Origin of the sequence: Enterococcus sp. E5-162 (assembly GCF_035725965.1) — a bacterium.
In the GTDB taxonomy this organism is placed as follows: Bacteria; Bacillota; Bacilli; order Lactobacillales; family Enterococcaceae; genus Enterococcus_B; species Enterococcus_B lactis.
Genome location: NZ_JAPRFV010000004.1, coordinates 173,014 through 230,684, shown reverse-complemented (window position 1 = coordinate 230,684; position 57,671 = coordinate 173,014). Strand labels below are relative to the sequence as shown.

Here is a 57,671-nt window from a genome sequence, read left to right as displayed (position 1 = left end):
GATCCAAGGAAATGAAGAACAGCTGACAAAACTGACTGAAGAAGATATCCGCATGATCTTAAGTGTAGGAGAGATTGAGAAGTAAGAGATTCGAAACAATCGTTCAGTAATGGATAAGAAGATCTTTCGAAAAAAGCAGGTGTTTAGTTGATTTAAGAAATAGCAAGGAAGTTGGGTTTCCGTTTTAACCCGATTTCCTTGCTATTATTTTTTGTTTTTATTTATAGGAGTTAAGCAAAGATTGTCTTCATTGTTTCTAACAGCTGATCAAAAGAAGAAATTTCGATATCGCAAATAGGAGTCTGGTCGATTTTGCGTTCTCGATGGTTGAACCAAAGTGCTTGCCAGTCGGCACTTTTTGCACCTAGAACATCATTGTCATAATTGTCGCCAACATATAGAGTTTCTCCTGGAAGCATATGAAATTCTTTCTCAGCAAGCTGAAAAATCTCTTTTTCTGGTTTTTGGAACCCTGTTGCTTGAGAAACCAGCATGTTGTGGGAAGGAATCCAATTGTTCAATTGAAGTTGTTTTAATTTTTTTGTCTGATGGTCAGTCGGTCCATTTGTGATAATTCCTAATGGGACATTTTTTTCCTTCAAGAAGTCAAGTGTTTTTTTGACCTCCTCATGCAAACAGATATTATCAAGTTCTTCCTCGTAAATTTTTTGAAATAGGAGACCTTCTTCTTCTGTGATGTGAGGGTAGTCTAAATCTTTTAGTGATTGGCTGATTCGATGTGCTCGCATATATTCTAGCGTCCACTCTCCTGCCATTACTTTTGGAAAGTTTTCATCACTATGATGACGGAAGCGGATATATAGTGGATGCATATCTTCATCTGAAACAAGCGGCACGACTCTTTTTACCGCGTTTCGAAATGGCTGCTGCTGATCATACATTGTATCATCAACATCAAACACAACTGATTTAATCAAAATTTTACACGCCTTTCGGTTTTCATTGATTTTTTCACAAATCCTTGACTATTGTAACAGAAAAAATTATCTAAAAAAGCTGATAAATAAAGGTTTTTCTTACTATATTTCTGTTTCCTTGACAGAATAAGGTTTTTAGATTTCAGTTTTTTTCACTAAAAATCATGAAACACGTCAATAGGTTTGATGAACAAATTAATCATTATTGTGTAACTCGGTGGGTTTATTTTAATGCAATCTCTGAGGAATTTTCGAAAGGTTTATTTTTTTAATACAGTCTCAATATAACTATTCAAACATAAAATAACGTTATTTAGTTTATTTGTTTATAGTAAATTTTATCTAGTAATCATTGCTTTAAAATATTGTGCTTATATAACAGAGAAAATAAGCGTTATAATAAAGAACAATATTATCTAAAATGACAAGAAACATTACTATCAAAGAAATAAAAAACATAAAAAATCTTAAGAAATCGGTTTCATTTGTGCTTCTAGATAAAATAATAGTACAGTTTTATTGGCTGTTTCATCGTCTTGTAAAATTTGAATTAGATTTGAAAACTCTAATTTTTAAATGATAGAAAAAGCAAGAATGCTGGTTTTACTGTATATTAACCTTAGATAACTTTCATTTTTTTAAAAAAATTATGAAAAAAAGGTAGCTATTTAAAAGTTGATTATGTATAATAGAAACAGATGGGAGATTATTATGATCTTCTGTTACAAAAAAGTGATTCTTATCACGAAAAGGAGTGGTGCACGTTGTTAACATTATATACTTCCCCAAGTTGTACTTCCTGCAGAAAGGCTCGTGCGTGGTTGCAAGAACATCAGATTCCATTTGTTGAACGTAATATTTTTTCAGAACCATTGAACAGTTCTGAATTAAAAGCGATTTTACAAATGACAGAAGACGGAACAGAAGAAATCATCTCGACACGTTCCAAAGTATTCCAAAAACTGAACATGGATTTAGATGATCTGCCGTTACAAGAACTATTGGAACTTGTGCAAAACAATCCTGGATTGCTTCGCCGTCCAATCATGATTGATGATAAACGTCTACAAGTTGGTTTTAATGAAGATGAGATTCGTCGATTCCTGCCGCGCGATGTACGACAATTAGAATTGCGTCAAGCACAATTGATGGCTGGATTATAGAAGATAAAATGAAACTTGGAAAAACTATTACGATGATAGTTTTTCCAAGTTTTTTTGTTTTTATAAATAGCGTTCTTTATTGTGGGCACAAAAAAGGGTGTGAGAGTGGTCATGGTATGAAAAACAGAAGTGATTGATTAGCTAAAAAGTCGGCTATATAGTATTCATCTCCCAAAAATGTTATAGTTAAATAAGATAGCTTGAACGATTGAAAAAATCTGCTGGTTTTATTAAATTCACTTAACAGCGGGATTTTTTTTCTTTACATTTAAGCTGATTTCGCTACAATGAATCTATATTGAACATTGCGGCAAAGTGAGGTGTAGCAAAATGGAAATGGAACACATTAATGAAAATACGATCCGTGTACTGATAGGTCATGAAGATTTAGAAGAACGGGGCGTTTCATTTTTGGATTTACTTGGCAATCACAAAGAAATCGAAAATTTCTTTTATAGTATTCTGGAAGAAGTTGATATCGAAGAGGAGTTCCGAGGAAGCGAAGCTGTCACTTTCCAAGTTTTGCCAAAAGGAGACGGATTAGAACTGTTTATCAGTAAAAACCTGCCAGATGAAGAAATTTCTCAATCAGAAGATTCTGCTGTTGATTCAGAAGACGTGAGCGAATTTCTCCGTCAGCAAATTATTGGTAGCGATCCGGAAGAAGAATTATCTGGAAGCGCCCTAGAAGAACAGGAAAGACAAGCAATTTTTGCTTTTGAAGATTTTGAGCAAGTGATCCAGCTGGCAACAGACGTTGAACTAGAGTCTGCTTGGACTGATTTGTACTTATTTGAAGAGCGTTATTACCTAGTCGTTCATTTCTGGATGGAGAATCTCAACCAAGCGGATGTAGAGAATCAGATTGCTCGAATTTTGGAGTTTGCAGAAAAGAGCGATCGTACACCAGAAACATTGAATGAATATGGAAAGTGTCTGATGGCGCGTAATGCTATCGAGCGTACGAAATTTTATTTTGTATAAATCACTATTATAGTAAGAGCCATATCGATCATATATCGATATGGCTCTTTTTCGTGTAAATAAATGGCTAGACGTAAATAAGTTCAGAGGGAGAAAAATGCTGCTTGCGATGAATGAATATCATGAATGCTGTTCTGCTAAATATGCAGAAAAAGAGAAAATGTATTATTGTCGTAGTTGTCGGAAAAGAGTGGTTTTGAAAAAGGGAAAGAAAAAATGTGCTCATTTTGCCCATCGAAAAACCGAAAACTGTTCGGTTTTTAGTGAGGGGGAATCAGAAGAACACTTGCAGTTAAAGGAATGTTTCATGGATTGGCTGGGACAGTCAGCAGAACCTGTATTTTTGGAAGCTTATTTGCCAAGATTGAGGCAGAGACCAGATATTTTATTGGCTAATCTAGCATTAGAAATCCAATGTTCTAGGTTGTCTCATCAGAGATTTTTTGAAAGAACCAAAAATTATTTGAACAACGGTTACCAAGTATGGTGGATACTTGGTCATTCTTTTCTTGGACAACGGCAATTTTCATTGATAGAAAAAAGTTGCTGCTATTATAATAGAAAAAGGGGGGTACATTGTTGGAAAGCTGACCTTAAGAACCAAAAACTTTATTTATATCATCATATTACAGAGACTGTATCAGGTCACATTTCTTTTTTCAGTAGCTGCTGGACTTTTTCTGGTAATGATCTTAAAAAAATATTTACTAATAATGAGATCAAAATAAATCAGATGAAGAAAACAGACAAGTTAAGCGAGGATGGGAAGAAGTGGTTGGCGCGCCAGCTGATTTACAAACAAAAAAATACAGTATCCATACAAGAACAGTGCTACTTGCGTCACAAGCACCTTTTGTATCTATCACCGTGGATCTATCAAAACAGTCGGTTTTTCTTTTATTTACGAGAACAGGTTTTTCTTTATCGAATGTTGTACGAAGAATCCTTAAAGCAACAGAAAGTACCTGATTTTAGCTCATGGTTTTGCCAAGTAAAAGAATATAAAAGGGAGTGGCTTTTCCCTATGATTGAGGAAGAGATGGTCTATCGGCAATTTTTTGATGAATGCACACATTTATCCTCTTGGAAAATATAGTAAGTATAAAAATAGAACAGGAACCGGTTTTCTATGTAAAACAAGTTTCAGTTGTGCTAAAATTGATAGAAGCAGACACATAGATTAGTAGAAAAATCAGACGCTGTAACATGTGGATGTGAGACGAGGATCTATTTTGAAAGACCGAGACAAAAGGATATAAAAAGGAGTGGATTTCATGGAAGTAAAGCAGTTGCCAAAACGCGAAGAATTGCCTGAAAATTTAACTTGGGACTTGACCAAGATCTTTTCAAGCGACAAAGAATTTGATGAGAAATATCTAGAATTATCAGAAAAGTTAAAAAAATCTGAAAAATATAAAGGAACACTTAATCAAGGCGCTTCTCAATTTCTTGATGCGATTGAATTTGTGTTGAGTGTTTATCGCCAAACCGAAATCATTTATGTCTATGCACACCTTAAAAACGATCAAGATACTGGGAATACAGAATATCAAGCGCTTTATGCAAGAGCAAGTAGTTTGTTTTCAAAGGTTAGTGAAGCTGTTTCCTGGTTTGAACCAGAAATATTGCAGTTATCAGATGAACGGATTTGGCAATATTTCAAAGAAGAACCGAAGTTAGAAGTCTATCGTCACTATATCCAGCAAATAGTAGATAATCGTGCCCATGTTTTATCTGCCGATCAGGAATCGCTTCTTGCAGGAGCAGGAGAAATCTTTGAGGCTTCAAGTGATACATTTGCTGTTTTGAATAATGCAGATTTAGTTTTCCCAACGATCGAAGGAGAGAATGGTGAAAAAGTCCAATTATCTCATGGTGTGTACGGTCAGTTGCTAGAAAGCACGGATCGAAGTGTTCGCGAAGCCGCATTTAAAGGGTTGTACAGTGTTTATGAGCAATTTAGAAATACGTTTGCTTCAACTTTAAGTACGCATATAAAAGGACATAATTTTAAAGCAAAAGTTCGTAATTACAGCTCTGCCAGAGAAGCATCTTTGAGCAATAATCACATTCCTGAAAGTGTATACGACACTTTGGTAGATGTAGTAAACAAGCATTTGCCTTTGCTGCATCGATATATGGAATTACGGAAACGTTTATTAGAAGTGGAAAAACTGCACATGTACGATCTTTATACACCGGTCTTAGGAGAAGCTCCAATCACCTTTACGTATGAAGAAGCAAAAGAGAAAGCTTTGGAAGCACTGAAGCCAATGGGCGAAGAGTACATGACTATTGTAGAAAAAGCATTCTCTGAACGTTGGATCGATGTTGTCGAAAATAAAGGAAAACGAAGTGGTGCCTATTCTTCGGGAAGCTATGACACAAATCCATATATTTTATTGAATTGGCATGATACATTGGATCAATTGTTTACGCTTGTCCACGAAATGGGACATAGTGTCCACAGTTATTTCACACGATCGAGCCAACCTTATGTATACGGTGACTACTCCATCTTTTTAGCAGAAATAGCTTCGACAACGAACGAAAATATCCTAACAGAATATTTATTGGAAACAGAAAAAGACCCTCGCGTCCGAGCTTATGTGCTCAACCATTACTTGGATGGATTTAAAGGAACAGTTTTCCGCCAGACACAATTTGCTGAATTCGAGCACTTCATGCATACGGAAGATGAAAAAGGTGTGCCATTGACTAGTGAATATCTAAGTGATAGTTATGGTAAATTGAATGCAAAATATTATGGTCCGGCAGTCGAAGAAGACCCAGAAATCAAATTTGAATGGTCACGGATCCCGCATTTTTACTATAATTACTATGTCTTCCAATACTCGACTGGTTTTTCTGCTGCTTCAGCGTTGGCGAAAAGAATACTTAGTCAGGAACCAGATGCGCTAGAGAACTATTTGGCTTATCTAAAAGCTGGTAACAGTGATTATCCTGTTGAAGTGATGAAAAAAGCAGGAGTAGATATGACACAGGCTGCGTATATCGAAGATGCAATGTCGATGTTTGAACAACGACTAAACGAATTAGAAGAATTGATTGATCGTTTATAAGATTTTTGATTTTTTCGAATAGAAACGAAAAAAATACGTCGGCTCTCTTGTAAGGGAGTCGACGTATTTTTTTAATTAGAAAGCAAGTGTAAATGGCTAGTTCGTGAATGGAACTGAGAATCATTTGTATGTAAATGTTCACCATTAAAAACTTGATACGAGTTATCTGTTGTTTTACACAGCTCTTTGATTCTCCAAAGGCTGCTTGTGCCTTCTACTTCTACTAAAACACCAAAATCACGATCGCAAGCGTAATTGTAAACGACTGCGGAAGGATGTTTCGTGATGCCCATTTCTCGAGCAATTTTTTGATCGGAAAAGAATACTTCTTTAACAAAGTCAGATTGCCGATCTTCTTTAAACATATTCAAATCGCCGCCAATCTCTTCAAATATCGATTCAGCAAGTGCATGAGAATATGGTATGTTATTGCAGCCGACTGCTTCTTGCAGTTTGATCAAAAAATGGCGGCCTTTTTTCTTTCCTTGGAATTGAGCCGCTTTGCAGTCTAATGCGGCAGAATAAGTCGTTGAGAATAAGTGGTTGCGTTTCTCAAGATTGTTTTGAGAAATTCCTTTTTGTTGCATGACATCCCCAATTGTCTGCAAATTGACCAAAGGAAGAAAGCGAAATTGCATCTTTTCTTTTGATGGTGTTCCGTACTCTTCTTCAATAAATTGTAATAACTGTTGCTCCATTTTGAAACAATATTCCCCTAAAGGATTAACAAATAAATAGATTTCGATCATATGAATCTCCCCCAAAATAGATTCTATACAACTAGTGACTAGATTCTTTCACATCCTATAACTTAACAGAAAAAAGTAAAAAAATGAACTCAAGTGCCTCGTGAAAATGAAAGGTTTCTAATTTTTAGCCTCAAGCATACGTTGAATCTTGTTCTTAGCAGGACGATAAGGCAAAGAAAAACGTTTTAAAAAATTTATAAAAGCAATTTTTCCCGCAGATGCATCCACTACCTCTAGTTCTAGTTCAAAATCGTGAAGATTGTCTCCCCAGCTTTCATCGATAGCTAAAAGTCCTTCTTTAATGGGGAACTCAGCCCGTTTTGTTGTAAGCTTTCCTGTTTGGATCAATGAAGCAGGATCGATATTCAAATCAGAAAGTTTTTGAAAAACTGCGTCTGAGCGAGGCAAACGTTTTTGAAAGATGAATGCTTCTGCTTCTTCTGTTACAAAGGTATCCGTCGTTTCGAGACGACCTTCCTCAGCAGGTGTTTTTAATGTATATTCAGCTTGATGACCAACGAAACGGATTCGTAGGCCACAATTTTGTTTCTTCAGCTGTTCATCAACGGTATCGAAGTAAATATTAGTCTGTACACGGAAATCATTATCTGTTAATTGATAGTGAGCGATGAATATCTCGTACTCTTGCTTTGTCAGCATAGATTTATATTCGATTTCAAGCATTTGCGTCATTTGATCGACTCCTTTTTGTCTATTTTGCCTAATTTTCTTTTTTTGGTCAATGCATAACTCAAGAGTACGAAAAAACTTTGCATATATGGTAGAATAAACAATGAATGTTAATGAAGTAGAGGTATCAGCTATGGAACGAGATTGGGAAGCATTTTTAGCACCATATGAACAAACTGTATCAGAATTGAAAGTGAAACTGCGGGGAATCCGTAAACAGTTTCGTGAACAAAATCGTCATGTTCCAATTGAATTTGTCACTGGGAGAGTCAAACCAGTTGACAGTATCGTAACAAAGTCACAGTTACGTCATATTCCAATGGGACGCTTAGAAGAAGAAATGTCTGATATTGCCGGCTTAAGGATCATGTGTCAGTTTGTAGAAGATATCCATCAAGTTGTTGAGATTATCCGTAAAAGAAAAGACATGAAAGTTCTTCAAGAACGGGATTACATCACTAATAAGAAAGCAAGCGGCTACCGTTCGTATCATCTGGTGATCGAGTATCCTGTACAGCTGATCAGTGGTGAGAAGAAAATTTTGGCGGAAATCCAAATACGGACCCTTGCGATGAATTTCTGGGCAACGATCGAGCATTCGCTGAATTATAAATATCAAGGCGTTTTTCCAGAAGAAATGAGCGAACGACTTCAGCGTGCGGCAGAAGCTGCGTATCAACTGGATGAAGAGATGTCCAGTATCCGTGAAGAAATCCAAGAAGCACAGCGATTGTTCTCCCATGGAAGAGGAAAATCAGATGATGTCTACTATCGAACGCTTTTGAAGAAAGAAAGCGAAAGAGAGGAGGCAGGGGATGAAAGTAGCGATCGTTCACAATAAAGAAGCAAAGACTATAGAAGTGGCTGAGCGCTTGAACACACTATTAGAACAAGCTGGGATCCAGAGAGATGATCATGAACCAGAGTTGGTCATCTCAATTGGTGGAGATGGCACATTATTATCGGCATTTCATCACTACAGTCATTGTCTGAATGATGTGCGTTTCTTAGGCGTGCATACAGGTCATTTAGGGTTTTATACTGATTGGCGAGATTACGAGCTGGAAGAACTAGTAGACAGCTTGCGAACAAATCTGGAACAAAGTGTCAGCTATCCCTTGCTGGATGTTCGGATCAGTTATTTGGATGAAACGCCTGATCAGCATTTTTTAGCACTAAATGAATCAACGATTAAGCGGGCCAATCGTACGATGGTAGCCGATGTATACATTAAAAATGAATTGTTTGAAAGTTTCAGAGGAGATGGATTGACGATTTCTACACCCACTGGTTCGACTGCCTATAATAAAAGTGTCGGCGGTGCAGTGATCCATCCTAGTATCAATGCCTTTCAATTGGCTGAGATTGCTTCGCTGAATAATCGAGTGTTTCGTACTTTGGGTTCTCCAATCGTGATTGCCCATGATGAGTGGTTAGAAATAAAATTGGAAAATACAGAAGATTATCTTGTAACGGTTGATCAATTGAATGTCGCAAAAGCCGATATCCGTTCTATTTATTATCGAATAGCAGAAGAACGGATCCATTTTGCTTCTTATCGACATATGCATTTTTGGCATCGCGTGAAAGATGCCTTTATTGGTGAGGATTAATATGCAGTTTACATGGGATTATGAGAAAGATCATTCTCAGCAGGTAAAATATTTTTTAAAAGAAAAAGGGATCTCAAAAGGTCTGTTAGCGAAAATAAAATTTCAAGGCGGTCAAATCAAAGTCAATGATCAAGTAGAAAATGTCTTGTTTTCTCTAGCCAAGGATGATAAGGTAACCATTGTGATTCCTGCTGAAGGAGAACATGAAACCGTACTTTTGGACGAAACGCCGATCGATATCGTGTATGAAGATGAACATGTTCTGGTAGTAAACAAACCAGCAGGCGTTTCGTCCATTCCTGCCCAATACCATCCAAATGGGACAATGGCTAATCGTGTAAAGGCTTATTACAAAAAACAAGGGTACGAAAACCAAGTAATCCATGTAGTTACACGACTAGACCGTGATACGTCTGGCTTGATGCTTTTTGCCAAGCATGGGTTTGCGCACGCAAAATTAGACACGCAACTTCGTGAAAAGAAGTTTGTAAAAAAATATCAGGCATTAGTCAGTGGAATGCTTTCAAATTTATCGGCACATGGTCATATCGATTTGCCGATTGCCCGAGATTATTCTTCGCTACTGAAGCGAATGGTCTCTGATGAAGGACGTTCTGCACAGACGGAGTACAGGATAGAGAAGCGACTAACAGAAATCGCGTTAGTTGATATCCAGCTGCATACAGGAAGGACACATCAAATAAGAGTTCATTTTTCCGCCATTGGCTGTGCACTGCTCGGTGATGATATGTATAGCGGACGAATGGATCTGGGAATAAAAAGACAAGCCCTTCATTGTTATGATCTGCGTTTTTACCACCCATTTACAGAAGAGCTGCTAGAGTTCAAGCAGCCTTTAGCCGCAGACATGGAGGCAGTTGTGAGACGGTTTGAAGAATAAGGCGAGGTGAGATTGGTTTGGATGAAAATCAAGAATTAGAGGAAAGATTTGCCCAGTTGACTCAAGATTTAAGGGAAAATAATATTCAGGCATTCAGAAACAGTTTTTTAGAGATGCATATCTATGAGCAGGGGCAATTCTACCAATCTCTTACAGAAGAGAACAGGCAGCTGATCTATTCCTATCTGTCGCCTAAAGAATTAGCGGATATGTTCGATGTGATTGAAGAAGACAACGAACATATGAAAGAATATCTGGATGAGATGCGTCCTAGCTATGCAGCAGATATGCTTTCTGAGATGTATACAGATAATGCTGTCGATTTGCTTAATACGTTAGATAAAAAGCAAATTGCTAAATATTTAAGTTTGATGTCTGCAGACGATGCCAGTGAAATCAAGGAATTGCTCCATTACGAAGACGAAACAGCTGGTGCAATCATGACTACTGAATTTGTTTCGATCGTAGCAAATCAAACCGTTCGCTCTGCGATGTATGTGCTGAAGAATGAAGCAGATGTTGCTGAAACAATCTATTACATCTATGTCGTTAATCAAGAAGGTCAACTAGTGGGGGTTATTTCTCTACGCGACCTAATCGTGAATGATGATGATGCTATGATTTCTGATCTGATGAGCGAGCGGGTGCTTTCAGTTCATGTAGGCGACGACCAAGAAGATGTGGCACAAACATTCAGGGATTATGACTTCTTAGCTCTTCCTGTTACCGATTATGATGATCATTTGTTGGGAATCGTCACAGTTGATGACATCATTGACGTTATTGATGATGAAGCTGCCAGCGATTATTCAGGACTTGCCGGGGTCAATGTGGAAGAAATCAATGAAAATCCAGTAAAGGCAGCATCTCGACGTTTGCCTTGGCTAATCACTCTGTTGTTTTTAGGTATGTCTACTGCTTCTTTGATCAGTCATTATGAAGACTTGGTAAGTGAAGCGAGCATTTTAGCGGTCTTCATTTCGCTGATCACAGGAACAGCTGGTAATGCTGGAACCCAGTCGCTGGCTGTGGCTGTCCGTCGACTTGCAATCTCTGATGACAAAGATCACGGGTTTGTCCGACTTGTTTTGGCTGAAGTCTTGACCGGCGTCGTAACAGGAGCTGTTACAGGGATGACGATTTTTCTGATCGTGGGCTTTTGGAAACATAATTTTATCTTAGGATTTGTGATAGGGATGGCCATGTTGTTTGCGATAACAGTGGCGAATCTTGCAGGTAGTTTGATTCCGATGCTGATGGATCGTCTAGGATTTGATCCAGCGGTAGCAAGCGGTCCATTTATCACGACCTTGAGTGATTTGACAAGTGTACTGATTTATTTCAATATTGCCTCTTTATTTATGGGGTATTTTATGTAAAAAGCAAAAACATTGGCAACAAGCAGTATACTTGTTGCCAATGTTTTTTGTTTATAAGATTATGGCTGAAGTTCAACGATTTTAGTTCCGTGGACTTCACTCACGTTTAATTCTTTAGCTACATGTGCTGCATTCGCTGCTGTTACGCCACCACCGGGCAAAATGATCAAACGGCCATCTGCATAGTCAATCAATTCTTTGAGCCGTGGGAAATGTTCTTCAATCGTTTGATCAGCAGGGCCGCCATGCGTTAAGATACGGTCAACACCGTGCGCTGCTAGCCAATCGATTGCTTCAAATTGCCGTTCTTCAGGAATACTGTCAAAAGCCATATGGAAGGTGATCTGTACGCCTTCTGCGGTTTCGATCAATAGTTCCAATGCTTCTTCGTCTAGCCATCCTGAGGGAGTAAGACAACCAAAAACTACGCCATCCGTCCCTAATTTCTTTGCTTCAATCAAATCAGTATGCATAATTTTCAATTCGATATCGTTATAGACAAAATCGCCCCCTCTAGGACGGATAATCGTCATTACAGGGATATTTTTTTCCCCTGCGTAACTTAATGTTTCTTCGATCACACCAGTACTTGGGGTCGTTCCGCCGACCGCTAAGTTGTCACATAATTCGATTCGGTTAGCTCCTCTGGCAATTGCCAGAGGAATAGATGTGTAGTTTTCAGCACAAAATTCTTTGATCATCTGATCTTCTCCTTTGTCTTTCGCTTTCTTCTAGGCATTGTATCATATTTTTACCAGTTGCCAAAGTGAGCATCTAACGGTAAGATAAAACAGAAATGAGGGGGAACTATGTTAAAAAAAATTGACCGAGGACGCCAGTTTTTGGCAGAAAAACATCAGCTGTTCCGCTGTCCAGTTTGCCAAGAAGAGGTAGAAAAGTCTGATAATGGCTTGATATGCAAAAATAATCATCGTTTTGATCTGTCCAAAAAAGGAACACTTTACTTTTTATCCCACGCGGTTAAAACAGAATATGATCAAGAAATGTTCGTTCCAAGGCGTAGAATGATCCAATCAGGCATGTATCAGCCCGTTATTGAGACTATCGCACAGTATCTGCCTAATGAAATCTCGCTATTAGATGTCGGCTGTGGAGAAGGAAGCTTCTTGAATGAACTTTCAAAATTGAAAAAGATTCAAACTGCTGTTGGATTTGATATTTCAAAAGAAGGGGTCTATGCAGCTACGGAACAATCTGTCGAGGCATTTTGGTGTGTAGCGGATTTGACCAATTTGCCATTTGCTGATCAGACATTTAACACGATCTTAAATATCTTTTCGCCTTCTCATTACCAAGAATTCCAACGTGTACTGTCAGAAGATGGAGAGGTGCTGAAGGTAGTGCCGCAAGAAAATTATTTAAAAGAACTGCGTCAGGCTTTTTATCCGAATCAACCTGAAAAGCAAAGTTATTCTAATGATCGTGTAGTCGCAAAGTTTACTGAATCGATGAAACTAACTGAACGTCAGCGTGTGACTTATGAATTTGAGATACCAGAAGAAAATCGAAAAGATCTTTTAGCAATGTCGCCCTTAGAGTGGCAAGTCGAGGAGGAAATCAAAGCAGACTTGTACAAGAATCCTTTGAAAAAGATTACAATTGACATAGAATTATTAAAAGGAACTAAGAGAAAACGGTTTTCTAGTAGTTTTTAAAGAGTAGAGGTTGCAAAAGTAAGTTGAGGGTGTTATAGTAGCAACAAGTTGTTTTTTCATTGGTTTTTATCAGGTTCCTGTTCTGATAAAAGTTAGTGAGAAGAGCTTCACTAACGTAACGACTCGCAGTGACTGACACCGAGTTGATACGTTTTTTTTTATGCAAAAATCAAATTGTCAGAAAATAGAAACGAACATAAATATGAGAGGAATGATCCTGATGAATCATATCGTTTTATTCGAACCGTTAATACCTGCAAACACCGGAAATATTGCCCGTACGTGTGCGGCCACGAATACGCCGCTTCATTTAATTGAGCCCCTAGGTTTTTCAACGGATGACAAACACCTGAAACGAGCAGGGTTAGATTATTGGAACGATGTAAATATTACTTATCACAGTGATTTAGAAGCTTTTTTAACATTTTTAGGTGATCGTAAACTACACTTGATCTCAAAATTTGCTCATAAGGTATACAGTGAAGAAAATTTTGCTGATGGAGAAGAGCACTTCTTTTTATTTGGAAAGGAAACAACTGGCTTGCCAGAAGCGTTTATGCGCGAAAACGAGGAAAAGTGTTTGCGCATCCCTATGAATGATGAGCATGTTCGTTCATTGAATTTATCGAATACAGCTGCAATGATTGTGTACGAAGCACTTCGTCAGCAAGGATTCCCTAATTTAGAATTAACGCACCATTATGAAAATGACAAGCTGGATTAGACAGTTTATTATAGAGTAAAATAAAAGAAAGACAGGAGTTTGCTGCGTATGGAACTATATTTTACCCGACATGGGAAGACACAATGGAATCAGGAAAGACGTTTTCAAGGGAGCAATGGCGATTCTCCGCTTTTGCCTCAAAGTTACGAAGAAATCAAAGCATTTGGGAAAAAAGTAAAATATGTTCCTTTTAAAGCAATTTATTCCAGTACAGCAAAACGAGCATGCGATACAGCAGAAGGTATCAACAAAGAGCTTGCTAGTCCGGTAGAGATTTTCTATACAGATAAACTGCGAGAACTAGGGCTAGGTACTTTAGAAGGACAATCAATCGATGAAATGTATCAGAAATACCCAGAGAATTTGCCGAATTTGCGTAATCACTTAGATCTATATGATCCTTCTCCTTTTCATGGAGAAACGATTGAATCAGCAATCACACGTATTGAAACTGTTGTAGCGGATGCGGTTGCTCAACATAAAAACGGACCTCTTTTATTCGTAGGTCATGGGGCCTCATTAACTGCTGCCATTCAATGGATGACAGGGAAAGAGCTAAGTGAGTTGCGGGAAATGGGCGGTTTGTTCAATAGCAGCCTGACGATTTTAGAGACTGAAGAGCCTTGCAAATTATTGCCGTATAAACTGAAAGTATGGAACCAAACAGATTTTTTAGGAACTGAAACAGCACCAGAACCTTTACTATAGAAGAAGGAGGCGGCTTCCGATGCAGCCAGAAGAAATGCCTTATTTCGTTGGTACAGTTGCCGCGATTTTTTTTCAAAATCCTAGTAATTTTTACAAAGTGCTTTTGGTACACATCAGCGAAACTACAGCTGATTACCGTGAAAAAGAGATTGTAGTTACCGGAAGCTTTGGCGATATTCAAGAAAATGAGACCTATCGTTTTTATGGAGAACTAGTGGATCACCCTAAATACGGAAGACAGCTTAAAGTCGAAAGATATGAGCAAGAAAAACCAACAACTGCGAATGGGATCGTAGCTTATCTTTCCAGCGAAAAATTCCCTGGGATCGGTAAGAAAACAGCAGAGAAAGTCGTCGAGTTGCTGGGAGAAGATGCTATCGAAAAAATCATTGCTGATCCTTCGGTATTAAAACAAATCGCTGGTTTAACGAAGCCAAAAAGAGAAATGCTTGCTGAAACGATTCGTCTAAATCACGGGATGGATCAAGTAATCATGGGATTGAATCGTTATGGATTCGGTAGTCAGTTAGCTTTCAGTATTTATCAGACCTATAAGAACGAGTCTTTGGATATCATCGAAGAAAATCCGTATCAGCTAGTCGAAGACATAGAAGGAATCGGGTTCAAACGCGCAGATAATCTAGCCGAACAAATCGGTATTGCAGCAGATTCACCTAGAAGAATCCGTGCAGCCATCTTGCATCAGATTTTTCAGCATGCTGTTCAAACAGGAGATACATACGTACCGGCGGAAACATTGCTTCAGCAAACCATCCGTATTTTAGAAACAAGTCGTCCAATAGAAATTCTGCCTGATCAGGTTGCTACTGTGATTATCCAGCTTGTTGAAGAAGGAAAAATCCAGCAAGAAGAAACGAATCTTTACGAAAACAGTTTGTATTTTTCTGAATGGGGTATCGGCAATTCCATCCAACGTCTGCTCAGCCGTAAAAAAGAAATCCATTATCCTGAAAAAGAAGTGCAGAAAAATATTCGGCGTATCGAAAAAATATTTGGTATACAGTATGGACCTTCGCAAGAACAAGCAATCGCTGAAGCCATCCGTTCTCCTCTATTTATTTTAACAGGAGGACCAGGTACGGGGAAAACTACTGTGATCAATGGGATCGTCAATCTTTTTGCAGAGTTGAATGGTCTGGAATTGGATCCGTCAAAATATACCCAAGAAATTTTTCCTATTCTGCTTGCAGCACCTACTGGCCGGGCAGCTAAACGAATGAACGAGACAACAGGTCTGCCTGCCAGTACAATCCATCGTTTACTTGGGCTGAATGGACGGGAAAAAACACCTTCAGTCAGCACGAAAGAATTAGAAGGCGGACTTTTGATCGTTGATGAGATGTCTATGGTCGATACATGGCTGGCTAACACATTATTCAAAGCGATTCCGACGAATATGCAGGTTATTCTAGTAGGGGATAAAGATCAGCTTCCTTCTGTCGGTCCTGGACAAGTGCTACATGACCTTTTGGAAATCGAACAAATTCCTAAAATGGAACTCAATCAGATTTATCGACAAGGTGATGGTTCTAGTATTATTCCTCTTGCCCATGAAATCAAAGAAGGACGTCTACCAAAAGATTTCACAAAGAATCAAAAAGATCGTTCCTATTTCCGAAGCGATGCTTATCAAATTGAACCCTTGATTTCTAAAATTGTGGAAAAAGCGAAAAATAAGGGATTCCGTGCACAAGATATCCAAGTATTAGCACCAATGTATCGGGGACCAGCAGGGATCGACGCGTTAAATAAAATGATGCAAGAGATATTCAATCCAGGGAGACCTGGGAAAAAGGAAGTACATTGGAACGACACCGTTTATCGGATAGGAGACAAAGTACTCCAGTTAGTCAATACTCCTGAATTGAATGTATTCAATGGAGATATGGGAGAAATCACGGGGATTATCTTGGCAAAAGATTCGGAAGATAAAGTGGATGAATTAGTTATCCAGTTTGATGCAAATGAGGTCACTTATAAAAGAAACGAGTGGAATAAAATTACTCTTTCTTATTGTTGTTCGATCCATAAATCACAGGGCAGTGAATTCAAAATGGTCATTTTGCCCATGGTTCATCAATATCAGCGAATGCTTCAGCGTAATCTACTCTACACGGCTGTTACTCGGAGTAAGGAACTGTTGATTTTGTTAGGGGAAGAGCAAGCGTATGCCACTTGTGTAGCGAATGAATCGGCAAGCCGAATGACTACGTTGAAATCAAGAATCATCGATAATGGAAAAATGACTATCACTCTGCGGACAAAACTAGCAGCTTATGAAGATTCTTTGATTGGAAATGATCCATTTGAAGATGGGACCTATACAAAAGAGTCGCAGGACATAAAAGAAAAGTTACCTATAAAAGACGACAGTGGAACGAATGAATCGAAAAACCAAGTAATGGAAACAGTGGAACCAGATCTATTTTCTTCATCGGTTGTAGAAGAAAAGAAAGAAGAGATAGAACCTGCTGTTCCCAAGGAGTTCGTTCTTACTGCAGAAGCGATTAATCAGAAATTAGTAGATCCAATGATTGGCATGGAAAACATTACACCGTATACATTATAAAAGAATCTGACGATACGTATGCGCTATTTGTCGGCAATATTGATCACTTAAAAAGCGGATGTGACACGACTTGTGCCTCATCCGCTTTTTGAAATTATTCTTGGTGACTTGTAGTGAAATTGTAGGCTCATGCCGTCTTGGTAAACGGTGTTCAAAAGACAGTTTCTTGGTATGAAGTCAAATTTTTGCAAAAATGTGAACAGGCATTTCCACAAAATTTTTCTACAAACTCGAAACTACTTGAAAAATAACTGGTTTTTTGTAGAAAATTGCAGATCAAAAGGACGAGGAGCGACATCTTCTCCATCTTCTTGACCATATTGCGGCGTTGGTGAAACGATTCGTAATCTGTTTGTTGTGTAGTGATGGAAATATTTCGATTTCAATTGTTTTTTCTGCATAAGTAAAAGGATAAGCCATATGATTTTAAAAATATTGATTCGTTCGACCATGACAAAATCAATGACTGGTTTAGTCGCATCTGCAGTTGGAGCGATTGCGATTCCTCCTCCAAAAAAAGGATGCTTCGTTGCTGTACATAAAAATGCATTTGAAAAACTTAACTGCTTTCCTCCTGCATCCACTAGAATTGGAAATCCTTTTTGAGTAAATAAAGTCCGGAGAATAGAGAACAAATACGAAAAAGAACCTAAGTTGTATTTGTTCAATCGTTCTTTTGTAGAAGAATGATTTGTCGCATGGACGATAGCTGCGTCTAATCCAATACCAAAATTATTAACAGCTATTCCTTTTTTTTCACTTATTTTTTCTTCATAAGCCATTATATGGACTTTATCTGGTGATTGAGCTGCTAAAATCAGCTGAAGTGCTTTTTTAGGATTCTTAGGAAGTCCCGCTCCTCGAGCAAAATCATTTCCAGAGCCTGCTGGAATATAAGCGACAGGAAATTCAACTTCCATCTGATAGAAAGTATCAAGTACCTGATGCAAGGTTCCGTCTCCTCCTACGATGATCAAAAGAGGGAAAGTTTCGATTGTTTCCTGTTCTTCTGTCCAAGGTACTAATGTTTCTTTTGCCAGAATTTCAGCAATCTCCGCATCATGTCCTTTGTATTCACTGTAATGAAGGGTATAGTTGACATGTTTGTTTTTTAATATCGGCAAGATTTTTTCTGCTACTTTATGGCCGTTTCCACTGCCTGCCGATGGATTGATCAATAAATGATAATGGAATTTCATATTTTCCTCCTGCTATTCAATAAAACAAGATATTTTAATCATCCTGTTTGCTGGTTAACCAATAATTAGCAAGTTTTTTCTATTTTTGGAATGAAAGAAACTTGTTTTTACAAAAAAACACCTGTTACAAAATTAATTCTTGGTTATTATAGCAGAAGACTAGGAGAATGAAAAAGGTCTGGAGACCGAAACACACAAAAAAGCCTAGCAAGCGCATCATCCATTACTTACGTAAGGAGAAGTTCCAAGGTTCGGTATGTCCACTTAGACCTTCAGCTGCCTGCTAGACTATTCTCTAGTAAGAGGTTGCTCAAATTCCCACATCCTTTTTTATTTATTTAAGTTTCACAACAATTCTGTTCGTGCAGAACCTACTTCGTCTGCTTTACTGGGAATTCTTATGACCCCTTACATTTATCTTATACCATATTTTGAGACTTTTAGCAAACGTTTACATTTTTGCTTGTTTACTTTTTTCAAAAGTAGATAAGACAGATTGAAATAGATGAAAAGTCTGTTATAATTATTGTTTGTTTCACATAATCGCGGTTCATCAACCATCCCGCGTTAAAAAAACTAGGAGAAATGAGGAGAGAAAATGCAAAAAACGAAAAGCAGACAACGGTTGTCCGTAATCGTTGTCAATGGTATCATCATGGCTCTTTATCTAGCGCTAACTATTTTAGTTGCGCCTGTATCCTCAGGGCCAATCCAGTTTCGTATTTCAGAAAGTTTGAATCATTTAGTTGTCTTTAACCGTAAATTACTTTGGGGAGTTTTGGGCGGGGTCATCGTCTATAATGCCTTCTTTGGATTTGGTATCATGGATGTGGTTTTTGGTGGTGGCCAAACATTGCTTTCTTTAGGTCTGACAGCTTTGCTGCAAAACAAAGTGAAAAATGTAAAGATGCGTTTAGTATTGAACACGATCTTCTTTACTATCAGCATGGGATTGATTGCTTACATGCTAGTTCCGACAGGTGGCCAAGCATTTTGGACAACCTATGGTACACTTGCATTAAGCGAGTTCATCATCATGGCTGTTTCAGCACCACTGATGTATTATTTAGATCGTTCGCTTGATTTTGAAAAGCGTGTCTAATTGTAAAAAAACGACAAAAGAAAGCAGCTGAGCTGTATTTCTTTTGTCATTTTTATTATGCTTCTTGGTTTTGCAAATTTTCGATTTCTACCACTTTATAATTCTTTTTCTCTAAGTGGTTGATGATCGTTTCACATACTTTCGGTTCAGTGTTCGCCGGCAGCGTAATCAATGTACGTCGGATGTATTCGTCTTTTTCAATATCAAGAGTAATGCAGCTGGCAATGCTACTGTATTTTGAAATGATTTTTGCGATAGCAGCCAGATCTCCTTGCTTTCCTGTAGAAGCAATTGTCAGCACATAGCTTCCTTGTTCTACGCTCCAAGATTGAGAGAGCATATTAAGTAATGTGCTATGTGTCAAAATACCATAAAAATGATTTTCACTGTCAAGGACAGCAATATAAGGAAGCTCTTTGATCGTAAAGAATACTTTGAAGAAAGAAGTATCCAGATAAATGAACTTTGTGGCATTTTTCAAAAGATGAGTGACAGGAAGCGTCATATCACCGCCGTTTGCTTTATGACGATAGATGTGCATTTTGTAAATATTTCCACGGAAAATATTCCCTGAAGAATCTAAGATCGGTACACAACGGTATCCGGAAGTTTCTAAAATTTTTAATGCTTCTTCTAATGTACTAGTCTCTGTAACGGTTGTCAGATCTTTTTTCTTATATACAAGTGTTTTTAATAGCATCGCTATACCTCCAATTGTCTCATTTTAGCTTAATTTCAAATTAATCATATCATAATTTTATCTAAAACAATAGATAGTTTATTTCACAAATTGACAAGTAAAAAGTTACGTGATACTGTTATTAAGTATAAGTCTGATTCTCAGCAAGGGGGCAGAAGTAAATGGCAAAGAAAAAAGCAGCACTCGCTTGTTCCGTTTGTGGGTCTCGTAACTACACAAAATCAGTCAGTGAAGGAAAAAGCGGTGAACGTTTAGAAATCAACAAATTTTGTAAATATTGTAATCAATATACATTACATAAAGAAACGAAATAAACAGCAAAGGAGGGTGTCTCATGAAATTTCTAAAAAGCGTAAAAGATGAAATCAAACAAGTAACTTGGCCAAACAGAAAACAACTTCGTAAAGATACGTTGGTAGTTATCGAAACTTCTATTCTTTTCGGGTTGATGTTTTACGTAATGGATACAGCAATCCAAAGTTTATTTGGCTGGATCTTAAAATAACTCGCTAGCCACAACGTGCTTTTAGTGCTATAATGAAGCGAAAGAAAAACTTCGGGTGTACTGAGGTTTTTTTATTTTACAATGAAATGAGGAGCCTTCAATGGAATCTTTTGAAAAAAACTGGTATGTCTTGCATACATATTCAGGATATGAAAACAAAGTAAAAGCAAATATCGAATCTCGTGCGCAAAGTATGAAAATGGCCGACTTTATTTTCCGTGTCGTTGTTCCTGAAGAAAAAGAAACAGAAGTCAAAAATGGGAAAGAGAAAGAAATCGTTCATAAAACATTTCCAGGATATGTTCTTGTTGAAATGATCATGACAGACGCTTCCTGGTATGTTGTCCGTAACACACCAGGCGTGACAGGATTCGTTGGTTCACACGGAGCTGGAAGCAAACCAGCACCACTACTTCCAGAAGAAGTCAATCATATCTTGCGTTCTATCGGCATGAGTCTACGACAAAATGATTTAGAAGTAGAAGTTGGCGAAGTTGTGAAAATCATCGAAGGCGCATTTGCTGGATTAGAAGGACAAGTAACAGAAGTTGACGGAGAAAAAGAAAAATTGAAAGTCAACATCGATATGTTTGGTCGTGAAACAAGTACAGAACTTGATTTCGATCAAGTAGATAAAATCGATTAATAAAGAGACTTGAAATGTCGATCATACGATTGACCTTTCAAGTCTTTCTTTTTTCTATATGGAAAGGAAGAGGCGAATGACAAATCGAATCAAAAATGTATGCAAACATGCGGCTACAGCAGCTTTAGTGCTTATCAGCTTGTTTGCGATAAGTGGTTGCCAGACGACGAAGACTACTGCAGTTTCTGATAAAGAAAAAACGGTAGAATCCAGTAAAGTGATAGAAAAAACCACTATTCCAACACTTTTTTTCCATGGCTACAGCGGGACAGAAAATTCCTTTAAAGGGATGTTGCAACGTTTGGAAAAAAATCAAAAAGCAGTAAAAGAATTGGTTCTAATAGTAGAAGCCGATGGACAAATACAAGCAGAAGGAGACTTATCTGGAAAAGCAGACAATCCGATGGTCCAAGTATTGTTTGCAGATAATAAAAACAACGAGTGGAATCAAGCAGAATGGATCAAATCTTGTCTTTTGTATCTGAAAGAAAACTATAGCATAGACAAAGTCAACATCGTGGGACATTCAATGGGAGGAGTTAGCGCGTTACGCTATTTAGGAACATATGGACAGGATACGTCATTGCCGCAAGTTCAGACATTTACGGCAATTGGTGCACCTTTTAATGATTTTGTCGATGACAGTGGGCAATCTCTGACAGAGGAGTTAGCAAAGGGTCCTGCTGTTGTTTCTAGCCGCTATCAAGATTATCAGCAAATAATCGGAAATATGCCTACAACTACTCGATTTTTCCTGATTGCCGGACAATTGGACGAAGCAGACTTGAGTGATGGGACAGTACCGTTAAACAGTGCATTAGCTGTCTATGCGTTGTTGAAACAACACGGAAATGAAGTAGAAGAAAAAATAGTAAAAGGCGAAAATGCCGCTCATAGTATGCTTCATGAAAACCAAGAAGTAGATCAGCTTGTTAGTCGATTTGTTTGGAATGAATAGCAAGAAAAGGATCCGAGAGTAAATGTTTGCTTACTTTTTGTAAGAATAGTATGATTTACATGTAATCAAGAAGATGAAAGAAGGATCTACTATGACTTATCATACAAGTAATGAAGAACATCCAATCGATATTGTAAACATTGCTTCACTAGAAGGTCGTGTAAAAGAGCGAATGGAAGCAGGAGCTTTTGGCTATATTCGCGGTGGTTCTGAAGATGAGTGGACGATGAAAGAAAATACGACTTCTTTTAATGCAAAAAAAATCATGCCACGGATATTACGCGGAATCGACTCAGCAGATTTGCATACATCAGTTTTTGGAATTGAATTAGACACACCGATTATCCAAGCGCCATCAGCGGCCCAAGGATTGGCGCATGAAAAAGGGGAAGCTGATACAGCTAAAGGGGTAGCTGCTGCTGGATCAATCTTTTCCATCAGCACTTATGCGAATACGATAATCAAAGATGCAGCAGATGCAGCGCCAGGTGCACCGCAGTTTTTCCAATTATATATGAGTAAAGACGATGGGTTCAATGAGTTCATTTTGAACAAAGCAGTAGAAGCAGGGGCTAAAGCCATCATTTTAACGGCAGATTCAACGCTCGGTGGTTACCGCGAAGAAGATGTGATCAATCAATTCCAATTTCCATTACCAATGCCTAATTTAGCTGCTTATAGCGAACAAAGTGCAAGTGGGAATGGCGAAGGAAAAGGAATTGCAGAAATCTATGCAGCTGCAAAACAAGGCTTGACACCAGATGACATCAAAACAATCAAAGAAATCACCAATCTTCCAGTCATCGTAAAAGGAATACAATCGCCAGAAGATGCAGTCATCGCTATCTCTGCAGGGGCAGATGGTATCTGGGTATCTAATCATGGGGGACGACAATTAGATGGAGGTCCTGCTTCCTTTGAAGTATTGCCAAAAATTGCCGAAGTAGTCAATAAACGTGTACCAGTGATTTTCGACTCTGGCGTCCGTCGAGGAGAACATGTCTTTAAAGCTTTGGCAAGTGGTGCTGACTTAGTTGCGATTGGCCGACCAGTAATCTATGGATTGAATCTAGGTGGGGCAGAAGGAGTAACCTCTGTTTTTGAACACCTGAACAAAGAATTGTCGATCACGATGCAACTTGCAGGAACAAAATCGATTGATGAAGTAAAAAATACGAAATTGATGGATTAATAAAAAAAACGAAGAGAGGCCTAACTGTGCGTCTCTTCGTTTTTTTGTGATAGAAATAACTAATCTCTTAATACTCGAAACTAGGCAGCTTTTTTACGACCTCTTATTTAAAATCTCTTCTGTAAGTCGCTTAGCAGTTGGCGTAACAGCTAAGCCGCCTTCTGCTGTCTCTTTGAAAATCGATGGCATTTGTCGTCCGACTTGATACATCGCAGCAACGACTTCATCCGGTGGAATGACACTTTCGATACCCGCTAATGCCATGTCAGCAGAGATGAAAGCTTGAGAGGACCCTAAAGCATTACGTTTGACACAAGGTACTTCAACTAAACCTGCAACAGGATCGCAAATCAGTCCCATCATATTTTTCAATGTGATGGCTACTGCTTGAGCTGCTTGATGAGGAGTCCCGTTTTTTGCACAAACCAAAGCCGCCGCCGCCATTGCACTTGCAGAACCAACTTCTGCTTGACAACCCCCTTCTGCGCCACTAATAGAAGCGTTGTTCGCGATTACTAACCCGAAAGCGCCAGCAGTAAACAAGAATTCCAATTGCTGTTCATGTGACAAACCAAGCCGATCTCGGACAGCCATTAACACACCAGGAACAACCCCCGCACTTCCAGCAGTCGGCGTAGCACAAATCAATCCCATTTTTGCATTGACTTCGTTAACAGCTACAGCATTGCGTACAGCCTTTAAGATCGTTTCTCCGCTCAAAAAATCTGCTTCGTTCAAATAATCATCTAATTTTTTTGCATCGCCACCGGTAATCCCTGTGACGGAGGTGACACCTTCTTTTCCCTCGTTGATCGATTGTTCCATTACTGAAAGATTTTTTTCCATAATCGCAATGATCTGACTACGGGAACGGCCGCTCATTTCCATTTCAACTGCAATCATCAATTCTGCTACACTTGAATAAGCTTTCGCTTGGTCTACTAATTCTTCAATCGATAAAAACATTTTTTCAGCTCCTTAATCGAAATAGTTTACGCTGTCGATATTTGGCAGATGTTTGAGTCTTCTTACTGTTTCTTCAACTTGAGGATTATCTACTTCAATGATCATGATGGCGCTTTCGCCTTTTGATTCCCGTGTCACTGTCATAGTACCGATATTCGTATTGGTTTCAGAAAGTATACCAGTCACTTTAGCGATCATCCCTGGAACATCTTGGTGAACAACGATCAAGGTAGGTGTTCCCATGCTTAAAGAAATTTTGAATCCATTCAATTCAGAAATCTGGATATTGCCACCGCCAATCGAAATGCCAGTAACTGAAAGCTTTCGTGTTCCTTTTTTTAGAAGCATCTTTACAGAATTCGGATGTTCGGCTTTTTCACTCTTAGGAACAAACAAGACTTCCATGCCAGCCTCATATGCCAATTTCAAAGAATCAGCTAAACGTTCATCATCAGGTTCCATTCCTAATAGACCACCAACTAATGCAATGTCTGTTCCGTGACCTCGATAGGTTTTTGCAAATGATTCATATAGATAAATATCTACAGAATCAGGTTGCTCGCCAAATATACTGCGTATGATCTTCCCAATTCTAGCTGCTCCGGCTGTGTGGGAGCTACTTGGACCAATCATCACAGGTCCAATAATATCAAAGACACTTCTATACCTTAAATCTTTCATTTTCTCCACCTCATTTTGTTATGTAGGAATCTTTGTACAAGGGTCTAAAAAACCGTGTTATTGTTTGCTTTCATCTGTTGAACCATGCTAGCGCAAGTGTAACATAAAAGAAGAAATGGGAACGAAAAATTGTTGTTTTTTTAGAATAAATTTAGCGTTTATTCAAGCAAAATGTAAAAATAGCAGAAAAAAATCTTGAAAAAACAAATAAATTTGCTATACTGTACCAGTGTGCATTGTTTTGCACATTATTTGTCTGGATTTTTTCAGATCAGATAAAACGTGGGAGGAGAAATATGCATCTCCAATTAACCACATCACGGACTTAAGGAGGTATGTCTCGTGGCAAAGAAAGTAGAAAAAATCGTTAAATTGCAAATTCCTGCAGGGAAAGCAACTCCAGCTCCACCAGTAGGTCCTGCACTAGGTCAAGCGGGTATCAATATCATGGGATTCACAAAAGAATTCAACGCTCGTACAGCTGATCAAGCAGGTTTGATCATTCCGGTTGTTATTTCTGTATACGAAGACCGTTCATTCACATTCGTTACAAAAACACCACCAGCTGCTGTTCTATTGAAAAAAGCAGCTAAAATCGAAAAAGGTTCAGGTGAACCAAACAAAAATAAAGTTGCGAAAGTTTCTAGCGATCAAGTAAGAGAAATCGCTGAATTAAAAATGGAAGACCTAAACGCAGCTAACGTTGAAGCAGCAATGCGCATGGTTGAAGGAACTGCACGAAGCATGGGGATCACTGTAGAATAATCTCTATACCCTAAGACAGCAGCTTCTCAGTTGGCTCTATATTGAAAGATATAGAACACGTGGGAGGTACAACCGTTATAACCACAATCAAGGAGGAACCAAAATGGCTAAAAAGAGCAAAAAAATGCAAGATGCATTAAAAAAAGTTGATTCAAGTAAAGTTTATCCTGTTGCCGAAGCAGTAGCTTTAGCAAAAGAAACAAACATTGCAAAATTTGATGCAACAGTTGAAGTTGCATACCGTTTGAACGTAGACCCTAAAAAAGCAGACCAACAAATCCGTGGTGCTGTTGTATTACCAAACGGAACTGGTAAAACACAAACTGTTTTAGTTTTTGCTAAAGGAGACAAAGCAAAAGAAGCTGAAGCAGCTGGTGCAGATTTCGTAGGTGACGACGACATGGTTCAAAAAATCCAAAACGGATGGTTTGACTTTGACGTAGTTGTTGCAACACCTGATATGATGGCTACTGTAGGTCGTCTAGGACGTGTATTAGGACCAAAAGGCTTAATGCCAAACCCTAAAACTGGTACAGTTACAATGGATGTAACAAAAGCAGTAAACGAAGTGAAAGCTGGTAAAGTAACTTACCGTGTAGACAAAGCTGGAAACATCCATGTACCAATCGGAAAAGTTTCATTTGATGATGAAAAATTAGTTGAAAACTTTGCAACAATCCATGATGTATTGCTAAAAGCTAAACCATCAGCAGCTAAAGGTCAATACATGAAAAATGTAACGATCACAACAACATTTGGACCTGGTATCCATGTTGACCAAGCTTCTTTCTAATCAAATATTAGAACGTTGATTGATCCAACTGAAAAATAATTCTTGACTCAACTAGTTTAGCATGCTAAGCTAGTTGAGGTTAATAATTAACTTGTACCGAAGACAGTAGGTGGCGCCAAGCCTTAATTTCCTACCGAGGACGTTTATTGAATATATTCAATAGTCCCTCTATGTCTGCGGTGGCATAGAGTTTTTTATTGTGAATCACTATGAACGAAGAGAATAGATGATGAACAATACTGGTTGAGCAAAGAAACTATACAAGTGATTTGCCTTTTCAGTTCAAAAAACTCTTCCATCAAAATTCAGGAGGTGAAACTCAAAAATGAGTGAAGCAATTATCGCAAAAAAAGCAGCAATCGTTGATGAAGTAAGCGAAAAATTTACAGCAGCTGCATCAGTAGTAGTCGTTGACTACCGCGGATTAACAGTTGATGAAGTAACACGTTTACGTAAACAACTTCGTGATGCTAACGTAGAAATGAAAGTTATCAAAAACTCAATTCTTTCACGTGCAGCTAAAAAAGCTGGCCTTGAAGGCATGGACGAAGTATTCACTGGACCTACAGCCGTTGCATTCAGTAACGAAGATGTAGTTGCACCAGCGAAAATCATGGACGAATTTGCTAAAGAAGCAAAAGCATTAGAAATCAAAGGCGGTATCATCGAAGGTAAAGTATCTTCATTGGAAGAAATCACAGCATTGGCAAAATTGCCAAATCGCGAAGGACTTCTATCTATGTTGCTATCTGTACTACAAGCGCCAGTCCGCAACGTGGCTTACGCTGTCAAAGCAGTGGCAGACAAAGAAGATGGAGATGCAGCTTAATTGCCGCATAAAGTATTAAATAAAAAAGAACATTTAAACGGAGGAAATTATAATGGCATTGAACATTGAAAACATCGTTGCTGAGTTAAAAGAAGCAACTATCCTAGAACTTAACGACCTAGTTAAAGCTATTGAAGAAGAATTTGGCGTATCTGCTGCTGCTCCTGTAGCTGTAGCTGCTGCTGGTGGCGCTGCTGCTGCTGAAGAACAAACAGAATTCACTGTAGAATTAACTGCAGCTGGAGACCAAAAAGTTAAAGTTATCAAAGCAGTTCGTGAAGCAACTGGCTTAGGCTTGAAAGAAGCTAAAGCTGTAGTTGATGGCGCTCCTGCACCAGTTAAAGAAGGCGTATCTAAAGAAGAAGCTGACGAATTGAAAGCTAAACTTGAAGAAGTTGGCGCATCTGTAACTGTTAAATAATTTTTTAACTATTTAAAAGCACTGAGATCCTATCTTGGATTTCGGTGCTTTTTTGTTTTTATGTTAAACTATTATTTAATGAATATAGTTTTTTTCAGGAGGTAATATGAAAAAGAAAAAAATCCGATTGATTTTGATCACGTTGGGAGTCGTTCTGATACTTATGGTGGGCTATCGGTTGTATTTGGAATATCAGACAGATATACAATTATTTTTAAACCCTAGAGCAAGTAAGGAAGAGCTGCTTGCACATATTCGTTCTCATGGTTTTTCTGCATCGCTACTCTTGATTGTGTTGACAGCGGTGATGTGTGCTGTTCCGGGTATCCCTACTTCGGTTATTGGTGTCATTGCCGGATTGAGCTTTGGTCCGTTTATTGGGGCAGGTATCAATGTTTTAGGGAATGCTCTGGGCAATATTTCCGCTGTGTTTTTGATGCACCGATTGAAGTTTTTAGACAAGAAAACTGAAAAAAATCATTGGGTGCAATCCATTCGGCAAATGAGACATCCCAAAATAGGCGTCATGTTAGGTTACATGATACCGGTGATCCCATCTTCTATGGTCAATTTTGCTGCAGATGCGATGAAATTGTCTCTTCAGCAAATCGTAATGTCGATCGTGATTGGAGTCATCCCTTCATCTGTGTTGTATGCGTGTGGGGGAGAAGCTCTGTTTCACGGATATAACAAAACTGCAGTCACGTTGGTTGCAAGTGTTACTGTGTTAGTAGGGTTAGTTGTCTTCATTTATAAAGATCGCAAGAAAAAACAAGGAAAACAAAGACAAAAATAATAAGTATGGCGAATAGTTGTATTTTTCTATTTCCAATCTTTTCCATAAGTTGTAAACTAAGATAGGAAATGGGGGAAATCAATGGAGAGTAAAGAAAAAACACCTTTAACAACATCGCTTATTTTATTATTATCAATCACTTGCGGCGTCGTTGTTGCCAATATGTATTATATCCAGCCGATTGGAACAAAAGTAGCAGCTAGTTTATCTGTTAGCACAAGTGCAGTCGGGATATTGACAATGTTGACCCAGTTGGGCTATGCACTAGGGCTACTGTTTTTAGTTCCTTTAGGAGACGTGGTGGATCGTCCAAAATTAATTATACGAATGGCAGCGTTATCTGCTATCTCGCTGTTGGCCGCTTTTTTTGCGCCTTCGTTTGCGTTATTTGCATGCGCTTCTTTTTTAATAGGATTACTTTCGATCGTGCCGCAAATTATCATTCCTTACGGTGCGGTACTAGCAGGACCAAAAGCAAGAGGAAAAGTCATGGGAACATTGCTTAGCGGTTTACTCGTGGGGATTTTGCTTTCTCGGACTGTATCTGGTATTGTTGCCAGTCTTTTTTCTTGGCGGATGATCTATTTATTTGCTTTATGTGCCGTCGGGATTCTTACACTTCTGCTTTACTGGAAGATGCCGCGTTCTGTCCAGCAAAGTAGTACATCTGTTTCATACCTTGATTCACTCAAAAGTTTGCCGCATTTAGTTGCCTCTCAACGTTTATTAAGAGAAGCGGCAGTCAGCGGATTTTTTATGTTTGGCACATTTTCAATCTTTTGGTCTACGTTGATTTTTTATATCAGCAGTCCCGCTTACAATTGGGGGACTTTTGAAGCAGGGATATTAGCGATTTTTGGGTTGTCTGGAGCAGTCGCTGCACCTATCGTGGGACGACTGGCAGATTCTTATTCTGAAAGAAAAATTGTATATATGGGACTTGTTATGCAAACAATAAGTTTTATTGCTTTATTGGTTGGCGGAAGCCATTTGGCCATTTTGCTTTTAGCTATTATTTTATTAGACGTCGGGAATCAATTTGGTCAAGTCGCCAACCAAACACGAGTACAAGGACTAGGTGAAGCAGCAAGCAACCGAAATAATACTGTATTTATGTTTATGTACTTTATTGGAGGTGCGGCTGGTTCATTGCTAGGGACGACCATGTGGCAACAGTATGGTTGGTTAGGTGTAACGGTTAGCGGACTCGTTTTTCAGGGATGTGCGTTTTTCTTTCAATTCGTTGTTTTTCGAGAGAAAAAAGAAAACTGAACAACAAAAAAACTGATGATCATGCTATCATCAGTTTTTTTGTCTTTTTGTCTCATTACTTTGGTTCAATCTCAATGACTCGTTGAACAAGATCTTGATAAAATTCTTGTTCATGAGAGACGATGATCACCGTTCCTGGAAATTTCCGAATGCCATCTTGTAAGCTTTCTTTTGTTTCTTGATCAATATGGTTCGTCGGTTCATCGAGAATCAGTAAATTACCTTGGTTCATTGTCAACTGTGCAAGTTTCACCTTGGTTTGTTCTCCACCACTTAGTGTAGTGAGAGGTTCGCTTGCTAATTGATTGACTAGTCCAGCTTTAGCTAATTGGCGACGTAATTCTTTGATAGTCGCTTTTGGAAATTGACTGCTTAAGTATTGCAGTGGTGTTTCTAATGGATTTTCCCAGTATAGATCTTGTGAAAAGTAATTGATTTTTGTGTTATCTGGGAAGTGGAAATCGCCACTTATTTTTTCGATCTCACCAATCAATGTTTTTAACAAAGTAGATTTCCCAATCCCGTTGAAGCCTCGAATGGCAATATTTTCACCAAACCGGATGGTCAAATTAATGGGCGCAAGTAGCGGTCGATCATAGCCGATGACTAAATCAGTTGTTTCCACTGCCAACGTCGTGACAATAGGCGAGAATGGAAAATCAAAGACAGCTTTACTTGCTGAAGCGGGAGGCGTCAACCGTTCGATTTTATCTAATTGTTTTTGTCGGCTTTTTGCCATCGTTGATCGGGAACCGGCTTTGTATTTCCGAATATAAGCTTCAGTCTTTTCGATTTGTTTTTGTTGAGCATGATATTGGCGCAAATAGCTTTCACGATTTTGTTCCTTTTGTTTCAATGCTTGTTTTAGATGGCCAGTATACTTAGTAATCTTTCCAAACTCGATGTCTGCGATATGGGTGGTGATCTGATCAAGAAATTCTTGGTCATGGGAAATCACGATATACGCACCGTCAAAATCCTGAAGAAACTGCGTCAGCCATTGGATATGCTGATCATCTAAGTGATTGGTTGGTTCATCTAAGATTAGAACATCTGGGTTTTCTAAAAGTAGTTTTGCTAAAATCACCTTTGAACGTTGTCCACCACTTAGATTTTTCAACAGTGAATCTAAACCTAAGACATCGATCCCCAACCCGCTGCTCATCTCAGCAACTAAGGTGTCGATTTGATAAAACACTCCTTGGTCTAATTCCGTTTGGAGTTTCCCAGCTTTTTCTAGCAAGGAATCATCGAAGGTCTCGCTATATGTTTGGTAAAGAAAAGCAATTTTTTCTTCTTTTTCGTATTCTTTTGCGTACGCAGTTTTTAGAAATTCTTCGATCGATAATGTTTCATCGACTTCTACATATTGATCAAGGTAACCTTTATGAATATTTTTTTGCCAATGGATCTGTCCATCATCTGGCAGGATCTCACCAGTGATGATTTTAATCAATGTACTTTTGCCGGCTCCGTTTTGTCCGATCAGCCCAAGATGCTCGCCAGCGTTTAATTGCAGATCGACCCCTTCGTAGAGGATTTTATCGCCGAACTGCTGGGTGATGTTGTTTAATGTCAGTATACTCATAATAACTCCTTTTTCATAAAAAAACTGCAGACATAAAGTGTCCACAGTGAATCAATTGCTTGGTTTTCATGCAACATGGATTGTTTGATTGAACCATCTTATGAAACCTAACACGGATGCCCTTTTGTTGTCAAGAAAATGAAAAAAATAGAATTTGGTCTATACTGATTATTGTAAAAAGAAAAAAAGAATGCTATAATTGGGCTATACCAAAACACAAAGGAGCAATCACTATGGAAATCATTCGTGTAAAAAACGCTGAAGAAGGCGGAAAAAAAGCATTTGAAATCATCAAAGAAGGTATGAACAAAGGTGCAAAAGTATTAGGATTGGCAACAGGAAGCACACCAGTTACTTTATATAAAGAAATGACTTCAAGCGATTTGGATTTCAGTGAAATGACTTCTGTAAACTTAGATGAGTACGTTGGACTAGGTGGTTCAGATGAACAAAGCTACCGCCATTTCATGGATGTCCAATTATTTGATAAAAAACCATTCAAGGAAACATTTGTACCAGATGGGAAAGCAGAAGATCTGGAAGCAGCATGCAAAAAGTATGATCAAATCATCGATGCTCATCCAATCGATATCCAAATTTTAGGAATCGGGCAAAATGGACATATCGGGTTCAATGAACCTGGTGCTTCATTTGACGGAACAACTTCAGTAGTTGATTTGACAGAATCAACGATCAATGCAAACAAACGATTCTTTGATAAAGCAGAAGATGTACCAACAAAAGCTGTTTCAATGGGAATTGGCTCAATCATGAAAAGTAAAGAAATCGTCTTGATGGCGTTTGGCGAAAGCAAAGCTGATGCAATCAAAGGGATGATTGAAGGACCTGTAACGAATCATTTACCAGCAAGTGTATTGCAAAACCACGACAATGTCGTTGTGATCATCGATGAAGAAGCAGCAAGTAAATTGTAATTTACCAAAGAGGCTGGGACAGAAGCGTTTAACTCCAAGAAATAAGAAGGAATTCACGAAAATTGCTTTTCAAATTTCTGTGAATTTCAGCTTATTTCCGAAGGAGTTGCTTCTGCTTCCGCCGTTTACACATGTTTAGAGTGTGTGACAAAAGTTTTTCTTTACTTTTGTCCCACGCTCTTTTTCGTAAGAGGTAAAAATTGCACTTTTTTTGTCTGCTCCTTTCAGACATGATATATTGGACTGGAGGGTGTTTAGATGAATGATATGGTATTGACAATTCCAGAGATTATTTTACGTTTAGGGATCGCTATGCTATTTGGCGGAGCAATTGGCTTTGAGCGACAATATAAAAATCGTCCAGCAGGGATGCGTACGCATATTTTAGTTTGTATGGGAGCATGTATCATTGCATTGATCCAAGTCGAGATCGCTAGTGGAGCATTAAGAGATGCTTTAGCGTATCCACAGCTTGCTGGAACGATCCGTTCAGATGAAGCAAGGCTGATTGCTCAAGTAGTGAGTGGCGTCGGTTTCTTAGGTGCAGGAACGATCATCGTCACGAAACAATCAGTGACGGGACTTACGACTGCCGCTTCTTTATGGGCTATTGCCGGATTAGGGATCGCCATCGGCATGGGTTACTATTCCATTGCGATCATCAGTTTTATCGGGATTGCTATTGCACTCACAGTAGTGAAACGCGTGATCCATGTACCTACGACTAAAAAGTTAGAAATCCAATTTATCCATAGAAAAGAAACCAAAGATTTTCTTACCGATTATTTTGAAGAGAAAAATATCGTGATCGAAGATGTGAATTTTGATGTGAAATTCGTTGATGACTATCGTGTATATAAAAATATATATACGATCGATCTTCCTAAAGGACTCACTTATGCCGATGTAATCGAGGAATTGTCCGTGCACAAAAATATCACAAAGCTACATTTAGTCAGTATTGCGCAATAAACGATCTGCCCAAAACGATTTTTATTTTGGGCGGATCGTGTTTTTGTTGAAGTACTCTTCTGATCAGTAAAATACCTTTCCTTTTTTATTTTGTTTTTTTTAAGCAAATGAAAATCTCAGCGCGTAATTCTTTGTTAAATGATAGAATAGAAGTATCAAAGGAACTTGGAGGAGAGGTATGCAATCACGTTTTAAACAATCAAAATTATTTTTCTGGACAGTGGAGCTAGTACTCACGATCGTCGGTGTGTATTTCATTTTACAAATGCCGAATATTTTTAGTCCAATATTGAAAATGCTTTCGGCTATTTTTTTGCCGTTGCTTGTTGCTGGTTTTATCTATTATATGTTCGATCCAATCGTTGTTTTTCTCGAAAAACATCGGATTCCGAGAGTGTTGGGTTTTTTATTGACATTTTTGGTCGTAATCATTTTAGTTGTTTTGGCTGTCATGAATGTAGTACCTCAGTTAGTGGAGCAGACGATTCAATTGACTCAGAGCCTGCCAATCTATGCAGATGAAACAAGCAAATGGCTAAATGAATTGGCGCAGCGAGAAGAGTTTAAAAATTTCAATTTGGAAGAACAATTAGCATCAGCGAATTTATCTCTCAGTAATTTGTTCAATATCATATTGGTCAGCTTATCTGCAAGTGTCACTAAAATCATTTCATTCATGATGCAATTTTTTATTTTGTTATTTACGGTTCCATTTATTTTGCTGTTTATGTTCAAGGATGGACACAAATTTATTGATGCGTTGTCTCATTTCTTTCCGAAAGCGATTCGTAAAGAGTTGCGACAAACAGTGAAAGAATTAAATGAAACATTATCTGCCTATATCAGCAGTACAATCTTAGATGCTTTGATTATTGGTGTGATGAGCTTTTTGGCAATGAGAATATTCAATCAGCCTTATAGCTTATTGCTTGCGGTCATTTGCGGCATCACGAATATTATCCCATATGTCGGCCCTTTTATTGGAGCAGTACCAGCAATCATTGTCGGTTTGTTTATCTCTCCATTTCAAGCTTTGTACATGGCGTTGTCGATTTTAGTGATTCAGCAATTAGATGGAAATTTGATCAAGCCGTTGTTGTTTGGAAAATCAATGAATATCCATCCACTGACGATCATCTTGGTATTGATTGGAGCAGGAAGTGTCGCAGGAATATTAGGCATGCTGATTTGTATACCTGTATATGCAGTGATTAAGACAATAATATTAAATATTCGGAAAATCTATTTATTGAGAAAAATGGAACATGTTTCTGAAAAGTTAGATAGTCCAAAATTGCTGGAAGAAACAAGTGAATAAGCCTATTTAAAAAGGGATCTTAGCGTTCATTTTATTTAGATGTACGTTGAGATTCTTATTTATATGATCCAGTTGATGCTTTTTTATAATCTAATCGATCCGTCCTGTTTAGGGTGGACGAATGAGCAAATCATGGGGTAAATATTGTTTACTGGAAATGGCTCAAAGGTATATTAGATTTCTTTCATTTTAGATAGAGTAAGTAAAACGAAGAAACCACAAGAAATGCTTCCAAGAGAAAACAATACTAAGTGTGTTAACATATTAAGTTTTGACTATCCTGTTTTCTCACTCATTTCATTTTCATCTCACTCAGAAGTCTCTCCTGAAACCGATTTTCTACCATGGTATCCTAAAGAAAAAGAATTCGGAGGGTTGTCATGAATCAGTTAAAACAAAATCTATTTTTGACGCGGCGCGATTTTGAAGAAGCACTAGAGGAGATAATTTTGCCTTTAAAACAGGAACTATTCAATAGTGAAAAACCAGGAGTACGTCTAGGGAGTAGCGGCGCGGTTTATGACGAGAAGAGAGCAGAAATGGAGGCATTTATTCGTCCATTATGGGGATTGGCACCTTATTGGATGAACCATGAGACGAAAGATGAGTTGAAAGACGTCTATCGAAAGAAAATCTTGAAAGGGATGAATCCAAAAGATTCTTTTTATTGGGGAGATATTAACGATTATGACCAATATATCGTAGAAATGTCAGCGTTATCTTTGAATCTGTTATTGAATCGAAACTATTTCTTTGATGAACTGTCAGGCACTTCCAAACAACAGTTGATTCATTGGCTAAAACAAGCCTTAGATAAAAAAATACCTAAAAATAATTGGACATTTTTCAAAATTTTGATCCGAATCGCTTTAAAACATTGTGGTGAATCATTAGATAAAGAAAAAATGGAAGCAGAATTACGCTTTATTGATACGATGTATGTAGGAAAAGGCTGGTATATCGACGGTAAATCTTCGCAAAAAGATTACTATGTTCCTTTTGCTTTTCATTATTATGGATTGATTTTTGCCAAGTTAATGAAAGACGACTTTCCTGAATGGTCAGAAAAATTCATCTATCGTGCAAAAGAGTTTACGAAGGACTATATTTATTATTTCGACTCCGATGGAGAAGCGTTACCTTATGGACGAAGTCTCATCTATCGATTTGCACAAGGTGCTTTTTTTTCTGCATTGATTTTTGCAGAAGTGGAAGCAATCCCTTGGGGTCAGATAAAGACGCTTCTTTCCAACCATATGAAGCAGTGGATGACACACGATATCTTTACTTATGACGGACGGCTATCCATTGGGTATCATTATGAGAACCTTGTGATGGCAGAAGGTTATAACGCACCGGGGTCTCCCTATTGGGCATTAAAAGTATTTTTATTACTAGCAACTAAAAAAGAACATCCGTATTGGGAAGCCAAACCTGAACCAGTCAATACCAAAGAGAAAAGATTGATTGATAATGGAAATATGCTTTTGTGTCAGGCAAAAGAAGGAAAACATGTACTTGGTTATCCACATGGTTTGATGATCGATGGCCAAGCGCATGCCCCAGCGAAATATAGTAAGTTTGTCTACTCTACTAAATTCGGCTTTAGTGTGCCAAAAGCGGGAATCACATATGAAGAAGGGGCATTTGATAATACATTAGCTCTTTCAAGAGACGGTGAATATTTCAGGACAAAGAAAAAGGTACGAAGTAGTGAAGCAACAGAGACTTTTGTTATGTATGAATGGCAACCATTCCAAGAAGTGCTGATCCAAACAGAAATTTACCCATTTGGTGAATGGCATGTTCGATTCCATGAAATATATACGACGATTCCTTTAGAGATAAGAGAAGGCGGATTTAGTCTTTTGGTAAAAGAACCAGAAATAACTTTGTCGAAAGACTGTGCAAAAATAAAAGAAACGCATGTGTCTCAAATCATTGCAATCGAGGGGTATGAAGAAGCAGGTATTCAGGTACTAGAACCAAATACTTCTGTATTCTTTCCAAGAACCAATCTTCCCTATTTGAAAAAGAAAATCGAACCTGGCACCCATCGCTTTATTTGTTTAGTTGGCGGAATAATAAATGGAGGAGAAAAAAATGATCCAAATTGATCTAAAAAATAAAAATAATCAAGTAGTTATTGGCAAAATCGATCACGAGAAAAAAGAAACCGCATTTTCTGCAAATGGAGAAGAAATAGCAGTTTTAGCAATCAAAAATCACACATATGAAGTAGGAGACAAACTGGTCATAACGAAAGAGAAAAATGATCACTATTTTGTTGTGCAATTAGATGAAACATTGGCACCGACACTTCTTTATATTCCAGAGAAGAAATGGGAATATGTGATTCCGCTAGAAGAAACGAAAGCTTCAGTAGAGACGGGATTTCGTTCAAAAAGACATCACATATATGTTCGTAAAGCCTATGATTTTGAAGTGGAAAGCTATCGGAATGTATCTACAAACCCTCATGATCAAAAATTGATCAGTGGAGCATATCCACATGCATACGCTAATGTAGAGACGAGAAATGATGTGACTTTTTTTGCTAAAAATGCGATTGACGGAAAGTTTGGTAATCGCTCACATGGATCCTATCCATTTACTTCTTGGGGAATCAATCAGCAAAAAGATGCAACTTTGACGATCGACTTTGGACGCTCAATCCAAACCGATCGAGTAAATCTTTTGTTTCGAGGAGATTATCCACATGATAGCTATTGGACAGAAGTTTCTATTTGTTTTTCTGATGGAGAAACAATAAAAGTAGCAACAACAGATACGCTTGAATTTCAATCGTTTTACTTTCCTGAAAAAATGACGAGTTCAGTTACTTTGAAAAATTTGAAAAAAGCAGAAGATACGTCACCATTCCCAGCATTAACACAAATTGAGATTTTCGGACGAGAAGTAATCACTTGTACTTGATTAAGAGAAATAATGATAGAAAAGCTATTCACTATATAAGGGAATCCGCTTTGAAAATCGAACAATGATTTTCGTAGGACTCCCTTTTTGTATAAGCTAATTTACAGGATGATTATTTTGGATCGTTCATGACAAATCTTTTTTTATTGGTTGATCTGAAAAAATCAATGTATCAATTGATATACCTTCTGTTTCAAAAATAACCACTTCATTTCTGCCTTTTTTTAGTACATCTTTTGGACAATATAGTGATAAAACAGGCCCATGATTCCAGTACCTCCCGAGATTGAATCCATTGACGATGACGATCCCCTTACCATATAAAGAACAATCGATATAAGCATCTGCTTCTTCAGCAAGATCAAACTCAAATTGATAAAAAGAAGGCTGTGATGGGTCTTTGCCAGCGGAATAGTCGATTTTATCTAGTTGAGCTTGTTCGAAAGTCAATGGGTAATGGCGGTATCCAAGATGGAAATGGATATCTTGCATGACACCATTGCGAATCCCTTTTGATTGGGAGGGACTATTCAATTTTGCACCGTAATTAACTCTTCCTAAATTCTCAACTAGAACATCTAATGCGATAGTGGGCTGATTTTTTTGTCCTTCAATCATCATTTCATCACCCAGTGTTTCTTGTGTTTGCGTTTGGTCGTATTTGCCGTCAATATATATTTGTGCACGATCGTTTGTTTCGATTAAACGTAATTTATTTTTATGTCCGTAATTTTTTAAGGTAAGTGAATATAATAAATAGCCGTAGCCATTGCTTGCTTGTTCCATTGTCAAAGGGTAATCTGTTTTGATTTCTTCACAGATCTGTTCTTTTATATGAAATAGAGAAACGCTTCTATTTACCGGATAAGTCCCTAGATTTTTTAACGTTTTTGTTCGGGGCTCTGCTTGCCAAACAGATGGACAAACTTCTTTGATGACCCTTTGAACTGCATAATATTTCTCAGTAGGTTGTCCAGCTTCGTTTAATAGTGCATCGTAATCATAGCTTGTGATTTGCGGAAGATCTGTATTGCCTCGAGCAGAACACCCATTATAAAAACCAAAATTTGTTCCCCCGTGGAACATATAAAGATTCAAGGAACCAATTTCTAACATCTCTTTTACTTCAGTTGCTAATTCTTCGGGATCACGCGTAATGATAGGTTCTCCCCATCGATTAAACCATCCATCCCAATACTCCATACACATGATCGGCCAATTTTTTTGATGATTCTGCATAAATTCTTTTAAGACCTGCGCATTTTCTTTTGAGTGGCTTCCAAAATTACCAGTCACAAAAATGTCTTCATCAATTAATGTACCAGCATCTAACACCTCTAGCCAAGCACCATCGGAGGTAAATAAAGGAACATCAATCGAATGTGCAAGCATCAATTCTTTTGTTTGGCGTAAATAAGATTTTTCCATTCCGTAAGAACCGTATTCATTTTCGAGCTGCATCATGATGACTGGACCACCTTGTGTGATCTGAAGAGGTGCAAGTTTTGGTAGAAGTACTTGATAATAATTTTTCAATTTTTCCATAAATCGAGGATCGGTAGAACGTACTCTTATATTAGGTTCTTTCAATAACCAAGCAGGTAATCCACCAAATTCCCATTCAGCGCAAATGTAGGCGCAAGGACGTAAAATTACCATCAAGTCTAATTCTTGTGCAATTTTTACAAATCGAACGACATTTTTGAATCCGGAAAAATCAAAGGAACCTTCTTGTGGTTCGTGAAGATTCCACGGAATATAAGTTTCAACCGTATTTGCTCCTAGTGCTTTTAAATTATATAAACTGTGCTCCCATTGAGAAGGGGGTATTCTGAAATAATGGATTGCCCCACTAATGATTTTTGTAGGAATACCGTCGACTAAAAATTCGTCTTTTATTTTAAATGTTTGCATGTATATTCATTCTCCTTACCAGTAAGTGTTCCATTCAGGTTTTGCTAAACGCATAAGCGCTTCTAAATAAAAGTAGTCGCCCCATAGATTTGGCTCATCGACTCCTTTTCCTTCCGCATGAGCATAAACGCCATGTAAAAGAATTCCTTCATTTTCTGGATCATTTTTAGCAGTATAGTGTGTTCCTAATTGATAAATCATTCCTTTTGCTATTTCTTTTGCTTCAGGATACGCTTCCATTTTTTCTGCTTCTAATAATCCACATGCAGCAATCGCTAGAGAAGAACTGTCTTTATCTGATGGAAAATCATCATTGAAATCAAAATCCCAGTAAGGTACAAGATCTTGAGGTAAATGTTCTAAGAAAACATCGACGATCGCTTTGTAGTTCAACGGAAAAGGAGCAGAATGCAAGTATCGCTCGTTTAGTGGAATCCCTAAAATCGCCCAACTTTGCCCTCTAGCCCAGATCGACTCATCACTATGACCTTGATGTGTTGCACCATGTGTTGGAACTCCTGTGTTTGAGTCAAAATAATAGGTATGGAAAGTCGTGGCATCTTCACGAATCACGGTATGCAACAATGTCTGGTAATGCTTGAAAGCCACTTCTTTATAATGTGGGTCATTAGAAAGCGTACATGCTTGGAACAACAAAGGAAGATTGATCAAAGAATCAATAATCAAGCGGTATTCGAGAGGATCACCGTATGCTCCCCAAGCTTGGATAAAATTCCCTTCGTTCTGAAATCTTGCCACTAAAATATTCGCAGCTTGTAAAAGCGATTCTTTACACAACTGACTATCCACGACTTTATACCCGGCTCCAGCAGATAAACTATAAAGAAAACCGATATCATGATGATCAAGGATGAAGTGTTGGTCTAAGCGTTTTTGAAAGCTATGGATATTTTCCATTGCACGTACTAGAAATTTCTCTTCTTTTGTCCATTCATAAGATAACCAAAGCATTCCCGTCCAAAAACCATTTGTCCAATCATCATTTTTTTTGATTCGATATTTTCCGTTTGTTGCACAAGCTGAAGGGAAATCTAACCCGAAACGAACCATATTTTTTTTGATACGCATCATGCACCATTCAAATTGTTCATCCAACCAATTTTTATCTACAAATGTTCCCAATTCAATCAACATTTCCTTTTTTTGTTGAAGATTCATAGCTACCTCCTCTTAAAATGTTAACATATTAACTTAAAAATAGTATAACGTATTTAGAAAAAAAAAGCGAGTATTCAAGAGGATTTAAAAAAGTTTCTTAGAAGAGAGCAAACAAAAAAGTGAAAGCTATTCCGCTTCCACTTCAATTTTTGTTTTAAAGTATTTCCAATGTTTATAACTGATGATATATTCTGCTACACTTTGATCTGCTAAGTAAGAGTGTTTGATTTGTTGTACAACAGGTTCTCGGAAACTTAGATTCAATAGATTAAGTAGTTCTGCATGCTCTGGGAAAACAATTTCATTTGTTTCCACAGAAGCAAGGGAAAAAAGATCAATCCCAAAATCTTTACGAACTTTTTCGTATATACTTGAATAGACAGAAATATCTTTTGCTATTGGTTCTTTCACTAATTTTTTTGGTAAGTGAGTGATGTGGACCAAAAAGGGTGTGTCTTCAAAGAAACGAACACGTTTAATTTTATAGTAAGAAGCATTTGCTGGTAAGCCTAATTCCTTTAAAATATCCATTTCATTTTCTTCCTCAATCGAGAGTACTTTAACTTTTTCTTTATCTAAAGAATGTAGTTCGATATCAGAGAATTTCACACTTTGAGAAACTTTTGATTTTGAAACGAATGTTCCTTTTCCTTGGATACGATAGAGATAGCCTGCAGCAGTTAGTTCATTGAGAGCCTTGACTGCAGTAATTGAACTAACAGAATATTTCCGTTTGATATCTGCTTCTGAGTAAAATTTATCACCAGGAATAAAGTGGTGGTTTTTGATTTCTTCAAGTAAGTCTTGCTTGATTTGCTCGTATTTAGGAATCATACTAGAAGTCTTCCTTTCTTTCATCATCATTATCTAATAGGATAACATGTTAACATATCCAAATCAATTAAAACCCATAAAGTCTGCTATTGCAGAAGTAAATAAAATTATGACGGTAGATAAATTTAGTGGAACTTTATAAAAATAATAGAAGTAAATTGGGATAAAACATCACATTTTAGAAAGCGGATACAAAAATGTCTGATGCAATGGACAAATTTCAGTGAAACAGATGGGGTAAAAATGGTTATGATAAAGATACAAAGGGGGAAGGATCATGACTAGTCAAATGAATCGAGAAAATAAATTAGTGCTACTATTGTCAAAACAAAATCATTACATGACTTCAGAAGAATTAGCTGATTTATTAGATACCTCGACTAAAACGGTCTACCGCTTAGTAAAAAAAATAAATACAGAATTTCAAAATGGTCACTTGATTTTATCAGAAAAGGGGAAAGGGTATAAATTAGACTACGAAAAATTTATTGAACGAAACAAAGAAACAAATAATCTATCAATTAGTCTATCGCCAAATGAACGTCAGAATCGTGTAATGGAGGAACTTTTACTGTCTTCACCAAGAGCAATCAGGATATCTGAGCTTTTTAATGCCTACGAGGTGGGTGATTCGGCAATTTCCAATGATGAGAAAAGTATCGCCCAAAAGTTGAGGAAGTTTGATCTTCAATTGATTCGAAAAAATCGGACATTAGCCATCAAAGGTTTAGAAGAAGATATACGTAGCGGGCTTGCAGAAGTTATTTGGCGCATGAATATCCTTGATATAGATGAAATAAATGCTTCGAAAACGTTCAATTTCAATCGTTACGATGTCTTGTTCGTTTCAGATCAATTAAAGCTAATCGAAAAAATATTAGAAGGTGGACTTCCTTATCCTTACAATGTCAATATTTTTTCACATCTGTATATCTTGATCAGTCGCTCAAGGAAAAGGAGTGCTCCCGCCAGAGAAGAGGAACTAACCACGGAACAAATTGAATTCTTTGAAAAAGATAACCAAATTAAAAAAACAGCCGAAATCGTTATACAAAATGTTGAAAAATATCTGGCAACTTCGTTATCTGTGAATGAATCTTACTATCTCTATCAGTATCTAGTTTCCTCAAGAATGGAAAAAACAACAAAAGAAATAAAAAAATTTCCAGAAGAGGTAGAAAAAATCACTACTTACTATTTAGAAGAAGTAGGCAAACGAATCAATATGAAAGTGACAAATGAAAGTATTTTTATTGATCTAGCCAATCATATCAAACCAATGATCAATCGCTTAAAAAACCGTATCCACGTAAAAAATGGCTTGTTGGACCAAATTCAGCTGACCTATGAAAAAATCTATAACAGTGTGTCTGAAGTATCTAAAGAAGTCAGTCAGCACTTCAAATTACCTCTAATCAATGCAGATGAGATTGGCTTCATAACGTTGTATTTCGCACGGATGTTAGAAACACAACAATTACCGATTCAGACATTGATTATGTGTACGACAGGTATTGGAACTTCTGAATTGTTGAAAGCAAAAATCATCAAAAAATTTCCAGACTTAAATATAGTAGATGTCATTGCGACAAAAAACTATCGTACGGCTTTAGAAAAAAATCCGAACATCGAATTGATTTTGACAACAGTTGGAATCCGCTCACGATTAGGAGTCCATACATTACTTGTTAGTGCGATGCTAACAGCAGATGATCAATCACGAATCCAGAAAAAGATTGGGGAAATCTATAATGAAAGATGAGTTCATCGAAAGAATCGAAGTATCCGTTACTTCTCAACGAGAGGCATATCATTGGTTAGCAAGTTCACTTTATCCTGGAGAAGAAGAGAAAATAAGTATATTGATGGAAGCTTTTCTTATGCGTGAACAAAATGGAAATATTCAAATTGAAGAGGGGATCATTCTTCCTCATATTGAACATGAGTTGATCACTGAATCAAAAATCATCATTTTGTATCCCAAAAAAACCATTATTCAATGGAACGAAGCAATCGAACAAGTCGATTTGATTCTTTTTGTATTGCTTTCACCAAACGAAACTACGGAAAAAAAGAAGAAAATAGCAAATTTTATGAGATGTTTAGCGGACGAAAGATTTATTCAAACATTAAAGAAAAGAAAATAAGGAGAGACAAAAGATGAAAATCGTAGGTGTAGCCGCATGTACAGTTGGGATTGCCCATACGTATATTGCACAAGAAAAATTAGAAAATGCAGCCAAAAAAGCAGGACACGAGATGCACATCGAAACGCAAGGAACGATTGGAATCGAGAATGAATTAACCCCAGAGCAAATAAAAGAAGCAGATCTCGTGATTCTGGCAATTGATGTGAAAATAAGTGGCAGAGAACGATTTGAAGGAAAACGTATCATTCAAGTACCGACGGAAATCGCCATCAAATCACCCAATAAACTAATCGAAAAAGGCGTTGAAGTCGTAAAACAAGCGTGAAGGAGTGGAAATGCCATGGAAGTAACAAACATCATCGATCCGAATACGATCAAAACAAACTTAGCAGGAACGACAAAAGAAGAAGTACTTGAAGAATTAGCAACTATATTGTTGGAAAATGCGTATATCACCGATATAAAAGAATTTATGAAAGATATATATGCTCGTGAGAAAGAAGGGCAGACAGGTATTGGGAACTACATTGCAATTCCTCATGGAAAAAGTGCATCTGTCAAAAAGATCGGGGTAGCAATTGGAGTGACAGCTCGAGAAATCCCTTGGGAAACATTAGATGGTAAAGGGGTAAAAGGAATTATTTTGTTTGCTGTGGGTAATGATAATGATGGGGCTAAAACTCACTTGAAGTTGTTATCTTTATTTGCAAGGAAATTAGGAAACGATGAAGTTGTTGAACAATTGATTAAAGCAAAAGAGACAAAAGAGGTCATCGCAGCATTTGCATCATAAAAAGGAGGAAGAAAACATGAAGATCATAGGAGTAGCCGCATGTACAGTTGGGATTGCCCATACGTATATTGCACAAGAAAAATTAGAAAATGCAGCCAAAAAAGCAGGACACGAGATGCACATCGAAACGCAAGGAACGATTGGAATCGAGAATGAATTAACCCCAGAGCAAATAAAAGAAGCAGATCTCGTGATTCTGGCAATTGATGTGAAAATAAGCGGCAGAGAACGATTTGAAGGAAAACGTATCATTCAAGTCCCCACTGAAATCGCCGTAAAGTCACCCAATAAACTGATCGAAAAAGCACAAGAAATAATTGAAAAACAACTTGCTTGATCATAAGGAGGGAAAAAAGATGGAAAAGATAAAAAAGTTAAATTTAAAGGGACATTTATTGACAGCGATTTCTTATTTGATTCCAATCGTTTGTGGAGCAGGATTCTTGATTGCTATCGGGATGGCGTTCGGTGGGACAAGTCAAGGAACACTGGTACAAGGTGAATTTTCTTTTTTTGATGCTTTAGCAACAATGGGAGGCGCTGGTTTAGGGTTACTTCCTGTAGTCATTGCAACGGGGATTTCTTATTCTATTGCAGCAAAACCAGGGATTGCTCCAGGGTTCATCATCGGATTGACAGCGAATGCTATTGGGGCTGGTTTTATTGGAGGGATATTAGGTGGCTATCTTTCTGGATTTCTCGTGTTAGCTATTTTAAACCATGTGAAAGTCCCAAATTGGGCAAAAGGACTGATGCCAACATTGATTATTCCCTTTGTTGCTTCTATCCTAGGTGGGTTAATCATGGTCTATATCATTGGAACTCCTGTTGCCTTGTTTACGTCTATTCTTACGAATTTCTTAGAAGGATTAGGTAATTCGTCCTTGTTGATTTTTGGCGGTGTGATCGGCTTACTAAGTGGCGTTGATTATGGTGGACCAATTAACAAAACGGTTTTTGCTTTTGTTCTCACAATGCAAGCAGAAGGAATCAATGGGCCAATTACAGCCCTCCAATTGGTGAATACGGCGACGCCTATCGGGTTTGGATTAGCTTACTTTGTCGCAAAAATATTTCGGAAAAATATCTATACAAAAGTGGAAGTCGAAACATTGAAATCAGCTGTTCCAATGGGTGTGATCAATATTGTCGAAGGTGTGATCCCACTAGTGATGAATGATATCGTCCGAGGTGTGGTTGCTACGGCTATTGGCGGATTTGCTGGTGGTGCAACGACAATGATCCTAGGCGCCGATGCAACAGTACCCTTTGGCGGTGTATTGATGATTCCGACGATGTCCAGACCTTGGGCAGGCGTGATAGCAATCTTAGTGAATGTTCTTGTGACAGCCGTTGTTTTGGCAATTATTAAAAAAGATGTGGGAAAAGAAGTCGAATCCGTAGTGGAAAAGGAAGAAGAAGATATTGACTTGGGAGACATTCAGATTTTCTAAGTCCTTCATTTAGTCGGGGATTCAATCATTGATTTTTAAATAAAGGAGTCTTATATATGAGTAAAGTTTTGTTCTCACCATCTTTAATGACGATGGATCTGGATAAATTTAAGGAACAAATTGAGTTTTTGAATCAGCATGTCGATTCTTATCATATCGATATCATGGATGGCCATTATGTACCTAATCTGACATTGTCTCCATGGTTCATTGAGGAAGTGCGAAAAATCAGTCATTTACCAATGTCTGCCCATTTAATGGTCACAGACCAAAGTTTTTGGGTGAATCAATTGATTTCACAAAAATGCGAATGGATTTGTATGCATGTCGAATGTTTAGATGGGCTAGCCTTTCGATTGATTGATCAGATCCATGCTGTAGGACTAAAAGCAGGAGTCGTATTAAATCCTGAAACACCTATTGAAACTATTTTCCCTTATATTGATTTAGTGGATAAAATCACTATCATGACAGTCGATCCCGGTTTTGCTGGACAGCGCTTCATCGAAAGCACATTAGATAAAATCGTTGATTTAAGAAAACTTCGTCAAGAAAAGGGATATCATTATTTGATTGAAATGGACGGATCTTCGAATCGAAAATCATTTAAGCGAATTGATCATGCCGGACCAGATATCTATATCATCGGCCGTAGTGGATTATTTGGTTTAGACGAAGACATTGAGAAATCATGGGCCATCATGAAAAGAGACTATGAGGAAACAACTGGAAAAAGTATAGAATAAGGAAATAGTTAAAAAGGTGAGAGGCAAAAGTTTAAGAGTTACTTTTGCCTCTCACCTTTTTGTATGCTGATACTTTTTAGATAATTGTACAGAAATAAAAAAACATAATATGTTAAGATGTTAGGTTTACGAATGAGATAAACTATGTTATAGTGTGCTTGTACAAAAGATAATATGTTAAGTAGGATTTTATTTTTGGGGAGGAAAAGTGATGCAGAATATTATATTGATTAGTCATGGCAGTATGGCTGAAGGCGTCAAGGCAAGTTTAGAAATGATCGTCGGAAAGCAAGATCATGTTCATGTCGTTGCGTTGACGCCTGATGGGGACAATCGGCAATTCGAAGAAGAATTATTAAAAAAAATGAAAGCCCTTAACGGCTCATCCTTGATTATTGCAGATCTTTTAGGTGGTACGCCATGTAATGTAGCATTAAGTAACTATCTAGAATCAGAAAATGTGGAAATTATTGCAGGGATGTCTTTACCATTAGTCATAGAAGCAACGTTGAATTCAACTGCTACGGTAAAAGAATTGATCCAAGCAGCAACAACTGGCATTGTTGATGTGAAGCAAAAAATGAAACAAACAGAAATCGAAAAAGAACCAAGCCTACCAAAGGATAATAGCCAATTGTATGAGGCATATAAAGGAAAAGAAAATATCGTGAATGTCAGGATAGACGAGCGTTTGATCCATGGACAAGTTGCGGGCATCTGGGCGCCCAGTTTGCACACACAGCGTATCATTGTAATCAACGATGAAGCAGCAGCAGATTCGTTACAAAAATCTTCCTTAAGAATGGCAGCGCCTACATCGATGAGACTTTCAGTTTTGCCGGTTGAATCTGCTGCGAAAAATATACGTTCAGGAAAGTATGGAAAACAGCGTCTATTCCTAGTATTCAAAAATCCAACAGATGTCTTACGTTATTTGAAAGCCGGAGGAAAGCTAACACACGTAAATGTTGGAAATATGAGTTATAAAGAGGGATCAAAAGACATAACAAAAAGTATCAAAGTATTAGAAGAAGAAATTGATGTGTTCGAATCAATTGCAGCAATGGATATAAATGTAACCGCTCAATTGGTACCAAATGATCCAGTTGTTGACTTCATGGATAAACTGAGAAATTAAATAAAAATGAGGAGGAAGAAAGTATGCACTTAGCAGCGTATCAAATTATTCTTATTACGGTTTATGCTTTTATTGCAATCAATGATTCGCTTATTTCAAATACATTAACACAACCAGCCATCGCAGGTATGATTTCAGGAATGATTATGGGAGACTTAAAAACAGGATTGATGGTTGGAGGTACATTGCAACTAATGAGACTAGGGATTGCGGCTTTCGGTGGGGCATCAGTTCCTGATTATTTCACAGGAGCCGTCTTGGGAACAGTATTTGCGGTTATCTCTGGGAAAGGTGCAGAGTATGGTATAGGATTGGCTGTTCCAGTATCTTTATTGATGTTGCAACTTGATGTAGTCGCTCGCTTTTGTAATGTTTATCTCTTGCATCGTGTAGATAGAGCAATTGATGATATGAAAATCAATCGTATACCGCGATTAGTCTTATCTGGCTCTTTTCTTTGGGGATTATCACGAGCCATTCCGATTTTATTGATGCTTTTAGTCGGTGATGCTGCTGTTTCAACGATCACAGAAAATACACCAGAATGGTTGATGAATGGACTAAAAACTGCTGGTGGGGTGTTACCAGTCGTGGGTGTGGGAATCTTGTTGCATTACCTTCCAACAAAACAATATATTCCTTATTTACTATTGGGTTTCTTTTTAGCCGCTTATTTACAAGTGCCAATGCTTGGTGTCTCAATCGTCGGTGTGATTGCTGCAATTATTGTATTTAAAAAAGATAGTGAAAAAGCAGAACATCCGACAGTGACAGCCACAAATAATGGAACATTTGAAGGAGGATATGATGGGGATGAATAACCAGAAATTAACAAAACAAGAGCTGAATGCGATTAGTTGGCGCTATATTTTAGGAAGTCAGCTGAACTGGAACTATGAACGAATGATGAGTTCTGGCTATTTATATGGGATATTACCAGTATTGAAAAAATTCTATGGTAATGACGAATCACACTTACAAGATATGATGCGTACACATAATCAATTCTTCAATACCAACGCGATTTTCGGAAATTTGATCATGGGGATTGATGTGGCAATCGAAGAAGAAGATGGTTACAAAGCAAAAGACACAATCATTGCCTTAAAAACAGCTTTAATGGGTTCTCTTGCTGGCGTAGGTGATTCATTGTTCCATGTGATTTGGGGAACGATTTTTGGATCGATTGCAGGAACATTAGTTCAAAGTGGCTCAATTGTTGGATGTGTGATTTGGGTCATCGCGAATATCGTTTTGTTATTTGGACGGGCTGCGTTATTACCATTAGGATACAAACAAGGAGTCAAACTTGTCACAACTTTGAAAAACAAATTATCTGCATTCACTAATGCCGCAACAGTTTTAGGTGTCACGGTAATTGGTGCTTTGATTCCTTCCGTGGTAAAGGCAACGGTCCCATTTGTTTATAAAAAAGATGGTGTGGAATTAGTTATTCAAGATACATTAGACGCTATTTTACCCTCTCTTGTTCCGGTGTTACTTGTTTTATTAACTTATTGGATGTTGGGACAAAAGAAATTGAATTCCACACGAGTAATCTGGATCATTTTGATTCTTTCCATTGCATTAAGTGCGTTTGGTATTTTAGCTTAAAAAAGGAAAAGTGAGATACGTCCGTTCACATATTTGTCCAAAAAGTAGAGGTTAAGCGGTTTTCTCATTCACTAAGATAAATGTGATTTTAGCCTCTGTATATTCATACAATCTGATGAGAAAGAGGGAGCAAAGATGGAGAAGGAGAAAAAAGGTTTGGGTAGAAGGATTCTTTTGATGAGTATGCTTAGTTTAATTAGTTTATTTGGAATGAGTATATCAACCTTTGCCGAGGAAGATGAATTTCAAAAGATGGAAGAACGATGGAAAAGTCAACTTGTCTTTGAAAAAGAAAGTCCGGAAAATGAGTCATTAAGAGCATATATAGAAGCGTTATCAAAAGAAGCGGAAAATTTATATCAAACATTGGATCAATCACCTGACCGGACCTATCTATGGCCACTTGAATCGGGAAATACTTCTTCAGCAGATTTGACGACACAATTTACGAAACTCCAGAAACTTACTTATGCCTATAAGACAAAAGGGACAACACTTTATCAACAGCCAGAGGTTGCTGCAGCAATTAAAGAGGGAATCGATTTTATGATTACCAAAAAAGGATATGATGGGAAAAAGTATTATGGAAATTGGTGGGATTGGCAAATTGGTATCCCACAAAAATTTGTGAATATCCTTCTACTGTTGCACCAAGAGCTATCCAGTGAAAAAATCCAACAATATACAGCTATTTTAAATCAATATGTACCTGATCCATTCCAGCAATTATATACTAAACCACAAGATTCATTTGTAGACCTTGCATTTATCCCTAACTTTTCAACGACTGGTGCCAATCGAACAGACTTATCATTGACTGTTTTAGGAGTAGGTATTTTACAAAAAGATGCCACAAAAATCCATCAAGCAGTGAATGGGATCAAAGATGTTTTTCAACTCGTGACAAGTGGAGATGGGTTTTACGCAGATGGTTCCTTTATCCAGCATAATGATATTCCTTATACAGGTTCTTACGGGAATGTACTAATCAAAGGAGTCGGACAGATTTTTACGATTGTGGATGGGACTTCTTATGCAGCAGCTTCTGATGACATTCACGCTTTCGTAGAAAATGTAGAGAAGGCCTTTATTCCTTTGATTTACCAAGGTGAAATGCTTCCCATGGTGAATGGACGCGCTATTTCGCGTGCGCCTTCAAAGACGAAGGTAGGATACGGGTCTTCAACGATGTATAATTTATTGATTGTTTCAAAATTTGCACCAGAAGATAAGCAAAAGGAACTAAAAGAAGCAGTTAAATATTGGATGCAATTGAACCCTTCGTATTATATAACGAATGTAAGAGATTATAATGATCTGGTCATGACACTATCCTTATTAGAAGACCAGACGATTTTAGGGAAGGATTTACCATTCATAGGGACAAAAATGTATCATAAAATGGATCGTTTTGTTCAGCGTACCAGTAAGTATATGGTAGGAATCAGTATGTATTCGAACCGTATCTCTTCTTTTGAAGCAGGAAATAAAGAAAACAAACGTGGTTGGCATACATCGGATGGGATGGTCTACTTATATAATGAGGATGATGTACAATTCGGTAAGAGCTATTGGCCGACTGTCGATCCTTATCGATTGCCAGGAACAACGGTCGATACAGTCCCTTTAAAAGATGAAATCTCTTCTTTTACGACTGTGCGATCAAATGAGAAAGCCGTTGGCGGTGTATCAAATGAAGGTCAGGCAGTGGTAGGTATGGCTCTAAATAAAACTGGAACAAAGAATAATGGGACAGTTTTGCCAATGGATGTCAAAGGGAAAAAATCGTGGTTTGTGCTTGACGATCAATTGATTGCGCTTGGTTCGGGAATTACCGGTAACACAAATGCGTCTATTGAAACGATTATAGATAATCGTTTATTAAACGATCAGTTTACTTATAAAGTTGTAACAGAAACAGGAGAAATTACCCAGCCAACCGAACAAAGTGAAAAAGAATGGTTATTGTTACAATCAAGTCAACCAGAAACATCGATCGGTTATTATTTTCCTGAGAAAGAAACAGTAAAAGTGATAAGTGAAGCACGGCAAGGTAATTATAGGGAAATCAACGAATCATTTCCTAGTGATGAAGTTTATCATGGAAGTTATCGGAAGTTTTTGATCAATCATGGAAAACATCCAATCAATGAAGCTTATGCATATGTGATATTACCCGGAGTGAACGAAAAAGGTTTAAAAGAATATGCAGAAAAAGAACCAGTTACTATTCTTCAAAATACTCCAAAAATTCAAGCAGTAAAAGTAAAAGAATCCGGTTATTTGGGTATCAATTTTTGGGATAATACTGGTGGAGAATTAGATGGATTAAAAACAGATAAACCACTTTCTGTATTAAAGAAAATAAACGAACAAGAAAAAAGTTATACGTTTGCTGATCTTGCTCATACAAAGACGAAAATAACGATTGAATTACCAAATGATTTTGAAGCTATTCAAAGCATGAGTGAAGGAATTACCTATGATGAGCAGATGGGTCGCTTTACTATTGATTTTTCGCAAACATCGGATACACAAAAACAAATTGTCGTGGAATAAAAAAAGCGCACAAGAATAGAATATTCTTGTGCGTAATTTTTTATCCTTATTCCAATCCAATCAAATAATCGTCATCTTTCATCGCTTCTACATGACCTAACAAATAGCCGTTTCCGACTTGTGAGAAGAAGTCATGGTTGCTTGTGCCTGTTGAAATCCCGTTCATTACGATTGGGTTGACATCATTGGCAGTATCTGGGAAGAGTGGGTCCATCCCTAGGTTCATCAATGCTTTGTTGGCATTATAGCGTAGGAATGTTTTGACTTCTTCTGTCCAACCGATTGGATCGTATAATTCTTCTGTATAACGTTCTTCGTTTTCATAAAGCTCATAAAGAAGATTGTACATCCAGTCTTTTAACGTTTCTTGTTCTGCTTCAGGTAATTCGTTGAAACCTAATTGGAATTTGTAACCGATATAGGTTCCATGTACCGATTCATCTCGGATGATCAGTTTGATGATCTCTGCTACGTTTGCCAATTTGTTGTTTCCTAAATAATAAAGAGGAGTATAAAAACCTGAATAGAACAAGAATGTTTCTAAAAAGACGCTGGCAATTTTCTTTTCTAGCGGTGTACCGTGTTTGTAGATTTCATTAATACGCTCAGCTTTTTTTTGCAGATAAGGATTCGTATTCGTCCAGTCAAAAATTTCTTCGATTTCTTTTTTCGTGTTCAGTGTACTAAAAATAGAAGAATAACTTTTGGCATGGACGGATTCCATGAATTGGATATTGTTCAAAACGGCTTCTTCATGGGGAGTACGGACATCTTTACGCAACTGATCCATACCGCTTTCAGATTGGACAGTATCCAGCAGTGTCAAACCGCCGAATACATGTCCTACTGTATCTTTTTCCAATTGAGACAATGTGCGCCAATCATCTAGGTCATTTGAAAGTGGGATACGTGTATCTAGCCAAAATTGCTCTGTCAGCTTCTCCCAAGTGGATTTATCAATGATATCTTCAATTTCATTCCAGTTTATTGCTTCATAATATGTTTCTGACATGAGAATGCTCCTTTAATTAAAATATGAATAAGCGAATCTATCTATGATATTAGATCACGCAGCTTTCACATTGATTGCTTCCGATTTCTTCTGCATCATCAGTAAAGGTACGTACATAATAAATGGATTTGATTCCTTTATGGAAAGCGTAATGTCTTAAAATATTCAAATCACGTGTCGTTTGCTTCGTTGTTGTCTTCCATTCATAAATACCTTCTGGGATTTCAGAACGCATGAATAAAGTCAAACTCATGCCTTGATCGACGTGTTGTTGTGCCGTTGCATAAACATCGATTACTTTACGCATGTCCATATCATAAGCAGAAGTGTAATATGGAATCGTCTCATTGGATAAATAAGGCGCTGGGTAATAAATTTTACCGATTTTCTTCTCTTGGCGTTCTTCGATCATGCGAGTGATAGGATGAATGCTTGCACTCGTATCATTGATATATGAAATTGAGCCATTTGGTGCTACTGCCAAGCGATTTTGGTGATATAGCCCATCTTTCATTACTGCTTGTTTCAAGGTATTCCAATCTTCAGCAGTTGGAATAAAAATCCCTTCAAACAATGCTTTGACTTTTTCTGATTTTGGCTGGAATTCTCCAGTTACGTATTTTTCGAAATAAGTGCCATCAGCATAAGCTGATTTTTCAAAATTATGGAAAACTTGTTTTCTTTCACGAGCGATATTGTTGCTTTCAACAAGTGTCCAATAATTCAACAGCATGAAATAAATATTTGTAAAGTCTAATGAATCCTCTGAGCCATATTCCATTTGTTCTTTTGCAAGATAAGTGTGTAAGCCCATGGCACCTAATCCAATCGTATGATTCAGCTTATTTCCGTTTTGGATCGGTGGTACGACATCGATATCAGATGCATCTGTAATAAATGTCAATGCACGAGTCATCGTACGCACAGATTGACCAAAGTTAGGGCTTTGCATCAAATTCACGATATTTGTCGAACCTAAGTTACATGAGATATCTGTTCCTAATACTTCATACTCCTGTTTGCCGTTGATCACAGAAGGCGTTTGAACTTGTAAAATCTCTGAACATAAATTACTCATGATAATCTTGCCGTCGATTGGATTCTCGCGGTTCGCTGTATCAATATTGATTACGTAAGGATAGCCAGATTCTTGTTGTAATTTTGAGATTTCATTTTCAAGATCACGCGCTTTGATTTTTTGTTTGCGAATGTTTGGATTTGCAACTAGACGATCATACTCAGCTGTAATATCTACATAAGAGAATGGAACACCATATTCTTTTTCGACACTATATGGACTAAATAAATACATATCTTCGTTTTTACGTGTCAATTCATAAAATTTATCAGGTACGATCACACCAAGAGAAAGAGTTTTTACGCGAATCTTTTCATCTGCATTTTCTTTTTTTGCTGAAAGGAAAGCAATAATGTCTGGATGGAACACATTCAAATAAACCACACCAGCTCCTTGACGCTGACCTAATTGATTAGAATAGCTGAAACTATCTTCGAATAATTTCATGACTGGAACGACACCACTCGCAGCACCCTCGTATCCTTTGATAGGAGCGCCGGCTTCACGAAGATTTGATAAAGTAATCCCTACGCCGCCACCAATACGGGACAATTGCAAAGCAGAGTTGATTGAGCGCCCGATAGAGTTCATATCGTCAGTGACTTGAGTCAAGAAACAAGACACCAATTCGCCCCGACGTTTACGTCCAGCATTCAAGAAAGAAGGTGTAGCTGGCTGATAACGTTGATGGATCATTTCATCTGCAAGAGCAAGTGCTAATTCTTCATCCCCGTTCGCAAAGTAAAGCGCATTGAAGGCTACTCGATCTTCATAAGTTTCCAGATAAGCGGAACCGTCGTTGGTTTTCAACGCATATTGAGAATAAAATTTGTAAGCAGCCATAAAAGATTTGAAAGAAAAATGTTGTTCGTCCAAAAATTGATATAGCTTTTCAATAAATGATGGTGAATATAATTGGATGAATTCTGCTTCTATATATTCTTGTTCGATCAAGTAATTGATTTTTTCCATAATAGATGGAAAAGTCATCGTATTTGGTTTGACATTTTCTTCAAAAAAGGCAGCCAAAGCTTCTTTATCCTTATTCAAAGGGATTTGACCATTGACTGGTCGATTGATTTCATTATTCAGCTTGAAATAACTGACATCTTGTAAATTTTTAAGACTCATACGTACGCCCAACCTTCATTTCGTATTTGATGATGCTTGATTGCAAATCATTGCATTGTTTTTAAGCTTTAAAAAAGGATTTGGAAGTTTGCGACAAAAACTGGTGCTGTCTCAAGCCCTTCAAATCCATGTATCTTGTTTTGATTCTTTTAGTCATGTTAGCTGGCAAGTTTACGCAACTGATCAGGACGGAATCCGATAACTGTTTCTGCATCGGAAGTAATGACAGGAACACTTTGGAATCCTTGTGCTTTCAACCAGTCTACTGCTTCCGGTTGTTCATCGATATTGACTTCTTCAAAAGCAATTTGATTTTCTGTTAAAAAACGTTTGACCATCTTGCATTGCATGCAATTATTTTTAGAAAAGATTTTTACGTTCATGATGAGTGCCTCCTCTAAACACATTCTTATTATCTATAATAGATAGTATAAAACTCTTAGTAAAAAAGTCAAACAACAAACACTACATATTGTGTTGTGGAAACTGTGGAATACTAAGTTTTGTGTTTTTGAAAAAAAGAGCTGAAAACAAGTATCGTGTGGGAAAATAGCAAATCTAATAGAGAAAAAATTGTGGAAAACTATGAAGAAATATTTTTTTCTCATTTTTATCTATCAATAATAAAGAATCGCTCATAATATCACAAGTGTAATTGACATTCTCAATTACCGAGAGTATTCTATGTGAGAATGATTCTCATTTATTTGCGTAATACGTGAGAAAACTAGAACATAGAATGAAAGATTTCAATACATGATTTATTTCACAAGAGAGGAATCAATATGCAGACCTTAGCTCAGGCAAAGCAAAACTTCGTTTATCAAGTCGAACGAATCGAAACAGAAGAAAAAACAAAACGCCATTTGCAAAATATTGGGGTCGTTGCCGGAAGTAAAATCGTCGTCGTCAATTTATCAGGCAACAATGCCATTTTACTGGTAAAAAGTCATCGAGTGGCAGTAAGTCGGGAAATACTAAGTCAGATCTTTGTCAATAAAAAGATTGCTTCCTCTGAAAGCTGGACCTCTCTTGATCAATTAAAAGCAGGAGAGACTGGGATCGTCGTAGCCATCCACGGACAAGGCGCAGTGAAGCGGCGGTTGATGGATATGGGATTGACGCGAAATGTAAAAATAGTCATCCGAAAACTAGCCCCTCTAGGAGATCCAATCGAACTGACAGTGCGAGGATATGAATTGACATTACGAAAGTCAGAGGCTGAATTAGTCTTGGTACAAAGGGAGGAAAACGAATGAATATCGCGTTAGTCGGAAATCCAAACAGCGGAAAAACGAGCTTGTTCAATCTCTTGACTGGTTCGAATCAATATGTAGGGAATTGGCCGGGCGTAACAGTAGAAAAAAAAGAAGGATCGTTGAAAAAAAATCCGAACATTCATATTCAAGACCTACCTGGCATCTATTCTTTGTCTCCTTATACACCCGAAGAAGTGATTGCAAGAGATTATTTGGTTCATGAACAGCCTGAACTGATCATCAACATTATTGATGCTACCAATTTAGAGCGGAATCTATATTTAACTATGCAGTTATTGGATTTAGGCATTCCTATGATCATTGGTCTGAATATGATGGATATCATCAAAAAAGAAGGAAAAAAAATCAACCTAGAAAAGCTTTCCTATGGTCTTGGTGTACCAGTTTTACCAATCAGCGTATTGAAAAAGCAAGGAATCGAAAAATTAATCGAAAAGATTCAGGAGTCTGCAAAAAAACGGCTTTCTATTCCTGTTCCCTGTACATACGATCCGCGTTTAGAAGCAGCTTTACATGAAATTGAAGATGTACTAGGAGAAAAAAGTAGCAAGAAACGCTGGTATGCAATGAAATATTTTGAAAGAGATCAGAAGGTGAATGAGGATGATGAGATAACAAATTCTCAGCAAAAAGAAATCGAACAACTGATCCAGTTGACAGAGAAACTATTGGATGACGATAGTGAAACGATTCTAGTCAATGAACGTTATGAATTTATTACCCAATTATGTGCACTATCTGTCGTGTCAAATGATTCTTTCCAATTATCGATGAGTGACAAAATCGATCAGATTGCAACGAATCGTTGGTTAGCCTTGCCAATCTTTGCATTTGTGATGTGGCTGATTTATTACTTGGCTATTCAAACAGTAGGAACAATGGGGACAGATTGGATCAATGATACATTGTTTGGAACGTGGCTACCAGAACATGTTGGCAGACTGTTAGCTGAATGGCAAGTAGCGGAATGGATGCAGGAGCTGATCTTGAACGGCATCATCGCAGGCGTGGGAGCA

At 37.7% G+C, this 57,671-nt stretch carries 58 protein-coding genes, 1 riboswitch and 1 other annotated feature (2 of these 60 only partly in view); of the genes, 43 read left to right on the top strand and 15 right to left on the bottom strand.

Features of this window, described 5'->3' with window-relative positions; translation table 11 throughout:
* Window positions 1-85: the end of a DEAD/DEAH box helicase gene (locus OZZ83_RS06105; RefSeq protein WP_325066023.1), read on the top strand. It extends 3,110 nt beyond the left edge of the window; the window shows 85 of its 3,195 coding nt (coding positions 3,111-3,195); its start codon lies beyond the left edge, outside the window; it ends in the stop codon at window positions 83-85.
* Between the two features lie 145 nt (window positions 86-230).
* Here OZZ83_RS06105 and OZZ83_RS06100 read toward each other — a convergent pair whose 3' ends face one another.
* Window positions 231-938 carry an HAD family hydrolase gene (locus tag OZZ83_RS06100; protein ID WP_002309968.1) on the bottom strand — a complete coding sequence of 236 codons (708 nt, stop codon included), beginning with the start codon at window positions 936-938 and terminating at the stop codon, window positions 231-233.
* A gap of 764 nt (window positions 939-1,702) precedes the next feature.
* Between OZZ83_RS06100 and spxA the strand changes: the two genes are divergently transcribed.
* From spxA to pepF, 4 genes are all read left to right on the top strand, one after another.
* Window positions 1,703-2,101: a transcriptional regulator SpxA gene (gene spxA, locus OZZ83_RS06095; protein WP_002296384.1), complete on the top strand. Its 399-nt coding sequence runs from the start codon at window positions 1,703-1,705 to the stop codon at window positions 2,099-2,101.
* 330 nt (window positions 2,102-2,431) lie between these two features.
* Window positions 2,432-3,085 (top strand): adaptor protein MecA, encoded by a 654-nt coding sequence (locus OZZ83_RS06090; protein WP_002335220.1) that lies wholly within the window; start codon window positions 2,432-2,434, stop codon window positions 3,083-3,085.
* Window positions 3,086-3,182: 97 nt separating this feature from the next.
* Window positions 3,183-4,181, top strand: a complete 999-nt coding sequence (locus OZZ83_RS06085) for a competence protein CoiA (protein WP_002335219.1) — start codon at window positions 3,183-3,185, stop codon at window positions 4,179-4,181.
* A gap of 178 nt (window positions 4,182-4,359) precedes the next feature.
* Window positions 4,360-6,168, top strand: coding sequence for an oligoendopeptidase F (gene pepF / locus OZZ83_RS06080; RefSeq protein WP_002309974.1), 1,809 nt, complete (start codon window positions 4,360-4,362; stop codon window positions 6,166-6,168).
* Between the two features lie 71 nt (window positions 6,169-6,239).
* Here the strand turns inward: pepF and OZZ83_RS06075 are convergent, their stop codons facing one another.
* A complete protein-coding gene (locus OZZ83_RS06075) occupies window positions 6,240-6,917 on the bottom strand; it encodes a ClpXP adapter SpxH family protein (protein ID WP_002309978.1) in 678 nt (225 codons plus the stop codon).
* Between the two features lie 117 nt (window positions 6,918-7,034).
* Window positions 7,035-7,610 (bottom strand): CYTH domain-containing protein, encoded by a 576-nt coding sequence (locus tag OZZ83_RS06070; protein WP_278023446.1) that lies wholly within the window; start codon window positions 7,608-7,610, stop codon window positions 7,035-7,037.
* Between the two features lie 130 nt (window positions 7,611-7,740).
* Here OZZ83_RS06070 and OZZ83_RS06065 point away from each other — a divergent pair, with 130 nt between their 5' ends.
* Genes OZZ83_RS06065 through mgtE form a run of 4 tightly spaced genes read left to right on the top strand, consistent with a single transcriptional unit; the run spans window position 7,741 to window position 11,500 of the window.
* Window positions 7,741-8,448: a GTP pyrophosphokinase gene (locus OZZ83_RS06065; RefSeq protein WP_002309982.1), complete on the top strand. Its 708-nt coding sequence runs from the start codon at window positions 7,741-7,743 to the stop codon at window positions 8,446-8,448.
* The gene (locus tag OZZ83_RS06060; protein ID WP_002309983.1) at window positions 8,423-9,220 is read left to right on the top strand and encodes an NAD kinase; all 798 of its coding nucleotides are present in this window, start codon (window positions 8,423-8,425) and stop codon (window positions 9,218-9,220) included. Before OZZ83_RS06065 ends, OZZ83_RS06060 begins: the two co-directional genes overlap by 26 nt.
* A 1-nt stretch (window position 9,221) precedes the next feature.
* Window positions 9,222-10,121 (top strand): RluA family pseudouridine synthase, encoded by a 900-nt coding sequence (locus OZZ83_RS06055; RefSeq protein WP_002314141.1) that lies wholly within the window; start codon window positions 9,222-9,224, stop codon window positions 10,119-10,121.
* A gap of 17 nt (window positions 10,122-10,138) precedes the next feature.
* Window positions 10,139-11,500 carry a magnesium transporter gene (gene mgtE / locus OZZ83_RS06050; RefSeq protein ID WP_002309985.1) on the top strand — a complete coding sequence of 454 codons (1,362 nt, stop codon included), beginning with the start codon at window positions 10,139-10,141 and terminating at the stop codon, window positions 11,498-11,500.
* 59 nt (window positions 11,501-11,559) lie between these two features.
* Here mgtE and OZZ83_RS06045 read toward each other — a convergent pair whose 3' ends face one another.
* Window positions 11,560-12,201: a copper homeostasis protein CutC gene (locus OZZ83_RS06045; protein ID WP_002309986.1), complete on the bottom strand. Its 642-nt coding sequence runs from the start codon at window positions 12,199-12,201 to the stop codon at window positions 11,560-11,562.
* 108 nt (window positions 12,202-12,309) lie between these two features.
* Between OZZ83_RS06045 and OZZ83_RS06040 the strand changes: the two genes are divergently transcribed.
* The 4 genes from OZZ83_RS06040 (at window position 12,310) to recD2 (ending at window position 17,198) form a co-directional block, all read left to right on the top strand.
* Window positions 12,310-13,176, top strand: coding sequence for a methyltransferase domain-containing protein (locus tag OZZ83_RS06040; protein WP_002309987.1), 867 nt, complete (start codon window positions 12,310-12,312; stop codon window positions 13,174-13,176).
* 220 nt (window positions 13,177-13,396) lie between these two features.
* Window positions 13,397-13,900, top strand: coding sequence for a tRNA (uridine(34)/cytosine(34)/5-carboxymethylaminomethyluridine(34)-2'-O)-methyltransferase TrmL (trmL, locus tag OZZ83_RS06035; protein ID WP_002320545.1), 504 nt, complete (start codon window positions 13,397-13,399; stop codon window positions 13,898-13,900).
* 48 nt (window positions 13,901-13,948) lie between these two features.
* Window positions 13,949-14,608, top strand: a complete 660-nt coding sequence (locus OZZ83_RS06030) for a histidine phosphatase family protein (RefSeq protein ID WP_002309989.1) — start codon at window positions 13,949-13,951, stop codon at window positions 14,606-14,608.
* A 19-nt stretch (window positions 14,609-14,627) separates the two neighbouring features.
* Entirely contained in the window at window positions 14,628-17,198 is a 2,571-nt protein-coding gene (gene recD2, locus OZZ83_RS06025) for an SF1B family DNA helicase RecD2 (protein WP_002314140.1), read from the top strand.
* 236 nt (window positions 17,199-17,434) lie between these two features.
* Here recD2 and OZZ83_RS06020 read toward each other — a convergent pair whose 3' ends face one another.
* On the bottom strand, window positions 17,435-18,397 hold the full coding sequence (locus OZZ83_RS06020; protein ID WP_002314139.1) for a diacylglycerol/lipid kinase family protein: 963 nt from the start codon (window positions 18,395-18,397) through the stop codon (window positions 17,435-17,437).
* 539 nt (window positions 18,398-18,936) lie between these two features.
* A riboswitch (PreQ1 riboswitch) is annotated at window positions 18,937-18,983 on the top strand.
* A 12-nt stretch (window positions 18,984-18,995) separates the two neighbouring features.
* On the opposite strand from OZZ83_RS06020, the gene OZZ83_RS06015 reads away from it, so the two are divergent.
* A complete protein-coding gene (locus tag OZZ83_RS06015; protein ID WP_002309992.1) occupies window positions 18,996-19,499 on the top strand; it encodes a QueT transporter family protein in 504 nt (167 codons plus the stop codon).
* Between the two features lie 55 nt (window positions 19,500-19,554).
* Here the strand turns inward: OZZ83_RS06015 and cbpA are convergent, their stop codons facing one another.
* Window positions 19,555-20,199 (bottom strand): cyclic di-AMP binding protein CbpA, encoded by a 645-nt coding sequence (gene cbpA / locus OZZ83_RS06010; RefSeq protein WP_002309993.1) that lies wholly within the window; start codon window positions 20,197-20,199, stop codon window positions 19,555-19,557.
* Window positions 20,200-20,360: 161 nt separating this feature from the next.
* Between cbpA and rpmG the strand changes: the two genes are divergently transcribed.
* From rpmG to OZZ83_RS05985, 5 genes are all read left to right on the top strand, one after another.
* Window positions 20,361-20,513, top strand: a complete 153-nt coding sequence (gene rpmG, locus OZZ83_RS06005; protein ID WP_002294578.1) for a 50S ribosomal protein L33 — start codon at window positions 20,361-20,363, stop codon at window positions 20,511-20,513.
* Between the two features lie 20 nt (window positions 20,514-20,533).
* The gene (secE, locus tag OZZ83_RS06000; RefSeq protein ID WP_002309994.1) at window positions 20,534-20,704 is read left to right on the top strand and encodes a preprotein translocase subunit SecE; all 171 of its coding nucleotides are present in this window, start codon (window positions 20,534-20,536) and stop codon (window positions 20,702-20,704) included.
* A 100-nt stretch (window positions 20,705-20,804) separates the two neighbouring features.
* Complete coding sequence (gene nusG, locus OZZ83_RS05995; RefSeq protein WP_002294580.1) at window positions 20,805-21,350, top strand: transcription termination/antitermination protein NusG; 546 nt, start codon at window positions 20,805-20,807, stop codon at window positions 21,348-21,350.
* Window positions 21,351-21,408: 58 nt separating this feature from the next.
* Window positions 21,409-22,308, top strand: coding sequence for an alpha/beta fold hydrolase (locus tag OZZ83_RS05990; RefSeq protein WP_002314138.1), 900 nt, complete (start codon window positions 21,409-21,411; stop codon window positions 22,306-22,308).
* A gap of 91 nt (window positions 22,309-22,399) precedes the next feature.
* Window positions 22,400-23,500, top strand: coding sequence for a lactate oxidase (locus OZZ83_RS05985; protein WP_142644496.1), 1,101 nt, complete (start codon window positions 22,400-22,402; stop codon window positions 23,498-23,500).
* Window positions 23,501-23,593: 93 nt separating this feature from the next.
* Here the strand turns inward: OZZ83_RS05985 and sdaAA are convergent, their stop codons facing one another.
* Together sdaAA and sdaAB are read right to left on the bottom strand one after the other, a co-directional pair.
* Complete coding sequence (gene sdaAA / locus OZZ83_RS05980) at window positions 23,594-24,466, bottom strand: L-serine ammonia-lyase, iron-sulfur-dependent, subunit alpha (RefSeq protein WP_002309997.1); 873 nt, start codon at window positions 24,464-24,466, stop codon at window positions 23,594-23,596.
* Window positions 24,467-24,478: 12 nt separating this feature from the next.
* Complete coding sequence (gene sdaAB / locus OZZ83_RS05975; RefSeq protein ID WP_002309998.1) at window positions 24,479-25,147, bottom strand: L-serine ammonia-lyase, iron-sulfur-dependent subunit beta; 669 nt, start codon at window positions 25,145-25,147, stop codon at window positions 24,479-24,481.
* A 342-nt stretch (window positions 25,148-25,489) separates the two neighbouring features.
* Between sdaAB and rplK the strand changes: the two genes are divergently transcribed.
* The 6 genes from rplK (at window position 25,490) to OZZ83_RS05945 (ending at window position 30,023) form a co-directional block, all read left to right on the top strand.
* On the top strand, window positions 25,490-25,912 hold the full coding sequence (gene rplK / locus OZZ83_RS05970) for a 50S ribosomal protein L11 (protein WP_002291638.1): 423 nt from the start codon (window positions 25,490-25,492) through the stop codon (window positions 25,910-25,912).
* A gap of 103 nt (window positions 25,913-26,015) precedes the next feature.
* The gene (gene rplA / locus OZZ83_RS05965) at window positions 26,016-26,705 is read left to right on the top strand and encodes a 50S ribosomal protein L1 (RefSeq protein WP_002291636.1); all 690 of its coding nucleotides are present in this window, start codon (window positions 26,016-26,018) and stop codon (window positions 26,703-26,705) included.
* A gap of 78 nt (window positions 26,706-26,783) precedes the next feature.
* Window positions 26,784-26,911, top strand: a sequence feature (ribosomal protein L10 leader region).
* A gap of 119 nt (window positions 26,912-27,030) precedes the next feature.
* Window positions 27,031-27,534 carry a 50S ribosomal protein L10 gene (rplJ, locus tag OZZ83_RS05960; RefSeq protein WP_002291634.1) on the top strand — a complete coding sequence of 168 codons (504 nt, stop codon included), beginning with the start codon at window positions 27,031-27,033 and terminating at the stop codon, window positions 27,532-27,534.
* Between the two features lie 52 nt (window positions 27,535-27,586).
* Complete coding sequence (gene rplL / locus OZZ83_RS05955) at window positions 27,587-27,955, top strand: 50S ribosomal protein L7/L12 (RefSeq protein ID WP_002291633.1); 369 nt, start codon at window positions 27,587-27,589, stop codon at window positions 27,953-27,955.
* A gap of 106 nt (window positions 27,956-28,061) precedes the next feature.
* Window positions 28,062-28,751 (top strand): TVP38/TMEM64 family protein, encoded by a 690-nt coding sequence (locus OZZ83_RS05950; protein WP_278023445.1) that lies wholly within the window; start codon window positions 28,062-28,064, stop codon window positions 28,749-28,751.
* Between the two features lie 81 nt (window positions 28,752-28,832).
* Window positions 28,833-30,023: an MFS transporter gene (locus tag OZZ83_RS05945; RefSeq protein ID WP_002310000.1), complete on the top strand. Its 1,191-nt coding sequence runs from the start codon at window positions 28,833-28,835 to the stop codon at window positions 30,021-30,023.
* A gap of 55 nt (window positions 30,024-30,078) precedes the next feature.
* On the opposite strand, the gene OZZ83_RS05940 is transcribed toward OZZ83_RS05945, so the two are convergent.
* The gene (locus tag OZZ83_RS05940; protein ID WP_002320501.1) at window positions 30,079-31,611 is read right to left on the bottom strand and encodes an ABC-F family ATP-binding cassette domain-containing protein; all 1,533 of its coding nucleotides are present in this window, start codon (window positions 31,609-31,611) and stop codon (window positions 30,079-30,081) included.
* Window positions 31,612-31,844: 233 nt separating this feature from the next.
* On the opposite strand from OZZ83_RS05940, the gene nagB reads away from it, so the two are divergent.
* The 5 genes from nagB to OZZ83_RS05915 all read left to right on the top strand — a co-directional run bounded on the left by nagB (window position 31,845) and on the right by OZZ83_RS05915 (window position 37,773).
* A complete protein-coding gene (gene nagB / locus OZZ83_RS05935) occupies window positions 31,845-32,546 on the top strand; it encodes a glucosamine-6-phosphate deaminase (RefSeq protein ID WP_002287787.1) in 702 nt (233 codons plus the stop codon).
* A gap of 258 nt (window positions 32,547-32,804) precedes the next feature.
* The gene (locus OZZ83_RS05930) at window positions 32,805-33,518 is read left to right on the top strand and encodes an MgtC/SapB family protein (protein WP_002290559.1); all 714 of its coding nucleotides are present in this window, start codon (window positions 32,805-32,807) and stop codon (window positions 33,516-33,518) included.
* A 178-nt stretch (window positions 33,519-33,696) separates the two neighbouring features.
* Window positions 33,697-34,836, top strand: coding sequence for an AI-2E family transporter (locus OZZ83_RS05925; protein ID WP_002310004.1), 1,140 nt, complete (start codon window positions 33,697-33,699; stop codon window positions 34,834-34,836).
* Between the two features lie 380 nt (window positions 34,837-35,216).
* Entirely contained in the window at window positions 35,217-36,953 is a 1,737-nt protein-coding gene (locus OZZ83_RS05920) for a DUF2264 domain-containing protein (RefSeq protein ID WP_002314133.1), read from the top strand.
* On the top strand, window positions 36,940-37,773 hold the full coding sequence (locus tag OZZ83_RS05915) for a hypothetical protein (protein ID WP_002314132.1): 834 nt from the start codon (window positions 36,940-36,942) through the stop codon (window positions 37,771-37,773). Before OZZ83_RS05920 ends, OZZ83_RS05915 begins: the two co-directional genes overlap by 14 nt.
* A gap of 126 nt (window positions 37,774-37,899) precedes the next feature.
* On the opposite strand, the gene OZZ83_RS05910 is transcribed toward OZZ83_RS05915, so the two are convergent.
* From OZZ83_RS05910 to OZZ83_RS05900, 3 genes are all read right to left on the bottom strand, one after another.
* Window positions 37,900-39,687: a glycoside hydrolase family 35 protein gene (locus OZZ83_RS05910; RefSeq protein WP_002314131.1), complete on the bottom strand. Its 1,788-nt coding sequence runs from the start codon at window positions 39,685-39,687 to the stop codon at window positions 37,900-37,902.
* A gap of 15 nt (window positions 39,688-39,702) precedes the next feature.
* A complete protein-coding gene (locus OZZ83_RS05905; RefSeq protein WP_002314130.1) occupies window positions 39,703-40,866 on the bottom strand; it encodes a glycoside hydrolase family 88 protein in 1,164 nt (387 codons plus the stop codon).
* Window positions 40,867-40,992: 126 nt separating this feature from the next.
* Complete coding sequence (locus tag OZZ83_RS05900; protein WP_002290565.1) at window positions 40,993-41,700, bottom strand: GntR family transcriptional regulator; 708 nt, start codon at window positions 41,698-41,700, stop codon at window positions 40,993-40,995.
* 277 nt (window positions 41,701-41,977) lie between these two features.
* Here OZZ83_RS05900 and OZZ83_RS05895 point away from each other — a divergent pair, with 277 nt between their 5' ends.
* The 11 genes from OZZ83_RS05895 to OZZ83_RS05845 all read left to right on the top strand — a co-directional run bounded on the left by OZZ83_RS05895 (window position 41,978) and on the right by OZZ83_RS05845 (window position 52,154).
* The gene (locus OZZ83_RS05895) at window positions 41,978-43,462 is read left to right on the top strand and encodes a BglG family transcription antiterminator (RefSeq protein WP_278023444.1); all 1,485 of its coding nucleotides are present in this window, start codon (window positions 41,978-41,980) and stop codon (window positions 43,460-43,462) included.
* On the top strand, window positions 43,452-43,847 hold the full coding sequence (locus OZZ83_RS05890) for a PTS sugar transporter subunit IIA (RefSeq protein WP_002345543.1): 396 nt from the start codon (window positions 43,452-43,454) through the stop codon (window positions 43,845-43,847). Before OZZ83_RS05895 ends, OZZ83_RS05890 begins: the two co-directional genes overlap by 11 nt.
* 13 nt (window positions 43,848-43,860) lie before the next feature.
* Window positions 43,861-44,175 carry a PTS fructose transporter subunit IIB gene (locus OZZ83_RS05885; RefSeq protein WP_002316825.1) on the top strand — a complete coding sequence of 105 codons (315 nt, stop codon included), beginning with the start codon at window positions 43,861-43,863 and terminating at the stop codon, window positions 44,173-44,175.
* A gap of 15 nt (window positions 44,176-44,190) precedes the next feature.
* Entirely contained in the window at window positions 44,191-44,643 is a 453-nt protein-coding gene (locus OZZ83_RS05880; RefSeq protein ID WP_002310015.1) for a fructose PTS transporter subunit IIA, read from the top strand.
* Between the two features lie 16 nt (window positions 44,644-44,659).
* Window positions 44,660-44,980 carry a PTS fructose transporter subunit IIB gene (locus tag OZZ83_RS05875; protein WP_002310016.1) on the top strand — a complete coding sequence of 107 codons (321 nt, stop codon included), beginning with the start codon at window positions 44,660-44,662 and terminating at the stop codon, window positions 44,978-44,980.
* Window positions 44,981-44,999: 19 nt separating this feature from the next.
* Window positions 45,000-46,097 (top strand): PTS fructose transporter subunit IIC, encoded by a 1,098-nt coding sequence (locus OZZ83_RS05870; RefSeq protein WP_002310017.1) that lies wholly within the window; start codon window positions 45,000-45,002, stop codon window positions 46,095-46,097.
* Window positions 46,098-46,153: 56 nt separating this feature from the next.
* Complete coding sequence (gene alsE, locus OZZ83_RS05865; protein WP_002345541.1) at window positions 46,154-46,843, top strand: D-allulose 6-phosphate 3-epimerase; 690 nt, start codon at window positions 46,154-46,156, stop codon at window positions 46,841-46,843.
* 211 nt (window positions 46,844-47,054) lie between these two features.
* Window positions 47,055-47,981 (top strand): PTS mannose/fructose/sorbose transporter subunit IIAB, encoded by a 927-nt coding sequence (locus OZZ83_RS05860; RefSeq protein WP_002316822.1) that lies wholly within the window; start codon window positions 47,055-47,057, stop codon window positions 47,979-47,981.
* Between the two features lie 23 nt (window positions 47,982-48,004).
* A complete protein-coding gene (locus tag OZZ83_RS05855; RefSeq protein WP_002348299.1) occupies window positions 48,005-48,802 on the top strand; it encodes a PTS mannose/fructose/sorbose/N-acetylgalactosamine transporter subunit IIC in 798 nt (265 codons plus the stop codon).
* Window positions 48,789-49,595, top strand: coding sequence for a PTS system mannose/fructose/sorbose family transporter subunit IID (locus OZZ83_RS05850; protein ID WP_325066025.1), 807 nt, complete (start codon window positions 48,789-48,791; stop codon window positions 49,593-49,595). Before OZZ83_RS05855 ends, OZZ83_RS05850 begins: the two co-directional genes overlap by 14 nt.
* 135 nt (window positions 49,596-49,730) lie before the next feature.
* Window positions 49,731-52,154, top strand: coding sequence for a polysaccharide lyase 8 family protein (locus OZZ83_RS05845; protein ID WP_002314124.1), 2,424 nt, complete (start codon window positions 49,731-49,733; stop codon window positions 52,152-52,154).
* 46 nt (window positions 52,155-52,200) lie between these two features.
* Here OZZ83_RS05845 and nrdF read toward each other — a convergent pair whose 3' ends face one another.
* The 3 genes from nrdF to nrdH form a co-directional block, all read right to left on the bottom strand.
* Window positions 52,201-53,166 (bottom strand): class 1b ribonucleoside-diphosphate reductase subunit beta, encoded by a 966-nt coding sequence (gene nrdF / locus OZZ83_RS05840; protein ID WP_002287792.1) that lies wholly within the window; start codon window positions 53,164-53,166, stop codon window positions 52,201-52,203.
* Window positions 53,167-53,215: 49 nt separating this feature from the next.
* Window positions 53,216-55,375, bottom strand: coding sequence for a class 1b ribonucleoside-diphosphate reductase subunit alpha (gene nrdE, locus OZZ83_RS05835; RefSeq protein ID WP_002310024.1), 2,160 nt, complete (start codon window positions 55,373-55,375; stop codon window positions 53,216-53,218).
* Between the two features lie 158 nt (window positions 55,376-55,533).
* Entirely contained in the window at window positions 55,534-55,758 is a 225-nt protein-coding gene (gene nrdH, locus OZZ83_RS05830) for a glutaredoxin-like protein NrdH (protein ID WP_002287795.1), read from the bottom strand.
* A 402-nt stretch (window positions 55,759-56,160) separates the two neighbouring features.
* Here nrdH and OZZ83_RS05825 point away from each other — a divergent pair, with 402 nt between their 5' ends.
* Together OZZ83_RS05825 and feoB are read left to right on the top strand one after the other, a co-directional pair.
* On the top strand, window positions 56,161-56,634 hold the full coding sequence (locus OZZ83_RS05825) for a FeoA family protein (RefSeq protein WP_002310026.1): 474 nt from the start codon (window positions 56,161-56,163) through the stop codon (window positions 56,632-56,634).
* Window positions 56,631-57,671, top strand: partial view of a ferrous iron transport protein B gene (gene feoB, locus OZZ83_RS05820; protein WP_278023442.1) — the start only. 1,092 nt of this gene lie beyond the right edge of the window; only the first 1,041 of its 2,133 coding nucleotides appear in the window; it begins with the start codon at window positions 56,631-56,633; the stop codon falls past the right edge of the window. The genes OZZ83_RS05825 and feoB overlap by 4 nt, the downstream gene beginning before the upstream one ends.

Bases quoted from the DNA above. Each gene is read 5' to 3' on its own strand.
- OZZ83_RS05920 (WP_002314133.1), top strand. From the start codon at position 35,217: ATGAATCAGTTAAAACAAAATCTATTTTTGACGCGGCGCGATTTTGAA.
- OZZ83_RS06070 (WP_278023446.1), bottom strand. From the start codon at position 7,610: ATGACGCAAATGCTTGAAATCGAATATAAATCTATGCTGACAAAGCAA.
- OZZ83_RS05905 (WP_002314130.1), bottom strand. From the start codon at position 40,866: ATGAATCTTCAACAAAAAAAGGAAATGTTGATTGAATTGGGAACATTT.
- OZZ83_RS06090 (WP_002335220.1), top strand. From the start codon at position 2,432: ATGGAAATGGAACACATTAATGAAAATACGATCCGTGTACTGATAGGT.
- OZZ83_RS06060 (WP_002309983.1), top strand. From the start codon at position 8,423: ATGAAAGTAGCGATCGTTCACAATAAAGAAGCAAAGACTATAGAAGTG.
- OZZ83_RS06040 (WP_002309987.1), top strand. From the start codon at position 12,310: ATGTTAAAAAAAATTGACCGAGGACGCCAGTTTTTGGCAGAAAAACAT.
- OZZ83_RS06085 (WP_002335219.1), top strand. From the start codon at position 3,183: ATGCTGCTTGCGATGAATGAATATCATGAATGCTGTTCTGCTAAATAT.
- OZZ83_RS05845 (WP_002314124.1), top strand. From the start codon at position 49,731: ATGGAGAAGGAGAAAAAAGGTTTGGGTAGAAGGATTCTTTTGATGAGT.
- nagB (WP_002287787.1), top strand. From the start codon at position 31,845: ATGGAAATCATTCGTGTAAAAAACGCTGAAGAAGGCGGAAAAAAAGCA.
- nusG (WP_002294580.1), top strand. From the start codon at position 20,805: ATGGAATCTTTTGAAAAAAACTGGTATGTCTTGCATACATATTCAGGA.
- OZZ83_RS05885 (WP_002316825.1), top strand. From the start codon at position 43,861: ATGAAAATCGTAGGTGTAGCCGCATGTACAGTTGGGATTGCCCATACG.
- rplA (WP_002291636.1), top strand. From the start codon at position 26,016: ATGGCTAAAAAGAGCAAAAAAATGCAAGATGCATTAAAAAAAGTTGAT.
- OZZ83_RS05880 (WP_002310015.1), top strand. From the start codon at position 44,191: ATGGAAGTAACAAACATCATCGATCCGAATACGATCAAAACAAACTTA.
- OZZ83_RS06020 (WP_002314139.1), bottom strand. From the start codon at position 18,397: ATGAAATTCCATTATCATTTATTGATCAATCCATCGGCAGGCAGTGGA.
- OZZ83_RS05860 (WP_002316822.1), top strand. From the start codon at position 47,055: ATGCAGAATATTATATTGATTAGTCATGGCAGTATGGCTGAAGGCGTC.
- pepF (WP_002309974.1), top strand. From the start codon at position 4,360: ATGGAAGTAAAGCAGTTGCCAAAACGCGAAGAATTGCCTGAAAATTTA.
- nrdF (WP_002287792.1), bottom strand. From the start codon at position 53,166: ATGTCAGAAACATATTATGAAGCAATAAACTGGAATGAAATTGAAGAT.
- OZZ83_RS05890 (WP_002345543.1), top strand. From the start codon at position 43,452: ATGAAAGATGAGTTCATCGAAAGAATCGAAGTATCCGTTACTTCTCAA.
- recD2 (WP_002314140.1), top strand. From the start codon at position 14,628: ATGCAGCCAGAAGAAATGCCTTATTTCGTTGGTACAGTTGCCGCGATT.
- rplJ (WP_002291634.1), top strand. From the start codon at position 27,031: ATGAGTGAAGCAATTATCGCAAAAAAAGCAGCAATCGTTGATGAAGTA.
- trmL (WP_002320545.1), top strand. From the start codon at position 13,397: ATGAATCATATCGTTTTATTCGAACCGTTAATACCTGCAAACACCGGA.
- OZZ83_RS05985 (WP_142644496.1), top strand. From the start codon at position 22,400: ATGACTTATCATACAAGTAATGAAGAACATCCAATCGATATTGTAAAC.
- OZZ83_RS05825 (WP_002310026.1), top strand. From the start codon at position 56,161: ATGCAGACCTTAGCTCAGGCAAAGCAAAACTTCGTTTATCAAGTCGAA.
- OZZ83_RS06045 (WP_002309986.1), bottom strand. From the start codon at position 12,201: ATGATCAAAGAATTTTGTGCTGAAAACTACACATCTATTCCTCTGGCA.
- OZZ83_RS05850 (WP_325066025.1), top strand. From the start codon at position 48,789: ATGGGGATGAATAACCAGAAATTAACAAAACAAGAGCTGAATGCGATT.
- OZZ83_RS05990 (WP_002314138.1), top strand. From the start codon at position 21,409: ATGGAAAGGAAGAGGCGAATGACAAATCGAATCAAAAATGTATGCAAA.
- OZZ83_RS05855 (WP_002348299.1), top strand. From the start codon at position 48,005: ATGCACTTAGCAGCGTATCAAATTATTCTTATTACGGTTTATGCTTTT.
- OZZ83_RS06075 (WP_002309978.1), bottom strand. From the start codon at position 6,917: ATGATCGAAATCTATTTATTTGTTAATCCTTTAGGGGAATATTGTTTC.
- OZZ83_RS05945 (WP_002310000.1), top strand. From the start codon at position 28,833: ATGGAGAGTAAAGAAAAAACACCTTTAACAACATCGCTTATTTTATTA.
- OZZ83_RS06030 (WP_002309989.1), top strand. From the start codon at position 13,949: ATGGAACTATATTTTACCCGACATGGGAAGACACAATGGAATCAGGAA.
- OZZ83_RS05925 (WP_002310004.1), top strand. From the start codon at position 33,697: ATGCAATCACGTTTTAAACAATCAAAATTATTTTTCTGGACAGTGGAG.
- sdaAB (WP_002309998.1), bottom strand. From the start codon at position 25,147: ATGAAAGATTTAAGGTATAGAAGTGTCTTTGATATTATTGGACCTGTG.
- OZZ83_RS05870 (WP_002310017.1), top strand. From the start codon at position 45,000: ATGGAAAAGATAAAAAAGTTAAATTTAAAGGGACATTTATTGACAGCG.
- secE (WP_002309994.1), top strand. From the start codon at position 20,534: ATGAAATTTCTAAAAAGCGTAAAAGATGAAATCAAACAAGTAACTTGG.
- OZZ83_RS05910 (WP_002314131.1), bottom strand. From the start codon at position 39,687: ATGCAAACATTTAAAATAAAAGACGAATTTTTAGTCGACGGTATTCCT.
- sdaAA (WP_002309997.1), bottom strand. From the start codon at position 24,466: ATGTTTTTATCGATTGAAGAATTAGTAGACCAAGCGAAAGCTTATTCA.
- cbpA (WP_002309993.1), bottom strand. From the start codon at position 20,199: ATGCTATTAAAAACACTTGTATATAAGAAAAAAGATCTGACAACCGTT.
- OZZ83_RS05895 (WP_278023444.1), top strand. From the start codon at position 41,978: ATGACTAGTCAAATGAATCGAGAAAATAAATTAGTGCTACTATTGTCA.
- OZZ83_RS05940 (WP_002320501.1), bottom strand. From the start codon at position 31,611: ATGAGTATACTGACATTAAACAACATCACCCAGCAGTTCGGCGATAAA.
- alsE (WP_002345541.1), top strand. From the start codon at position 46,154: ATGAGTAAAGTTTTGTTCTCACCATCTTTAATGACGATGGATCTGGAT.
- rplL (WP_002291633.1), top strand. From the start codon at position 27,587: ATGGCATTGAACATTGAAAACATCGTTGCTGAGTTAAAAGAAGCAACT.
- OZZ83_RS05875 (WP_002310016.1), top strand. From the start codon at position 44,660: ATGAAGATCATAGGAGTAGCCGCATGTACAGTTGGGATTGCCCATACG.
- OZZ83_RS05915 (WP_002314132.1), top strand. From the start codon at position 36,940: ATGATCCAAATTGATCTAAAAAATAAAAATAATCAAGTAGTTATTGGC.
- OZZ83_RS05900 (WP_002290565.1), bottom strand. From the start codon at position 41,700: ATGATTCCTAAATACGAGCAAATCAAGCAAGACTTACTTGAAGAAATC.
- OZZ83_RS06015 (WP_002309992.1), top strand. From the start codon at position 18,996: ATGCAAAAAACGAAAAGCAGACAACGGTTGTCCGTAATCGTTGTCAAT.
- OZZ83_RS05930 (WP_002290559.1), top strand. From the start codon at position 32,805: ATGAATGATATGGTATTGACAATTCCAGAGATTATTTTACGTTTAGGG.
- nrdH (WP_002287795.1), bottom strand. From the start codon at position 55,758: ATGAACGTAAAAATCTTTTCTAAAAATAATTGCATGCAATGCAAGATG.
- OZZ83_RS06065 (WP_002309982.1), top strand. From the start codon at position 7,741: ATGGAACGAGATTGGGAAGCATTTTTAGCACCATATGAACAAACTGTA.
- OZZ83_RS05950 (WP_278023445.1), top strand. From the start codon at position 28,062: ATGAAAAAGAAAAAAATCCGATTGATTTTGATCACGTTGGGAGTCGTT.
- rpmG (WP_002294578.1), top strand. From the start codon at position 20,361: ATGGCAAAGAAAAAAGCAGCACTCGCTTGTTCCGTTTGTGGGTCTCGT.
- nrdE (WP_002310024.1), bottom strand. From the start codon at position 55,375: ATGAGTCTTAAAAATTTACAAGATGTCAGTTATTTCAAGCTGAATAAT.
- OZZ83_RS06055 (WP_002314141.1), top strand. From the start codon at position 9,222: ATGCAGTTTACATGGGATTATGAGAAAGATCATTCTCAGCAGGTAAAA.